Source organism: Arthrobacter subterraneus, from assembly GCF_900099735.1.
In the GTDB taxonomy this organism is placed as follows: Bacteria; Actinomycetota; Actinomycetes; order Actinomycetales; family Micrococcaceae; genus Arthrobacter_D; species Arthrobacter_D subterraneus.
On sequence record NZ_FNDT01000002.1, the window covers coordinates 1 to 57,181 of the forward strand.

A 57,181-nucleotide genomic window follows, 5' to 3' on the forward strand; every position below is an offset into this window, starting at 1 on the left:
AGTCAGTTCCGGTCCCGCAAGTTCGTCTCCGCACTGCACGCCAGCGGCTTGAAGGGCTCGATGGGCAGGGTCGGTGCATGCGGCGATAACGCGGCCATGGAATCGTTCTTCGCCCTGCTGCAGAAGAACGTGCTGAACCGGAAACGGTGGGAAACACGCCAAGAACTACGCCTCGCCATCATCACCTGGATCGAGCGAACCTACCACCGCCGGCGACGGCAGAAAGCCCTCGGTAAACTAACCCCGATCGAGTTTGAGACAATCAACAACATGGCGCTAGCCGCCTAGAAACTATCAACCCCACGAGTCAACCAAAACGTGGGCAGTCCCCAGCGGCATCGACTGGTTGTCGAACCGGCCGTTCTGGAAGCTCAGGCGCGCTATCCCCGAGCTTCCACGCGTCTTGCAGACGAGGTCCGAGCCGCGTCAACCAGAGTTAACGCGTCTTGGAAGGGCAGCCCTCCACGTCCTGCGATCCGCGGCGGTCATTGTCCGCTCACCTGACCGTCGAGGAGGCGGCGGTGACGGTTTCGATGCGCGTGATGTCGGCGGGCGACGGCTACAAGTACCTGCTGCGTACGGTCGCCGCGGCCGATGGTGACAGGTCGCTGTCGACCCCGTTGACGCGTTACTACGCCGAAGCAGGGAACCCACCGGGCCGCTGGCTCGGCAGCGGGCTACCAGCACTGGGGACCGGACAACTCCATGGAGGTGATCAGCTCTCCGAGCCTCAGCTCCAGCTCCTCGTGGGGATGGGCCGCGATCCGATCACTGGAGGACCCCTGGGTCGCGCATACCCCGAGTATCGGTCTGTCTCCGAGCGCGTCGCGGAGCGCGTGAAGGCTCTCGACCCGGCGCTCAGCCTTGGCGAACGTGGCGATGCTGTCGCCGCGATCGAGGCCGAGGAAGCCACACGGAGCACGCGCCGAGCTGTTGCAGGGTTCGACTACACCTTCTCGATCCCGAAGTCCGCCAGCGTCCTGTGGGCCCTTGCCGATGCCGGCACGCAAGCACTGATTGCACAGGCGCATCACGCAGCGGTTGCGGAGATGGTTGCATTCATCGAGCGGCAGGTTGCCGCAACTAGGGTGGGTGCAGCCGGCCCGTATGGGGCGGTCGCGCAGGTGGACGTGACCGGGGTGATCGCGACCGCGTTTGACCACTACGACTCCCGCGCTGGCGACCCTCATCTGCACACCCATGTGGTGATTTCGAACAAGGTGCAGACCGCGCAGGACGGGAAGTGGCGATCGTTGGATGGGCGGCCGATGCACGCCGCGACGGTCGCCTTGTCGGAGTTGCACGAGGCGGTCTTCGCCGACCACATGACCCGTGCCTTCGGGGTCGGCTGGGAGCAGCGGGACATGGGGGGCGACCGCAATCCTGCCTGGGCCATCACCGGCGTGCCGAAAGAGCTGGTGGCGGAGTTCTCCACCCGCGCCCGCCACATCGAGGCGGAGAAGAACCGTCTGATCGAAGAGTATGTCGAGCGCCACGGCCGCCAGCCCTCGACCGTGACGATCCTCAAGCTCCGCGCCCAGGCCACCCTCGCGACCCGACCCGCGAAGGAAGTCCGCTCACTCGCGGAACTCACGACCGACTGGCGCCGCCGCGCCACCGGCCTGCTGGGCGAGGACGCCACCACCTGGGCACGTCGCGTGACCTCGAACGACGCCCCATTGCTTCTGCGCGCCGATGACATCCCGCTCGATGTCATAGCTGAGTTCGGGCGTACAGTGGTCGAGACGGTCGGAGAGAAGCGGTCGACGTGGCGACGCTGGAACCTGACCGCGGAGGCCGCCCGGCAGACGATGGGCTACCGGTTCGCCAGCACCGAAGACCGCGAGGCGATCGTCGGCCTCGTCGTGGATGCAGCCGAGTCCGCGTCACTGCGGCTCACTCCGCCGGAGCTGGCGACCAGCCCGGCACTGTTCCGCCGCCCCGATGGGTCCTCGGTGTTCCGGCCGAAGCACTCGACGGTGTTCTCCTCCGAGGAACTCCTCGCCGCCGAAGACCGACTCCTGGAGCGCTCCCGCACCACGACCGGGCCGACCGTCACGCTGTCCGCCGTCGAGGAGGTCACCGCGAAGCCCGACCGCGAGGGACGACTCCTCGGGGATGACCAGGGTGCGGCCATCGCCGCGGTCGCAGTCTCGGGGCGTGTTGTTGATGTGCTGGTGGGGCCGGCGGGCGCGGGCAAGACCACCGCGATGAACAGCCTGCGCCGAGCGTGGGAGACCGAACACGGCAAACGATCGGTCATGGGGCTCGCGCCGTCGGCAGTCGCGGCGCAGGTCCTCGCTGACGATCTCGGGGTCACCACGGAGAACACGGCGAAGTGGTGGACTAACTATCAACACCATGGTGCCACGTTCCAGGCCGGACAACTGGTGATCATCGATGAAGCCTCTCTCGCCGGCACCATCTCCCTGGACCGCATCACCCGGGTCGCCGCCGAAGTCGGTGCGAAAGTCCTCCTCGTGGGCGACTACGCGCAGCTGCAATCGGTCGACGCCGGCGGGGCGTTCAGTCTCCTGGTCGCGGACCGTGACGATGCGCCCGAGCTGGTCGACGTCCACCGGTTCACCCACGAGTGGGAGAAGACCGCATCCCTGGCCCTCCGGCACGGGCGCGCCGAGGTCATCGACACCTACATTGACCACGACCGCGTCACCGGCGGCGAGGCCGACGCCATGAGTGATGCCGCCTACACGGCGTGGCGCGTCGACCGCGCGAAAGGGCTGGTGTCGGTGCTGATCGCGGAATCCCGCGAGGACGTGGCCACGCTCAACCACCGTGCCCGAGCCGACCTCATCCTCGACGGTGTCCTCCAGCCAGGCCGGGAAGTCGAACTGAACGGCGGCACCCAGGCAGGCGTGGGGGACACGATCATCACCCGCCGCAACGACCGCCGCCTCCGGAACGGCAAGGACTGGGTCCGCAACGGCGAACGCTGGACCATCACCGGCGTCCGCGACGACGGCTCCATCACCATCCGCAGGGCCGAGCGCCGGTTCGGCGGCTCCATCGTCCTCCCCGCCTCGTACGTGGCCGAGCACGTGGATCTCGGATACGCGGTCACAGCGCACCGTGCGCAGGGCATCACCACTGACACCTCCCACGTCGTGGTCGAGCCGACGACGACGCGGGAGAATCTCTACGTCGCCATGACCCGCGGACGCCAGTCGAACCGGGCCTATGTGGTCCTGAACCGCCCCGACGACCACGCCGCCCCACACCCCTCGGACAGCACTGACGCCACCGCCCGATCGGTGTTTTTCGGGGTGCTCCGGCATGTCGGTGCCGAGCTTTCCGCCCACGAGACCATCACCGCCGAGCAGGAGACCTGGGGGTCGATCGCACAGCTCGCAGCCGAGTACGAGACCATCGCCGCGGCCGCGCAGCACAACCGGTGGGCAGGGCTCATCCGCACCCGCGGACTCACCGACGACCAGGCTGAGGCCGTCATCGACTCCGAAGCCTTCGGCGCCCTCACCGCTGAACTGCGCCGCGCCGAGGCCAACCACCACGACATCGACCGGCTCCTGCCCCGCCTCGTCTCGGCGCGAGGATTCGAGGACGCCGACGACGTCGCCTCCGTCATCCACCACCGCCTCGCTCGGGCGACTGCCCACCCGGCTGGGTCCGGGCGCAACCGCAAGGCCCCGCGTCTCATCGCCGGCCTCATCCCACACGCCGACGGTCCCATGAGTCAGGACATGCGCGACGCCCTGGACGAGCGCCACCGCCTCATCGAAGCCCGAGCCGATGCCGTCCTCGACACCGCTTTGCAGTACCACGAGCCCTGGACCAGGGCACTCGGGCCGATGCCGAACGACGCACCCGGGAAACGTCTCTGGCGGCGGCGCGCACGGGCGATTGCGGCCTACCGCGACCGGTACGCCATCACCGACACCACTCCTCTTGGCACCTCACCCGATTCAACCGTTCAGAAGATCGACCGCGCCCGTGCGGAAGCAGCACTTCGCGCACTCAACACCCAGCCGAGCCCGGTCCCGCAGCGGCGACCCGCACAACGGATCAGCCCCGAGCGGGGCCTATAGGTGGGTTCCGCGCAGAGAAGAGGGCCTCGCACCGACTTCTTCGCATGCGAGGCCCCAAGGGGAACGTTGGGTAGGTTCCTACATGGATCGCGTCTGCCCGGTCGCGCTCGGCCTCTGCTTGCGGGAGAACTCCGGCCCCAGCTCCGAACGCTCGATCCCATGTTCCGGTGGGCGACGGGTCAGGTGCTCGACGTCCGTGGCATTCGTGACGACACGAGCCCTCCCATCACGCAGCAGCATGTGCGGTCCCGCGCTCGTCCCCGACGTCACCGGACCGGGCACCGCACCCACGCTCCGGCCCAGCGCATGTGCTTCGGCCGCGACCCGGAGTGAGCCTGAGCGCGCTCCTGCTTCGACGATGACGCTGGCTTCGGACAGAGCCGCCAGGAGTCGTCCGCGGGCCAGGAACCGATGCCGCGTTGGGGTTGCGCCCGGCGGCATCTCGCTCATCAGCAGGCCGACGTCTGCGACACGGTCCAGCAGTTCCCGGTGACCCGCCGGGTAGGGGCGGTCGACGCCACCGGCCAGTACCGCGACCGTGTCCCCGCCCGCACCCAGCGCAGAACGATGCGCCGCGCCCTCGATCCCATATGCGCCCCCGGCGACCACTACACGCCCAGCACCGACGAGATCGACGGCCAGCTCGCCAGCCACGAGTTGTCCGTAGGAAGTCGATGCCCGCGCGCCGGTGATCGTCACGAAGTCCTCCATCGGACGTGCGAAGAACGACGTCGCGCCTCGTGCCCACAGCACGTAAGGAGTGCGATCACCGAGATCTGCGAGGGCCTTCGGCCAGTGCTCGTCACCCGGTATCAGCACGGTGAAGCCGCTCTGATCCATGCCGTGCATCCGCTCCGCCACATCTTCCAGCCGGTGCGGCAGCGCCAGGCGGTCACGCCACATCATGGCCTCCACACGGTTCAACCCTGGGACCGCGTCCTCGTCGTCGACGAGACGCAGTGTCTCGATCGCGCCGACGCGGGACAGGACACGTCCGGTGACGCGATCATCTGGCTCGGCAAGGATCGACAGCAGCATGCGCGCGGTGCGCTGGTCGTGGGCCAGGCCGGTGATCGCGGACATGATCTGGGCTCCTTCTCGGTCGGATGACGTCGAGAAGGTGCACGGCACCGGTCAGAGGCGGGTACGTGCGGGCGGTTACGCCGCGACGGCGGGTCGGCGAGCGACCCGGTGATCCCACCCTCCGCGGCCCGGACGCGGAGCAGCAGCACCAAGCTGACCGGGCCCATGATCGCGAACTTCATCGCGTTCCAGACGCACAGCAGCACCAGCACATGTAGCCAGCCCGGTCCGCCATCCTCGATCAGCACTCTCAGGATGCCCGCCACGTAGAGGTAGGGGACGGCCAGCAGCATCGCCGGGACACCCCACTTGAGGCCGCGGCGCGTGCGAATCGCATCGAGCAGGATGTTCGTGGGCATGTAGCGGCGCAGGAAGTAGCGGGTGTGGACACTGGCGGTCCAGATCAAGCGGAACATGAGCGCAGTCCTCTCCTCGTCTCCGGCGACAAGGAATCAAGGAGGACCACTCCGGCCGAGGCCGTCTGGTCGTCCCACCGCGTCGGCAGTGGGTCAAGCAGGTAGAGGCCGCCAACTCCAAGATACCGCTGTTGCCCCTGCGATGGAAGAAACCCAGTGCGTCATGCGTCCTGCGTGGCTCCGTGCATCCGCTCAGCGAACGGGGTTCAATATATGCAACAGGTGAGAGGTTCCCGACGGCGCCCAGCGAGATGTTCGGGCTGGAGCAGAGGGAGCAGACAATGCCCGAGAGTCGACACCGGTATCTCTACGAGCGCCTCGGCGACCACGACTTCCAGCAGCTCGTCAGCGCTCTGCTCGCGAACCAGTTCCCCGATTACATCCCGATGGCACTCCGTCAGGCCGATGGCGGCCGAGACGGCCTGCGCAAGGTCGACGCCTCGAAGGTCCTGATCTATCAGGTCAAGTGGTCGGTCAGTGGCAAGGAGAAGGACCCGGTCACCTGGCTCGACCAGGTCGTCAGGAACGAGGAAGCCAGTCTGAAGCGTCTGGCCGCGCAGGGAGTCCGTCACTACACGCTGGTGACCAACGTGGGCGGCACGGCCAAGGAGGACTCGGGCACGTTCGACCGGCTGGACAAGAAGCTCCAGGCATACGCGAAGGAGTTCGGCTACGAGCAGATGACCTGCATCTGGCGCGAAGCGCTGAACCCATGGGTCGACAACGCCCCGACCGAGACGAAATGGGCCTACGCCGACATGTTGGCGGGGTGGGATCTGGTTCGATACCTCGTCGCCGAGCACGTCGGCGTAGGTAAGGATAAGGCGCATCGTGACCTGATCCGCAAGGTCGCCGCAGCCCAGTGGGAAGACGACAAGCGGGTCAAGTTCAGCCAGTCCGACGTGGACCGAGAGAAGGTCGTGGACCTTTTCGTTGATGTCACCGCTGATCGCGTCCACACCGCAGCCAGCCGACACCTGCAAGCACAAGCACCGAACGCAGTCGGTGGTGCCGCCGCCTACCTGCTGCGCGCACCGGCCCCTTTCACGCTCGTCCGCGGCGCGCCGGGGCAGGGCAAGTCGACGCTGAGCCAGTACGTCTGCCAAGCCCACCGCAGGTTGTTCATCCCCGAGGCCGAGCGGCCTGACTCGCTACCCAAGCTGGATCAACCACGTTTCCCCATCAGACTGGACCTGAGCGACTATGCACTCTGGATCGGCGGCAACAATGTGTGGGACCACTCCGAGGACCGCAAGCAACCGAAGGCCAAGGTACGTAAGGGCGAACAGGCGACGATCGAGTGCTTCCTCTCCGACCTGATGACGCACGAGAGTGGCGGAATCACCACCGACGCGAAGACAGTGCACGACATCTTCGAGCGAGTCCCCAGCCTCGTCGTGCTGGACGGGCTCGACGAAGTCGGCAGCGCCACCATGCGCGGCAAGATCGTCAGAGAGATCGACAAGTTCGTCGGTCGCGGGAAGGCCTACACCGACCCGCCCAGGGTCGTCGTCACCACGCGCCCCAGCGCCGGTGAGCTTCCCGAGCCGTCACCCAACCTGTTCGAGATCATCACCCTCAACCAGCTCACCGTCGAGCAACGTGACACGTACCTGCGCAAATGGTGCGCGGTCCGGGGGATTAGGGGCAAGGACGGTCGCGCCCTGCGGAAGAGCTTCAAGGACAAGAGCCGCGAGCCCTACATCAACGAACTCGCCGGCAACCCGATGCAGCTCACGATTCTGCTGGATCTCCTCCACCAACAGGGTGCTGCCACGCCCACCCAGCGCACAGATCTCTACGACAAGTACGTCGAGCTTCTCCTGGCCCGCGAAGCGAACAAGCACCCCAAGGCGGTGCGCGACCACAAGGAAGAACTGATCGAGATCATCCCGTTCCTCGGCTGGTACCTCCACGCACACACCGAGGAATCTCAGATCAACGGTCGCATGAGCGTGGACGAACTCAAGGAAGCAATGCGGCACTTCCAACGCACCTACGGCAACCGCGAGTCGATCGTAGACCAGCTGTTCGAAGGAGCGAGCGATCGCCTCTGGGCGCTGACCAGCAAGGTCGACGGAACCTACGAGTTCGAGGTCCTCTCCCTACGGGAGTACTTCGCGGCCCGGTTCCTCTACCACAACGCGGGCGAGGACAACCCAACCTTCGACAGCACGACCGTGCTACGCGAGCTGCTGCGTCGACCGTATTGGCTCAATACCGCCAGGTTCTACGGCGGCAACGCGAAGGGCAACGGCATCTATCCGCTGACCGCTGGGATCGAGGAGGAATTGGCGCAGAGCAAGTCGCCCGCGTCCTACCTTGCCGCATGGGCGCTACTCACGGACGGAGTCTTCCAGCGCCGCCCCCGCGAGGCACGCAAGGTCCTCACGGCACTCTGCTCAGACAGGGGGATCGCGATCCTGCTGTCCGCACTCGACCGCCGTGACATCGTCGCCCTGCCCGAGCTGCCGGACCTGCCCGACGATGACGGTGCCGATCCCACCTGGGCGCGCCTCACCACGCAGATCGGCAATGACCCGACGGACGGTGCGAACACGTGGCGGGTGCGAGCCCTGCGAGAACTGTTGAACCAGCGCAGCCAGTTCGCGGCATGGTGGTACGAGCAACTCACGGCAGCCATCGGCACACCTCAGCAGAACGCCTGGCTCAGGATCGGTGCTGAATGCGAAGCCGGCGCAGGGGTCACCGCATCGTTCGAGCGCATCGACCTTTCCGAAGGTGCCGCCGAACTCCTCCTGAGCGGTGGCCTCGTTCCGCCGCCCGGAAGCGCACTCGAAGCAGCACTCCTCAACGCAGTCTTGGATGGCGAGTGTCCGCGCGTGACGTCGACTCGATCCATGCCGGCACAGGTCGCCGTCGCCCTCTCTCCAGGAGACTTCCTCACGAACTCCAAAACGGGTTTTGTCGCCAGCGATGAGAAGACGAAACGTCGCCGAAGCGAGGCGATCAACCATCTCAGAAAAGCCGGATCTCCGTACGCGCAGATCGCCAAGCAACGAGCCTTCAAAGCCGGGCAGAAGGGCAGCACGTTCCCGTGGTCGGAGACCGCCGCCGCGCTGCACGCACACACCGGGCGCCGGTGGCTTGCCTCCGAGATCGCCATCCTCGGCGCCGCGTCTCCCTTCCCACCCGCCTACACCAAGAAGCCCGGTACGATGCCCTTCGGGAGCATGAGCCACCCCTCCGAGCTCCTCGCGCAGGCCCGGGCCAACGGCCGCAAAACCGAATGGTGGCGCGAGCAGTACGAGGCCCTCGACGACGATCTGGCCAGCGCGGAATGGGCACTCGCACTGTGGTGTACCGCTTCCGGTCCGGTCATCTCAGAACTGATGACGTTGTTGGAGACCGTGCTAGACCAGCTACCTGCGCCGCGCCGCAGCACCGTCCTTCGCGCTGCCGAACAGACGGCCCGTTACGGCTGGCTGAAAGACCGACCGGTCACCGCGGCGACGGACGACCCGGAGCTGGCCGCCCTCAATCAACTCCGAGCCCAGGAAGCATCGATAGCGGAGCGTGACGGTGCGATGTCCTCAGCCCGCGACAACTCGGCGGCGTCGACCTCGCTGCTCAGCGTGGCCCGAGAGCAAAAGTGGCTCAAAGTAGATGCCAGGCCCATGTATCGGTAGAAGCAGCAGTGGCGGCATCCCTGTTGTCATTGGCCTCACCGCGCTCGACCATGCGAGTCTCGTAGCGCCACGCCTTCGGCGAGAAGGTAGCTGCGCACAGTGCCCGCGGAGTATCCCAGGCCGATACCGACACGCTCCAGAGACTCACCCTCCGCATATCTACGCGTCATTTCATCCACCTCGGAAGAGGATGGTGTGGTGCGGCGGAGACGGACTCCCCGCGCGCGCAACAGAGACGCTAGACGCTGCCGGCTCACGCCGAAGTCCCGCACGATCTTCCGCAACGTCTCACCGGTCGCGTACCGGGCTTCAGCCATGAGCAGTTCCTCCTCGCTGATGCGTGCCTGCTGCCGGACGCGTGGAGCCTCGCGACGGGGCCGATGGATAGTGCGGAGCCGGATCGCGCCGTGCATTGAACTCATCCGAGCCAGGGGCGGGGCAAGTTTCGACACGCCTCCCGCTAGGTCCACCAGACAGAACATCAGAATGCCTCGCCTCAGGGCGGGGCATTTTTGTTTAGATTGACCCATGAACCCGCTTACCGAACTCACCCTGGAAGAACTCCGGCAACGGACCAGCATGAAGTGGCGCCGGTACCCTGACGATGTGTTGCCGCTGTGGGTGGCAGAGATGGACGTGCCGCTGGCGCCGCCCGTCCATGCCGCGCTGAAGACGGCAATCGATTCAGGCGATACCGGCTATCCTGCGGGATCCGGGTACGCGGCCGCGCTCGAACGCTTCGCAGCGGCCCGGTGGGGGTGGAACACCATGGACACCGCGCGGACCGCCCTGGTGCCGGACGTCATGATGGGGATCGTCGAGACGCTCAGGTTGATCACCGGCCCCGGGGATGTAGTTGTCCTCACGCCGCCTGTGTATGCGCCGTTCTTCGCCTTCGTGACCCACGCCGACCGTGAAGTACTTGAAGCACCGCTGGGAGTGGACGGACGGCTGGACCTCGACGGCCTCGACGGAGTGTTCCAGCAGGCGCGTGCCCGCTCGGACCGGCCGGTGTTCCTGCTCTGCAACCCGCACAACCCCACCGGCACGGTCCACACCCGCCAGGAGCTGCAAAAGGTCGCTGTCCTGGCCGGCCGCCACGGTGTGCGGGTGATCTCTGACGAGATTCATGGGCCGCTTGTCCTCGCGGGCGCGCGCTTCACGCCGTACCTCAGCGTGGCCGGCAGCGAAGACGCGTTCGCCCTGACCTCCGCGTCAAAGGCGTGGAACCTCGCAGGCCTGAAGGCAGCGCTCCTGATTGCCGGTCCGGAGGCGGAACCCGACCTGGCCCGGCTGCCGGAAGAAGTGAGCCACGGTCCGAGCCATCTCGGCGTCCTTGCCCATGCCGCGGCCTTCCGGGAAGGAGGCTCCTGGCTCGATTCGCTTCTCACCGGTCTGGAACACAACCGGGACCTTCTCCAGAGCCTCGTTGCGGCGCATCTACCGGGGGCAACGCTGCTGAGCCCGGAAGGCACCTATCTCGCCTGGCTCGACTGCAGTGCCCTCGGCCTCGGTGACAGCGCGCGGGGCGAAGGCCTCGCCGTGGTGACCGACCTCGCCGGACCAGCCCGTTTCTTCCTGGACGAAGCCCGCGTGGCGCTCAGCTCGGGGCATGTGTTCGGCCAGGGCGGCGACGGACACCTGCGAATCAACTACGCAACCCACCCGGACATCCTCACGGAAGCCCTTCAACGGATGGGCAGGGCGCTCGACGGCGGCGCCTAACCGCGCGCGGCGTACGCCTTCAGCACACGGTCAGCAGCGCCGCCAAGGTTCCAGTCCGCGGCGAGTTTCTTCAGCGTCTCTTCCTTGGCTGCATCGAGAGGCCGGATCTGCGCATCGAAGTGTCCAAGGTCAAGATCCCGGACCACTCCCACTACCGTTGGGGCGACAGCGAGGTAGTCGGCGGCCGCCGTGATCTTCTGGCGGACCGAGGCGGACATGGCGCTGGATGGATCGGTGCTCGCCTCGATGATGCCGTCGAGGTCCACGAATTCCCTGAGCAGACTCGCCGCGGTCTTGTCCCCGATGCCCGGGACCCCGGGAAGCCCGTCGGAAGCGTCCCCCCGGAGAGCGGCGAAGTCGGCGTACTGGCCGGGAAGGACCCGATACTTTTCGACCACCGTCACGTCGGTGACCGCTTCCAGCCTGCTCATGCCGCGGGCGGTGTAGAGCACGCGGACCCGCGTGTCGTCGTCGACCAGCTGGAACAGGTCGCGGTCGCCGGTGACGATGTCGACCGGCGTCGTAGCCTGGCTGGCGAGGCTGCCGATCACGTCGTCTGCCTCGTGGTCCGCTGCGCCGATGACGGGTGCGGCCAGGGCAGCCAGGACCTCGCGGATCAGCGGTAGCTGGGCTACGAGGCCTTCGGGGGTCTCCTCCACATCGGGGCCCCCGGAAACTTTTCTGGCCACCCGGTGTTCCTTGTAGCTGGGAATCAGGTCCACGCGCCATTGCGGCCGCCAGTCATCATCCCAGCAGGCGACGAGGTGCGTCGGCTCATAGTCGGTCACCAGCCGGGCAATCATGTCCAACAGGCCGCGCACGGCATTGACGGGCGTTCCATTCGGTGCCTTGAGACTGTCCGGCAGGCCATAAAAGGCACGGAAGTACAGTGACGGCGTATCCAGGAGCATCAGTCGTTCGGCCACCCTCCGATCCTCCCACGGAAGGGCAACAGAACGACGACGGCGGCCCGCTTTTTGGGAGGATTGCTGCCGCATGTCCATGCCGGCCGTATAACGAAGAAATAAATCCATTTGATTGAAGAAAACCCTTGAATGGGACAGTGCAGAGGTTCACACTTTAAACCGGGCAACCAAAAGCACGAACGAGGCATGGGGATCATGAACGGACTTATGCGATGCCGCCAGTGTCGGAGAACCTGGGTCGTCGAGAGCAAGACAGCTGAAACGGTGACCTCCCGGAACCACGCGTTCCTCAACCCCGGCCACCAGACCGTAACGGTGTGGAAACCCGCACAACAGCACGCCGGAGTGCCTGCCTGACGGATTGGTCTGTAGATCGCCGGAGCGGCCGTGCAAGACTATCTGCATGGCAACCGACAACGCATCATCCCAGCAGCCCCTGCATGACCGGGACGTTCGCGAGCGCACCCACCTCGGCCTGATGATCGGCGACACCTGGCACTCGCTTCAGACCCGGATCGCGGAGAAGCGCGGCCGCGTGGAAACCATCATCCCCTACACGGGTTATGGGACCACCAGCTGGATCCGGGTCCTCGGACGGGTTGTCCTGTCCAATCCCCGGGACCTCCGGCCGCTCGAAGGCAAGGAGATGATGAAGCCCCTCAAGGAGGGCCTTCGGGGGTGGCGCAACTTCACCAGCGCGCCGGTGCGCAACGCGGAGGTAACCCTGGAGGTCGACGGCACCAGCCAGGTAGTGCATGCGGACCGCGGCGGAGTCATTGACGTCCATCTCGTCGTGTCGCTGGAGCCGGGCTGGCACACGGTCCGCATCAAGTCCGGCGACTCGGTGGTGGCGGACGCTCCGGTGAGGGTGGTGCGGGATGACGTAACCTTCGGCGTCGTGTCCGACATCGACGACACCGTGATGGTCACTGCCCTGCCGCGGCCGTTCCTCGCCGCGTGGAACACGTTTGTCCTCGATGAGCATGCGCGCACACCGACTCCCGGGATGTCCGTCCTCATGGAAAGGATCGTGCGCAAGCATCCGGATGCACCGGTGCTTTACCTCTCCACCGGTGCCTGGAACGTGGCCCCCGCCCTGACCCGTTTCCTGTCCAGGAACCTCTATCCGGCCGGGCCGAAGCTGCTTACGGACTGGGGGCCCACCCGCGACCGCTGGTTCCGCAGCGGCCAGGAGCACAAACGTTCCTCGCTGGAGCGGCTCGCTGAGGAGTTCCCGTCGGTGCAGTGGCTGCTGATCGGCGACGACGGGCAGCATGATGAGTCCATCTATGCGGAGTTCGCCCGGAACCATCCCCGGAACGTGCGCGCAATCGCCATTCGGCAGCTCTCCGCCAGCGAGGCGGTCCTCGCCGGCGGCCGGTCAAAGGCAAACCCTGCAGGTTCCACGCCGGGCGTGCCCTGGATCTACGCCAGTGACGGCGCAGGCATGTCTGACCAGCTGAGCACGATGGGCATTGTGGAGAGCACTGTCCGGATCGATCCGGAAGACGAAGCCTAAGCCTAAGCCTGCTGCCCGTCTGAGCTTTCCGGGTCCGGCGCTTCCTCCGCATGGGGCGAGCCGGACTCGGCGCGCACCGTCAGGAGGATCCGGCGCAGGTCCATGCCGAGCGCCGCGGTTGCCTGGATGCGTTCCTCGGCTGCTGCACTGGAGGAGATCTGCTGCATCAGGTGCTCAACGGCATCCTCGGCCGCGGTCATGGTGGCGCCCTCGGCATCCCATTCATCCACGGCTTTGGCGGTGAGCGCCATTGCGTCGCCCAAAGGCTCCACCAGCGCGGGCGGCAGGGGGGTGGACTCGGGTGTATGCCAGATGACTCCGGCAAGCACCTCGGTCATGTTCTGGACGTGGAATCCGACCCGTTCCATCGCCTGCAGCCACAGGTAGTCCGCGTTCAGATCGCGCTTGTGCCGCCGTCGTCGTAGGTTCCCATGCCGGCTGGTGTCCGCGAGCTGGACCGCGGACCGTACCTCTTTCCCGAGGTCGCTCAGGCGGCCCTCCCGTTCCGCCCAGTCTTCATGCTCGGGGGGCCATGACTCGGTGATGGCCGCCGCCATATCCCCGAGCTGACGGGCAAGGAGCGCACGGAAGTCCTGCAGTCCCCGGACGGCACCGTCCAGGTGCAGGGGCGGGAACACCAGCATGTTGACGCCGAGGCCCACAATCACTCCCACCAGCATCTGGATGAGGTACCCGAAGGAATACTCCTCCGGGTTTTCGCCGCCCACCAGGAGCACAAACAGGGAAGCGATGGGGATCCAGTCGCGCCCGGCGCCCAGCCGTGGAAGGCCGGCGGCGAGCACTCCGACGCCCACCACGATCGCCACCGACACGACGGAGACGTCCCCGATGATGATGATCGGAAATGCCAGCGCGAACCCTACTGCCAGGCCGATGAGCGTCTGCACGCCCTGCCGGGCCGAACCCGCGACGGTGGGGTACATGGACGCGACCGCCCCGAGCGGCGCGTAGTACGGATACTCGGCGGCAACACCGGGTACACGCAGGGCGATCCACCAGGCGATCGCCGCCGCGAGAGCGGTCTTGACAGCCAGGAGAACCCGCTCGTGCGTGATCAGCTGCCGTGCGTGGGTCCGTGCTTGCGAACCGGTAAGTAGGCTTGGCATTTCTTCAGTATGGCAACCGATTATGAGAGTCAGATGAACGCGCCGGAGACACCGGCCCGGAAGAATGTTGCGTAATAGCGCAATAATCTTGAAGCCCGCAGCGGCGGTGCCGTAACGTTCAGATCAAGTTACTTCCGTAACGGGTCAGCGACTCCCAATTTCAGGGAGTGTGGGTGCCCCCATGTGGGCCTGACATTTGTTTCGCAGGAGTTCTCCCTGCCGCGCGGCCGCGCGGTGCCCGGGATGCAGCCTGCCTCCTTTTCCCTTAATGCATACCGGTATGCCGTACCCGGCACCTGGATGTCCTTAACGACCGAGGATACGAATGTCTCCACCATCAAAGTCGGCTCACTCCGTAGGCCCCCCTGCTTCCGAGCCGTACCCCGCCCTGTCCTATGAACTCTTTCCTCCCCGCAGCACCAGTGCTGCGGAAACCCTCTGGTGCACAATCCGCGAACTGGAGCAGACCAGCCCGGACTATGTATCCGTAACCTATGGAGCCTCCGGTTCCAACCGGGATACCGCCGTCGACCTGCTGTCCCGGCTCCTCACGGAGACCGCATTGCGGCCCCTGGCCCACCTCACCTGCGTGGGAAACACCCGGGAGTACCTCCTGGACCTCGTGGATGAACTGATCACCCTCGGCGTCCGCGGCATCCTCGCGCTCCGGGGCGACACGCCGAAGGACCCCGGGGCGGGCCCCGGCGACCTGTCCTACGCCAGCGACCTGGTGAAGCTCGTCCGCGAAGCCGAGCGCCGGCGGACCGCGCATCTGTGCGCAGGCAGATTGGCCGTCGGTGTGGCGGCGTACGCCACGCGGCACCCCGAGTCGCCGAGCTTCGATCACGACATCGAGGCGTTGCTCGCCAAGCAGGCGGCAGGGGCCGATTTCGCGATCACTCAGGTGTTCTTCTTCCCCGATCACTTCCAGAGGCTGGTCGCGGCAGCACGCCGCGCCGGGGTGGACATCCCCATCATCCCGGGCGTGATGCCGCTGACCAGCGTGCGCAGGCTCGACCGTTTGAGCGAGCTGGCCGGCATCGAAATGGACTACGCACTGCGTGACCGGCTGGCCGCAGCGGAGGACGACGCAGCGCGCCGCCGCATCGGCGTCCAGGCAACGGTGGACCTTGCCAATGCAGCGCTCGACGCCGGCGCCCCGGGGATCCACCTGTACACCTTCAACGAGCACGCGGCAGCGCTGGACGTGCTTGACAGCCTTCAGCTCCGCCGGCCGCCCGTTCCACGCGGGCTCGTCCGCACCGCTTGACGAATTTACGAAACCAGCAAAGGACACCATCCATGAGCAGCACATTCCCCACAGCAACCATCGTCGGCTACCCACGCATCGGCCCCCGCCGCGAACTGAAGAAGGCAGTCGAGTCCTACTGGGCCGGCCGTACCTCGGCGGCCGAACTCGAGACGGCCGCAGCAGAGCTTCGCGCTTCCTCCTACGCCCGCCTCACGAAGCTCGGACTGGAGGCCGGCAACTACTCGATCCCGGCGTCGTTCTCCCTCTATGACCAGGTGCTGGACACCGCAGTCACCTTCGGTGCCGTCTCTGACCGCTTCAAGGACCTGTACGACGCCGACGGCTCGCTTGGCCTGGACGCCTACTTCACGCTCGCCAGGGGCGACAGTGAACGCCAGCCGCTTGAAATGACCAAGTGGTTTGATACCAATTACCACTACCTCGTCCCGGAGATCGGCCCGGACACGGCCTTCTCGCTGGCGAACGACTGGATCCTGCGGGACGTGCGTGAGGCGGCCGAGGCGGGATATACGGTGCGTCCCACGCTGATCGGCCCCGTGACTTTCCTGCTGCTCAGCAAGGCCGCCGACGAGGCACCCGCCGGTTTCAACCCCCTCAGCCGCCTCGACGACCTGCTGCCGCTGTACCTCGAGCTGCTGGGCAAACTGGCTGAAGCCGGCGTGGAGTGGGTCCAGCTCGAGGAGCCTGCCCTGGTAGCGGATCAGGCGGTCCCGGAGAGCGAGGTGGCCGCCGCCGTCGAACGCGCCTATGCCGTCCTGGCTGCGGAAGCGCAGAACCGTCCGGCGATCCTGGTCACCAGCCAGTACGGGTCACTCGGCTCCCTGCTGCCCGTCCTCGCCGGGACCGCCATCGACGCGCTGCACATCGACGTGTTCAAGGGCAGCGTCCCGGCAGCATCCGAGCTGGCCCGGCTGGGGGAGACCACCCTCGTGGCGGGCGTTGTGGACGGACACAACATCTGGAAGGCGGACCTCGGGGTTGCCGCCCAGAAGCTGACCCTCCTTGAAGGCACCGTGAAGAACCTTGCGGTTTCCACCTCCACCTCCCTGCAGCACGTGCCTCTCGACGTGGAGGACGAGCAGCAGCTCGACGCGCAGCTGCGCAGCTGGCTGGCGTTCGCCGACCAGAAGGTGGTTGAGGTGGTGACCCTTGCCCGGGCCATCGGAAATCCGGGAGCCATCGATGCTGACATCGCTGCGGCCGCTGAGGTACTGGCCTCCCGCGCCGGCGCACCCGGAGTGAACCGGGCGGAGGTGCGTGCACGCACCTCGGCCCTCTCGCCCTCGGACTTCACCCGCGGCGACTACGCCGTCCGGCTTGCCGCCCAGGAAGAGGCGCTGAAGCTGCCGGCCCTGCCCACCACCACGATCGGATCCTTCCCGCAGACCTCGGAGGTGCGCTCGGCCCGTGCCCGCGCCAACAGGGGAGACCTCACCGCCGAGCAGTACCGGCAGCTGATGCAGGATGAGATCAGGCGCGTCATCGACCTGCAGGAGGAACTCGGCTTCGACGTCCTCGTGCACGGCGAACCCGAGCGCAATGACATGGTCCAGTACTTCGCCGAGAACCTCGACGGCTTCGACGTCACGGTGCACGGCTGGGTCCAGTCCTACGGATCGCGCTGCACCCGCCCGTCCATCCTGTGGGGCGATGTCAGCCGCCCGGAACCGATCACCGTTCCGTGGACCCAGTTCGCCCAGTCACTCACCGACAAGCCGGTCAAGGGCATGCTGACCGGTCCGGTCACCATCCTCGCGTGGTCCTTCGTGCGTGATGACCTGCCCCTCGGAGAGACGGCAAACCAGGTGGCCCTCGCCCTCCGCGACGAGGTGACCGACCTCGAAGCCGCAGGCATCAGGGTGATCCAGGTGGATGAGCCGGCGCTGCGCGAACTCCTGCCGCTGCGCAGGGAAGACCAGGCGGAGTACCTTGAATGGTCCGTCAACTCGTTCAAGCTCTCCACCGCCTCGGCAGCACCTGCCACGCAGGTCCACACGCACCTGTGCTACTCCGAGTTCGGGGCGATCATCGACGCCATCGACGGCCTGGACGCGGACGTCACCTCCATCGAAGCGGCGCGGTCCCGCATGGAAGTGGTGCACGATCTCGAGGCGCACGGCTTCAGGCGCGGCGTCGGCCCGGGTGTCTACGACATCCACTCGCCGCGTGTTCCAGGACAGGATGAGGTTGCCGAGCTGCTCGAGAAGGCTGTACAGCACGTGCCGGCGCGCCAACTCTGGGTCAACCCGGACTGTGGGCTGAAGACCCGCGGCTACACCGAAACCGAGGAATCGCTGCGGAACCTCGTCAACGCGACGGTGTCGGTGCGGTCACAGCTGGAGGCTCCGGTCTCCTGACCGTGCCGCCCCGCCCGCCGGGTGCGCCACTGAACAGGCTTTGCCGCAAGGTATCGCTGTCCAGCTGCGCACCCGGCGGCGTTTAAGAGGCCGTTCCTAGGCGTTTAGGGCGGCCGTTCCCAGCGCTTCAGGCGGCTGTTCCTAGGCGGGACGGCTGCTGGTCCGCGGCGCGATCTGCCGGTCCTTGAGGACGTCGGTGAGCTGGTCCATGAAGAGACGCACCTGGGTGGTCTGCTTGCCGGCGATCTGCAGGGCGAAAATGCTGCGTGCGAGCCGGATCTCGGGGACATCCAGCGCAACGATGCCCTCCGGCGCCCGGAGCATGGCCAGTTCCGGAACAAGGGCGGCGCCCATTCCGGCCGCCGCCATGGCCAGGCTCGCATTGAAGTCGTCGCAGTACGCGGCGATGTGCGGGTGCAGGTTGCAGCTGGCAAACAGCCTTTCGATGACGGTGGCGTCCGAGGTGCCGGGATGGTGCATGATCCACGGCATGTCCGCGAGCTGCTCTGCCGAGACTGCGGAACCGTCCGCGATTCCCCAGGCCGCCGGCAGCACCACCCGGAAATTGTCGTCACCGATCCACTGCCGGCTCACCGATGACGGCCAGGCCAGCCCGCCCTGGCCCACCTGGAACACCAGGGCGAGGTCCAGTTCACCGCCGGTGCGCAGCCCGTGGATGGTCTGGGCCGGCTCACCGACAAACACTTTCAGATTGATGCCGAGCCGCTTCCACTGCGGGGTGCGTACCAGGCGGGGAAGGGCGAACGTGGCAAGGCTCGGGAAGATGCCGAGCCGGAGTTCCTGCGTGACCGCAGCACCCGCTTTCACCGTGGACGCCAGAAGCGTGTCGATATCCGTGAGCACCTTCGAGGCATGGCGTGCCATCACCACGGCGGCTTCGGTGGGCACCGCACTCCGCGCGGACCGGGTGAACAAGGTGACGCCGGTGTCCCGTTCCAATGCCGACATCTGCTGCGAAACGGCGGACGCCGTGTAGCCCAGCCGGGTGGCCGCGGACGCGAAGGACCCGTGCCGGATGACCTCCAGAAGGGTCCGCAGGTGAACGGGATTGACCACGTCGACATCCTCTCACGCCTTGTTTTCGTGCAGGCCGCCCCACCCATCCGTGTCTGCACCGTCTCCGAACAATATCCGAACTATCTTTTGCAGCAGGGGTAGGTCGTCGTCGAATCCGGCGTCTCCTGTTGCCGGCGTATGGAGGAGGCGCACGTGAGCGGTGAAGAGCGGCCGGACCGGCCGGGTCGGCGAAGTGTTGCGGTGATCGGCAGCGGCGTGGCCGGGCTGACCGCCGCCTGGGTGCTCAGCCGTGAAAACCGGGTCACGCTCTTTGAAGCCGATAACCGCGCCGGCGGGCATGCACACACCCACCGGATGGAACTGGCGGACGGCACCTACACCGGCGTGGACACCGGCTTCATTGTCCACAATGACCGCACCTATCCGACCCTGCTGCGCCTCTTCGCCGAACTCGGAGTACAGACCCAGCCCTCCGACATGACAATGTCCGTCCGCTGCGATGGGTGCGGCCTCGAATATGCCGGCGCCAAGGGCGGACGTGGGGTGTTCGCGCAGCCTCGCTCCTTCACCCGCGGCCGCTACCTGCGGATGCTGGGCGAAATCCTGCGGTTCCAGGCGAGCGCCCGCGCGCTCCTGCGTGAGACAGACCAGGCCGACGACGACGGCGACACCCTGGGCGAATTCCTCGCCCGCGGAAACTTCAGTGACTACTTCACCGCCCACTTCATGACCCCGGTGGTGTCGGCCGTCTGGTCCTGCGACCCGCACACCGCACTGGAATACCCGGCCCGTTACCTGTTCTCTTTCATGCAGCACCACGGGATGCTCACGATCAAGGGCTCGCCGCAGTGGCGGACGGTCACCGGCGGGTCCGGTGAGTACGTGCGGAAGATCGTGGACCGGCTCGATGAGGTGCTGCTGGATACTCCGGTGACAGGGGTCCGGAAGGCGGGGAACGGCGTCGTCGTCTCTTTCTCCGGTGAGCGCCGGCTCTTTGATGCCGTGGTGATCGCCACCCATCCGCATCAGGGGCTGGCGCTGCTGGAGGAGCCCACCTCCCTCGAACAGGCGGTGCTCGGGTCGATGCCGTACTCGAGGAACCGCACACTCTTCCATACGGACGAGTCAGTGCTCCCGCGCAGCGACAATGCCCGGTCCTCCTGGAACTACCGGCTCCCGGCGTGCAACGCACAACCCGACCGGGTGCTGGTCACCTATGACCTGAGCAGGCTCCAGCGGTTGAACGGTGCGCAGGGGAAACGGTTCCTGGTGAGCCTGGGGGAGGAGGACCAGATCGATCCGGGCCGCGTCCTCAACACCATGACCTATGAGCACCCCCAGTACACGCCGTCGTCCCTCGCTGCCCAACGGCGCCTGGCCGAGCTCAGCGATGACCGGGTTGCGTTCGCGGGCGCCTACCACGGGTGGGGCTTCCATGAGGACGGTGCACTGTCCGGCCTGCGGGCCGCCGAACGGCTGGGCGCGTCCTGGCTGGCAGGGACCCGCAGTCCGGTGGAGACGCCGGTATGAAGCCCAGCCTGTACGCGACGACCATCCGGCACGTGCGGAGGGCGCCGCTGGCAAACACATTCACGTACCGCAGCTACAGCTGGTTCGTTGACCTCGACGAACTGCCGCGGCTGCCCGGCTGGCTCCGCCCATTCGCGGTGTTTCGGGCCGAGGACCACCTCGGTGACCCCGAAGCCTCGATCCGCTCGAATGTAGCCGGCTTCCTCACGGCAAACGGGATCGACGACGACGGCGGCACCGTCACCATGCTCGGCAGCGCGAGGGTCCTCGGATATGTGTTCAACCCGCTGACACTTTTCTGGTGCCACGGACGCGACGGCGGACTGCGTGCCGTTCTCGCGGAGGTGCACAACACCTACGGCGAACGCCACTGCTACCTGCTGCATCCTGACGGTTCGGGCAGGGCGGTGACGCCGAAGGAGTTCTACGTGTCTCCCTTCAACGACATCTCCGGAACCTACGAGATGAGCGTGCCGGAGCCCGATTCGAAACTGTCCGTCGCGATCACGCTGCGCCGTCCGGGCCAGCCGCCGTTTGCGGCCACCATGGCCGGAACCCGCCTCCCGGCGACTTCGCGCAATGTTGTGCGCATGGCGGCGGCCATTCCCCTGGCGCCGCTGCGTGCAACGCTCCAGATCCGCTGGCAGGGAATCCGGCTCTGGCTGCGCCGCCTTCCCCTGCATCCCCGACCGAACCACAAACCACAGGAGTATGTGAGATGACCACCACCGTCACCCGGTCCAGCACCGACGCGGACCCGCAGGACTGGCCCGGCATAGCCTTTGTGCCAAGTGGTCCGCACAACCGTATTGCGGCGGCGCTCGCCGAGAAGATCTTCGTGGCGGCAGTGAACCGCCTGCCGATGCGCGTGACGTACGACGACGGCACGGTGCACGGCGGCATACCGCGCCGCACCGAGGGAAGCGGCGTCCCGGAAATGCGGATCCACCGCCCCGGGGACTTCTTTGCGCGGTTGGGGGACAGCGGGCTGATCGGGCTGGGGGAGTCTTACATGGCGAAAGACTGGACTGCGCCGGACCTGACGGCGGTCATTGAAGTGTTCGCCCAGCGCGCCGCCCACCTGGTGCCGGTTCCGCTCCAGAAACTGCGGGGCCTGTACCTTCCCAAGCCGCCGCGCAGGGAACGGAACACCACCGCCAACACCCGATCGAACATCTCGCGCCACTATGACCTGTCCAATGAGCTGTTCGCACTCTTCCTCGACAACACCATGTCCTACTCGAGCGCACTGTTCGACGGCGCGGGCCCGGACCTGCTGGAGGCCCGCTGGGAGGACTTTGCGCCGGCGCAGCAGCGCAAGATTGACCGGCTCCTGGACCAGGCGGACGTCGGCCCCGGAAGCCGCGTGCTGGAGATCGGCACCGGCTGGGGTGAACTTGCCCTGCGGGCTGCCCGCCGGGGCGCCGAGGTAGTGACTGTCACGCTCTCCAGCGAGCAGAAGCGGCTCGCGGAGGAGCGGATCGCTGAAGCCGGGTTCACGGACCGGGTCCGGGTGGAGCTGAAGGACTACCGCGCTGTGGAGGGCGAGTTCGACGCAATTGTGTCCGTCGAGATGATCGAGGCCGTCGGGTACGAATACTGGGGGGTCTACTTCCAGACCATCGACCGCCTGCTCGCGCCCGGCGGAAGGGTGGCCATCCAGGCGATCACCATGCCGCACGAGCGCATGTTGGCAACCCGCCGCTCCTATACCTGGATCCACAAGTACATCTTCCCGGGCGGTTTCATTCCGTCCGTGCGCGCCATCGAGGACATCACCGACCGCTACACCAGCCTGCGGGTCCGGGAACGGCTCTCCATGGGGGATCACTACGCGCAGACCCTGCGGCTGTGGGAGGAACGCTTCCTTGCGCGCCTGGACGAGGTCGAGGCCCTGGGCTTCGATGAGATCTTCCAGCGGATGTGGCTGTTCTACCTGTGCTATTGCCGGGCTGGATTCCAGGCGGGTTACCTTGATGTCCAGCAACTGATCTTTGACCGCCGCCCCTGAACCGGCGGACGGGCACCGCCGTCCATTTCACCGCCGCCCAATGAGCACGCGCGCGGTCAGTCGTTTCCGCTCAAGTGCACCCTCATCCTGGAGCCACCGATGACAGATCTTCAGCAGTCCCGCCAGTCCGCCGGCATCAACCGAAGCATCGCGCCGTCCATCGCACGTATTCTCGAGCCCATCGTCGGGGGCGAGCTTCCCGTGCGGCTGACCGCCTGGGACGGAAGCTCGGCCGGCCCGGAAGGTGCCCCCGAGGTGCAGCTGAACAGCGCAAACGCCCTTCGGCGGCTCCTCTGGAGCCCGGGTGAGCTGGGCGCGTCGCAGGCGTACGTGACCGGAGAGCTCGACGTGTCCGGACCGCTGGAGGACGCACTCAACCACGTGTGGACGGTCGTCGGCGAACGCGGGCTCTCGATGCCATCGCTTCGGCCCCAGCTTGCCTTTCAGCTCGGCCGGCTGGCACGGGACCTGGGGGTTCTGCGCGGGCCCCTGCCTGCTCCGCGCAGCCAGGCCAGGATCACCGGCAAGCTGCACAGCCTTCTCCGGGACCGGGCGGCGATCAGCCATCATTACGATCTCTCCAACGATTTCTATGAGCTGATCCTCGACCGGCACATGGCATATTCCTGCGCCTACTGGCGCTCGGATGATCCCGACTACACGCTGGAGGACGCCCAGCGGGACAAACTCGACCTGGTGTGCCGGAAGATCGGTCTGGACACCCTGCCCAATCAGCGGTTCCTGGACGTCGGGTGCGGGTGGGGTTCCCTCAGCCTTTACGCGGCGGAGCATTTCGGCGCAAAGGTCACCGGCGTAACGATCTCGCGTGAACAGAAGGCGTTCATTGACCGGCGCATCGCGGAGCGGAAGCTTCAGGACCGTGTGGAGATCCGACTGCAGGACTACCGCGATGTCACGGACGACCCGTACGACGCCGTTGCTTCCCTCGAAATGGGCGAGCACGTAGGCGAGTCCAACTACGGAGTGTATGCCTCCACCCTGTTCCGCAACGTGCGGCCGGGCGGCAGCGTGCTGATCCAGCAGATGTCCCGGCACGGCAGGCACCCGGGCGGGGGACCGTTCATCGAATCCTTCATCGCGCCGGACATGCACATGCGTCCGGTCGGCGACACGGTCAACCTGGTTGAGGCTGCCGGCTTCGAGATCCGGGGTGTGGAGGCCATGCGCGAGCACTACGTGCGAACCATCGACGCGTGGCTGGCCCGGTTTGAGGGGAACTGGGAGCGCGCCGTTGAGATGATGGGCGAGGAAGTGGCCCGCGTGTGGCGGCTGTACCTGGTGGGGGCCAAGCTCACGTTCCGTGACGGACGCATGGGCGTCGACCAGCTCCTGGTCCGGCGCCCGGAGTAAACCGCCGCGCCTGCCGAGCGGTCGGCGGGTAAACCCGCGGAAGACGACGGCGACACGCCGAGCAGTCGCGACACGCACACCTTTTTCCTGTGTGGACAGCGCTCCACAGGCTGTGGACCGAGGCACCGGAAACCGCGGGTTTCAGCCGATTAGAACGGTCCTGACATGTGGATTCCCTGTGGACTATTCGACCGGGAAATGACATACTTGTAATACATCATCTTGGGGTCGGCGCCGCCGCGTTGCACTAGATGTAGTATCTAGATATCGAATCACCTGCTGGCGAGGCAGTGTCCGCATCGGCCGTTCAAGCGGTCCGCAAGGCGGCTTGAAGCCCACCAACAATTGCCGAATAACAGCACTTCACAAGGGGAGTCAGGGACATGACCGTCACGGTTTACACCAAGCCAGCATGCGTACAGTGCAACGCCACCTATCGGGCCCTGGACAAGAAGGGCATCGCCTACCAGAGCGTCGATATTTCACAGGACCCGGCAGCACTGGAGCGGGTTCGCTCGCTCGGTTACATGCAGGCCCCCGTGGTCATCACGGACCAGGACCACTGGTCCGGTTTCCGCCCTGACAAGATCAACGAGCTCGCCCAGGGGTCAATCACCTCCGTAGCCTAGGCACGGCTGGGCGCCGTTCCTGTTGGCCGGGCGGATGTAGTCGACATGACAACACCAACCATCAGTCGAAATGTCCGCGGACGGGCGGGTGTCGAGCCGTTGGAAACTGACGCGTCGCTCATTTACTTTTCGTCGGCGTCGGACAATACGCACCGCTTTGTCAGCAAATTGCCCGTCCGCTCCGCACGGATCCCGCTCCTCACCAGCGAGGATACGCTCCGAGCGGTCAGCCCATTCGTCCTGGTACTTCCCACCTACGGGGGCACCAGCGGCAAGGGCGCGGTGCCGCGGCAGGTGATCAAGTTCCTCAATGTCGAGGGCAATCGCCGGCTGCTGCGCGGCGTGATCGGCGCCGGCAACACCAACTTCGGGGACACCTACTGCCTCGCCGCGGACATCATCGCGGCGAAATGCAACGTTCCCGTTCTGTATCGATTTGAACTTATGGGCACGTCCGAGGACGTTGACCGGGTAACCCAAGGATTGGAAGAGTTTTGGACATGACAGTCGCTGAAACAGAAGCACCCGCACTTCCCGAGCGTTTCAAGGGCTTGGGCTACCACGAGCTCAACGCCATGCTTAACCTGTACGGACCCAACGGCGAGATCCAGTTCGAGGCCGACCGGGAAGCCGCGCACCAGTACTTCCTCCAGCACGTCAACAACAACACCGTCTTCTTCCATGATCTTGAGGAGAAGCTGGACTACCTCGTCAAGAACGAGTACTACGAGCGGGAAACCCTCGACCAGTACACAATGAACTTCATCCGCGACCTGTACAAGCGCGCGTACGAGAAGAAGTTCCGGTTCGAGACTTTCCTCGGTGCCTTCAAGTTCTACACCTCGTACACACTGAAGACGTTCGACGGCAAGCGCTACCTGGAGCGCTATGAGGACCGCGTCTGCATGGTCGCCATGCACCTGGCGCGTGGGAACGAGGAACTCGCCACCCGCATGGTGGACGAGATCATCGAGGGCCGGTTCCAGCCGGCAACACCGACCTTCCTCAACGCCGGAAAGCGGCAGCGCGGCGAGCTGGTTTCCTGCTTCCTGCTGCGGATCGAAGACAACATGGAGTCCATCGGGCGCTCCATCAACTCAGCCCTCCAGCTCTCCAAGCGCGGCGGCGGCGTGGCGTTCGCCCTGACGAACATCCGTGAGGTCGGCGCGCCGATCAAGCAGATCGAGAACCAGTCCTCCGGCGTCATCCCCGTGATGAAGCTCCTCGAAGACAGCTTCTCCTACGCCAACCAGCTCGGCGCACGCCAGGGCGCGGGCGCCGTGTACCTGCACGCGCACCACCCGGACATCAACCGCTTCCTCGACACCAAGCGGGAGAACGCCGACGAGAAGATCCGTATCAAGACCCTCTCCCTGGGTGTTGTGGTTCCGGACATCACCTTCGAACTGGCGAAGAAGGACGAGGACATGTACCTGTTCTCGCCCTACGACGTCGAGCGTGTCTACGGCATGCCGTTCTCCGACGTTTCTGTCACCGAGAAGTACTACGAGATGGTGGACGACTCCCGGATCAAGAAGACCAAGATCAAGGCACGCGAGTTCTTCCAGACGCTCGCCGAGATCCAGTTCGAGTCCGGCTACCCGTACATCATGTTCGAGGACACGGTGAACCGGGCCAACCCGATCGACGGCAAGATCATCATGTCCAACCTGTGCTCGGAGATCCTGCAGGTATCGCAGCCCACCACGTACAACGACGACCTCTCCTACGCCGACACCGGCAAGGACATCTCCTGCAACCTGGGATCGCTGAACATCGCGAAGACCATGGATTCGCCGGACTTCGGATCCACCATCGAGACAGCCATCCGGGCGCTCTCGGCAGTCTCGGACATGTCCAACATCACCTCGGTGCCCTCGATTGCGAAGGGGAATGACGCGTCCCACGCCATCGGGCTCGGACAGATGAACCTTCACGGTTACCTGGCCCGTGAGCGGGTGCACTATGGCTCGGAAGAGGGCCTGGACTTCACGAATATCTACTTCTACTCCGTGGTGTACCACGCCGTGCGGGCGTCGAATCTGTTGGCCAAGGAAACCGGCCGGACCTTCGGAGGTTTCGAGAAGTCGAAGTACGCCTCCGGTGAGTTCTTCGACAAGTACACCGACCAGGAATGGGTTCCCCAGACCGCGCGGGTCAGGGAACTCTTCGCCAACGTGCACATTCCCACCCAGGACGACTGGCGGGCGCTCAAAGCGTCGGTGATGGAGCACGGCATCTACAACCAGAACCTGCAGGCCGTTCCACCGACCGGTTCGATCAGCTACATCAACAACTCGACCTCGTCCATCCACCCGGTGGCCTCCAAGATCGAGATCCGCAAGGAGGGCAAGCTGGGGCGCGTGTACTACCCGGCGCCGTACCTCACCAACGACAACCTGGAGTACTACCAGGACGCGTATGAGATCGGCTACGAGAAGGTCATCGACACCTACGCCGCCGCCACTCAGCACGTGGACCAGGGGCTCTCGCTGACGCTGTTCTTCAAGGACACCGCCACCACCCGCGACATCAACCGGGCGCAGATCTACGCCTGGCGCAAGGGCATCAAGACCATCTACTACATCCGCCTCCGCCAGCTCGCGCTGGAGGGGACCGAGGTGGAGAATTGCGTCAGCTGCATGCTGTAACCGGCACGTAAGCCAAACAACGACGCCGGTGGGCCGGCGCACAAAAGCCGGCCCGCCGTCGTCGTACATTAGTTAATTGAATTCACTGCCCTTGAAGGCAGTTCGACGAATGGGACAAGGGGTCACAATGACCGAGAAGGTTAAGTTGCTGTCGCACGTAGAGGCGATCAACTGGAACCGTATCCAGGACGACAAGGATGTCGATGTCTGGAACCGGCTGGTCAACAATTTCTGGCTGCCTGAAAAGGTCCCGCTGTCCAATGACGTCCAGTCCTGGAACACGCTGACCCCGGTAGAGCAGCAGCTCACCATGCGGGTGTTCACCGGCCTGACGCTCCTGGATACCATCCAGGGCACCGTTGGGGCCGTCTCGCTGATCCCGGATGCGATCACCCCGCATGAAGAAGCGGTGTACACGAACATCGCGTTCATGGAGTCGGTGCACGCCAAGAGCTACTCCTCCATCTTCTCCACACTGGCCTCCACCAAGGAGATCGACGAGGCGTTCCGGTGGTCCACGGAGAACGTGAACCTTCAGAAGAAGGCGCACATCGTCATGGATTACTACCAGGGCGATGATCCGCTGAAGCGCAAGGTTGCTTCCACGCTGCTGGAGAGCTTCCTGTTCTACTCCGGCTTCTACCTGCCCATGTACTGGTCCTCGCGCGCCAAGCTGACCAACACCGCTGACCTGATCCGGCTGATCATCCGCGACGAGGCCGTCCACGGGTACTACATCGGCTACAAGTTCCAGAAGGGCCTGGAGAAGGTTTCCGAGGAGAAGCGCCAGGAAATCAAGGACTACACGTTTGAGCTGCTGTTTGAGCTGTATGAAAACGAAGTCCAGTACACCCATGACCTGTACGACGGCGTCGGCCTGGCCGAAGACGTCAAGAAGTTCCTGCACTACAACGCCAACAAGGCGCTGATGAACCTAGGCTACGAGGCCATGTTCCCGTCCTCGGTCACGGATGTGAACCCCGCGATCCTCTCAGCGCTGTCGCCGAACGCGGACGAGAACCACGACTTCTTCTCGGGATCGGGTTCGTCCTACGTGATCGGCAAGGCAGTCAACACCGAAGACGAGGACTGGGACTTCTAAGAACGTCACCAACCCGCCTAGGTTCCCCCGGTCGTGGACCCGAAGGAACACATCGCAGGTTCCAAGGAAACAGCAAGCCCCGGCACGGATGCTTGGACCGGGACCAGCCGCCAAGACCTGGCGAGAACTCCCGCCGGGCCGGACCCGCTCCCACTGCCTCCGGAATGGGTCCGCCCCGGCTTGAAGGATCGTTACGGAATCGACGTTGGCGGATTGCCCCGCGTATCGTCCCGGACCCGAATAATCGGTTGTGTCTCTAAACCAACTTTCGGGGAATCTCGATGAACCTGCTGACCCATATCCGCGCGGGCTTGCTCTCTGCCCTTGTTCTTTCTGCGTCTCTCACCGCGCTTCCGGCTCAGGCCGAGACGGCCCCTCAGCCGCCAGGCCCCTCCATCTATGAAGGCGCGCTCGTGGCCTTCGATCCCGAGGGGAGGCTGTGGGTCTACAGCGGGGACGGGCGAATCCCCGACGCGGGCATAGTAAGCCGGGAGCAGATCGGTCACGGCTGGTCTGCCATGAGGGACATCAAGATCGCCGACTGGAACCGGGACGGGGTGCAGGACATCATCGCCGTGGGTGATAACGGCAACCTGTACGTCTATTACGGCAAGCCGGCGGGCGGTTTCACCCGTGTGACCATCGGAACGGGCTGGGGCCCTTACGACATCTCGGTCGACAAGTGGAAGACGTCCGACCCGTATCCGTCCATCATTGCCGCGAACCTGGACACCGGGAAGCTGTACAACTACCCAAATCTTTCCGGCACCACGTTGTCTCCCAGGGTCGTCGAAGGACGCGGATGGGGGCCGTCAATCACCCACCACCTGGTCGACTGGAACTCTGACGACGCACTGGATGTTCTTGGCCAGGAAACGTCATCAGGAAACCTGGTCGTGTACCGGACAGATGGCAACGGCAACTTCATCGACGAGCCCAGGCTGGTGGTGGGCAGGGGCTGGGGATCGATGAATGAGGTCGAGGCGGCCCCCACCTTCCCCGGGCTGCTGGCCCGAACCACCAACGGTGACCTCTACTTCTACGCGGCGTTGCGGGCTCGCTGGCTCGAACGCCAACTGATCGGGACCGGCTGGAATGGCTACACCATAGCTGGATTCTGATTATTCCCGGCTATTTCTTGCCGACCGGTTCGATCAGCTGCGGCCCGATCGCAGCCGGGGCTTCCAGAGCTCAGTAGCCTGGTATGCCTTCAGGACGGTCGTAGCGCTGACCGGCGGGGCTGGGCGGCAGGATCATGAAGACGAGCAGCACCAGCGCGCCCAGGAACGGTACAAGCCCGATGAGGATCAGCCAGCCGCTCATGTTCACGTCGTGTAGCCGTCGGATGATCAGCGCGATCGAGGGGACGATGGTGGCCGCCAGCCATAGAAACGCCAGAACCGTGCCGAAAGCTGACCCACCTTCGGGCATCCCCGTGGCCGGGTCGACCGTGCCGCCGCCGCCCAGGATGTTGATGAGGAATGTGACGCCCACGGACACCAGCGTCCACCACCAGTATTCGCTGCGGCTGGCCCTGCCCGAGAACGTTGCGTACTTCTTCCAGAAGCGCCGCACGGCGGCCTTGAACGGCGCGCCATAGTACGGCGCCCAGAGCGGCGGCTCAGCGCTTGAGGCAGGCATACCAGGCGGCTGGTACTGCGGATAAGTCATGATTCCCCCAAAGCTCAGTGGTGTCGGTCGACGAGCCCATCATAGGTCCGTGATGAGACTCGTTGCGAGGAAACCGGATCAGGGCACAGAGGGGTTCCAGCGGGCGGCAGAGGGTTCGACGTCAAGAATGAGCGGCATGTGGTCGCTGTGGGGCAGCCGGCCCTCGTGCCGGCCAACGAACTTCGGAAGCTGCCGGTGGAACGCCTGAGATGTGTCGCGGGGGTGATGCCCCGTTGGGGCCGGTTCGAGCGGGACGTCACTTCCGATGCCCGGACCGGCGTTGTAGGGTGACGGCGTGATCGTCCCCTATATTTCCCAGAACGCCGCGGCAGTCGCCGATCACTACGACGAGCTCGATCCGGTTTATCGTCTGGTGTGGGGCGACCATGTCCATCACGGGTTATGGACCACGGGTCGTGAAACGCCCGCCGAGGCCGTCGAGGTGCTGGTCGATACGGTCGGCGACCGGCTCGACCTCCGGCCTGGTGATGCGTGCGTCGATATCGGCTGCGGCTACGGCTCCACCGCGAGGCGGCTCGCAGCCACACGGGGTGTCCGCGTCACCGGGTTTACTCTTTCCGCCGAGCAGGCCGCCTACGCCAGTGGGCAAACCGCACCCGGCGTGGACATCCAGGTCCGCGACTGGCTGGCCAACGGGCTGCCCGATGCATCGGTCAACGCCGCGTGGGCGATCGAGTCGAGCGAGCACATGGTGGACAAACCCGAATTCTTCGCCGAAGCGCACCGCGTGCTGTTACCCGGAGGGCGTCTGGTCATCTGCGCGTGGCTCGCCGGGACAGGTGCCGGCGGGTGGAAAGTTCGCCATCTGCTCGAGCCGATTTGCCGTGAAGGGCGTCTGCCCTCAATGGGCACCCGCGAGGAATATGAGGCGATGGCAAGGGAAGCGGGCTTTGCAGTTGATGGCTATGAGGATGTCAGCCGCCGCGTCGAGCGCACCTGGATGATTTGCGCCGGTCGGCTTCTGAAGCTCCTGCTCGTCGATCGGCAGACCCGTCGCCTCGCGCTTCGGGCACGTAACCGGGTCTTCGTCCTGAGCATTCCGCGGCTGATCCTGGCCTACCGGACCGGCGCAATGCGCTATGGGATCTTCACGCTGTCGAAGGCAGGGGAGAAGGGGGCACCAACCGGAGCCGACCAGCCACCCGAGCGCAGGACTTGAGGCCTGAAACTAGAACAAGGGCCAGGGTACGGCTGACATCTGACCGCCCGGAGCGGGAAACTGTCCGGCTGAGCGCAACCGTGCGCACCGCGCAGCGAGCGCAGTGATTTCATCCACCGTCAGCAGGTCCGCCAGCTCCGGACCCAGGTCACCCTGCAGCGCCTTGCTGACCCGGTCGACGCCGTCGAGCTCCTCAGCGGTCAGCGCATCTCCCAGCCACCCCCAGAGCACTGTGCGCAGCTTGGTTTCACCGTGGAAGGTGAGCCCATGGTCCACGCCATACCGGTGTCCGTCGGATCCGGCGAGGATATGGTCACCTTTGCGGTCGGCGTTATTGACGACGACGTCGAACACTGCCATGCGCCGCAGCGCCGGAGTGTCCTCGTGGACGAGGGAGACCATCCGCCCCTTCTCATCCTGGCCCTCAAGGACCCGCTTCCAGCCGGTTGCCGGCACGCGGCCCGCGGGGACGAGGTCCACCGGATGCTGGCCAGGGTCCGTTTCCTGCCAGAGCTGCACCATGCCTTCCCCGAACGGGCCCTCGCGTAGCCAGGTGCGCGGAACGATGTTCCAGCCAAGGGTCTCGGAGACCAGATAGGCGGCCAGCTCCCGATGCGCGAGGAACCCGTCCGGGAAGTCCCACAAGGCTTTCTCGCCGGCTATCGGCTTGTACACGACAGCCGTATCGCCGATGCTGCCCAGGAACGTCGCGTTAGACGCCGTCGTGATGCGGCCGGTGAGCGTCAGCTCGGCGGTCACCAGATCGGGCGCCGGCATCACGCCTCGGGGAGGGTGCAGGTATGTCCGTCGGCGTCGATGGGCTGGCCGCAGATCACGCAGAGCGGGCGTCCGGCGCCGACAATCTCGCGGGTGCGCTTGGCGAAAGCACGCGCCGTGCCCACCGGCATGCTGACCCTGAGCACCTCGGAGGGATCGGCGTCGTCGTCATCCAGGATGCCATCGTCCTCGGGGTCGACCTCCGTCAGGGGATAGGCCTCGATGACGATCTGCGCGGTCGTCGGGTCCCATCCCAGGCTCATGACGCCGGTGCGGAACTGTTCCTCGACCGTCTCCAGCTGGTCATTGTCGACCAGTTCGACCGGAGTGCCCGTGGGAACGCTGAAGGGATTGCCCTCGAGGGTAATCAGCTGGTCGAGGATCTCGTCGATTTTTTCGGCGAGCTGGGCCGACTGCTGCTTCTCCAACGCGATACTGACCAGCTGCTTTCCCGCACGCACCTGCAGGTAGAAGGTGCGTTGCCCCGGAACGCCGATGGTGCCGATGACGACGCGGTCAGGCCAGGCGAACTCGTGAACAGTTGTAGGCATGGGACCTATTTTAGGCTGATCAGGCTGAGGGCGCCGTGTGGCCTGCGCCACCGCCCACCGGCGCGTCCTCGGAGCTGACAGTGTTCGCCAGCCAGGACAGATCCCCGGCCTCGGTATTGGTTGCGTGGACGGTGGGCCGGTGGGTGCCGTAGCGCACGATGGACACCGACGCGGGACCCACAGCGATGCGCTGGAACAGATCGAGGTGCATACCGAGCGCGTCGGCGAGGATCGACTTGATGATGTCCCCGTGGCTCACCGCCACCCATACGGCCCCTGGCCCATGCTCAGCCTCGAAAGCCGCATCCCGGCGGCGAATCGCCGCCACCGACCGGGCGTGCATGGCGGCCATGGACTCACCGCCTGGAAAGACGACGGCGGACGGCTGGGCCTGAACGACCGGCCACAGCTCCTCGGTGGCGAGGTCAGTGAGCGTTCGGCCCTGCCATTGGCCGTAGTCACACTCGGTCAGACCGGAATCGAGATGGATATCGATCGGTGCCTGCTGGGTGCCGGCCTGGCGTTCGAGGATGAACTGGGCGGTTTCGCGGCAGCGGTCCAACGGGCTCGACACCAGCCCGACAACGGGTACGGCCGCAAGCCGGTCAGCAGTCAGAGCGGCCTGGTCACGGCCGATATCGTCCAGGCTGACGCCGTCAGCCCGGCCCGCCAGCAGACCGGAGGCATTCGCTGTGGTGCGGCCGTGCCGCACAAGAAGAACTGTCGCCATCCACCCAGCGTAACCACCGGCCCGACGCCGGCGGTCCGCTTCGGTGGGGAATGATCTGAGCGGCAACCATATCCGGGCCGGTGCGCGCTCAGTACACTGGACGAATGACCGAGCAGGAACCGGTTCCGTTCAAGGCTGCTGCGGATCCGGAGAGCGGATCCAGTCTTCCAATCGATGTGAGGGCGGGTCTGTGCCGGTCGCGGACCCGGCGGCGGATCAGCTGGTGGATCCTGACGCGATTGACACGTCGCTGCGCAGTCCGGGAGAGCGGTCCCGTACCTTCGCCGGGATCCTGGTGAACACCGCTCTCGCCAACATCACCACCAGCTACCTGTGGTTTGCGCTCACGTTCTGGGTGTACCTGGAGACCCGCAATGTGATCGCCACCGGCGTAATTGGCGGCGCCTACATGCTGTTGATCGCCCTTTCCAGCATCAGCTTCGGCACCTACGTGGACCGTTACCGGAAACTTTCCGTGATGCGCTTCGCCGCCGGCTTCACCCTGGTGATGTTTGTGCTGGCCGGGATCATGTTCCTGCTCACGCCCACAGCCTCCCTGCTGGACCTGCTGCAGCCATGGTTCTGGTTGTTCACGCTGATCATCCTGATCGGTGCGGTTGTCGAGAACATGCGCAACATAGCCCTCTCCACCACCGTTACGATTCTGATCGAGCCGGAGCGGCGGGCCAACGCCAACGGGCTCGTGGGCATGGTGCAGGGACTGATGTTCGTCATCACCTCCGTTCTCTCCGGCCTCTCGGTGGGACTGCTGGGTATGGGCTGGACCGTCGTCGTCGCTGTGGTACTTACGGCACTGGCATTTGCGCACCTGCTCACGCTGCGGATGCCCGAGGAAGTGCGTGCAGCGGCCACCGACGCGCATGGCGGGTTCGACCTGCGCGGATCCCTGGCCGCCGTAATGGCCATCTCCGGGCTGTTCGCGCTGATCCTCTTTTCCACGTTCAACAATTTCATCGGCGGCGTCTACATGGCGCTGATGGATCCCTACGGCCTGGAGATGTTCCCCGTGGAGCTGTGGGGGACCGTCTTCGCGTTCGGCGCCACCGGGTTCATTGTGGGCGGGGCGCTGATCGGCAAGTTCGGGCTCGGGTCCAACCCGCTGCGCACAATGCTTCTTGCGGTGGTCATCATGGGTGTGCTGGGTGCGGTGTTCACGCTGCGGGAATGGGCCTGGCTGTATGTCGCCGGCATCTGGTTGTACCTGGTTCTGGTGCCCTTCGTGGAAGCCGCCGAACAGACGATCATCCAGAAGGTGGTGCCGCTGCACCGGCAGGGCCGGGTGTTCGGATTCGCCATGGCGTTCGAGTCCGCTGCAGCGCCGATCACCGCGTTCCTGATCGCACCGATCGCCCAGTTCTGGATCATTCCGTACGCGCGGTCCGCTGAGGGTTCCGCGCAGCTGGCCCCGCTGCTGGGAGAGGGCGTGTCCCGGGGCATCGCACTGGTGTTCCTGGTTGCCGGAGTCATCATGATCGCGGCCGCACTGCTGGCCTTCCTGACCCCGGTCTACCGCCGGGTGTCGGCGTCGTATGTGCAGCCGGCGTCAGGAGAGCCGCAGATCAGTTAGTCCTCCACGCCGTCGTGTAATGGACATCATTCCGGGCGGGAGGAGGTGATCCGGCGTGCCGCCTCCTGGGCAGCCAATTGCGCGTCGGTGACAACGGCGCCCGGCAGATGACCGGCTGTGGAAACCATGCGGCGCAGCTCGGCGACCGTGTACGGATCGGACCGCCGGTGGGCCATGTAGTGGCAGTTCGGGCACAGCGGGACGAGATCAGTGCGGGGGTCCAGTTCATAGTTCCACGCCAGCCGGGACACCGGCACGGTGTGGTGAACGTGAACCAACCCGGCGCCCTCAGGGCCATACGTGGCCTCGAAATCGAACCCGCATGCCTGGCAGTTTGGGCCGTGGAGTGCGATCGCCTGCCGTCGGTCTTCCGCCCTGCGTTCATACCGGTTGACGTAGATGCGGGCAAGCGATTCATCCGGGCAGACGCCCGGCACTACCTCAAGTTCGCCGCGTTCCCCCCAGGTGCTGTCCCGCAGATGTCTTCCCCATGCATCCCTGACGGTGCTCTCTACCTCTGGCGGGATGCGGCTCCCGGAACCGGGCGCCGCCTCCCAGGGGACGGTAGGGATCAGGGCTGCCAGCGTCTCGGTGCGGAGCTGTTCGCCCTCGGGAAGGAGGAGGTCAAACTCGATGCTGACGTACGTGACCGGTCCGCCGCCGTCGTCGGAATCAGGGTGTTTCCCAGCGTACGGATCACTGACTGTGACGCCGTGGCCGATCAGTCCGCGCTGATTCGGTCTGTCTCCCTGCACAAGTAGCCAGGCCTCGGCACCCGCAGGAAGATCCCCGTCGCCTTCCAGGGGCCAGGGCCGAAGATGCCGTCCCGAGTCCCGGACCGCAGCGACGGCGGTCCGGTAGGCCCCGTCCCAGTTCCATTTCTCCGGATTCCATGCCAGGATCACCGCCGTCATTGGACCAGTGTCCCATTCACGCGATGCCGCGCCCTACCTTCACCGGACGGCAGGGGGCTCGCGCCGGACTCCCTTCCAGAAGTACAGGAGGGGGCCGGCGAGGTTGAGCCCGATGACCACGGCCCAGGCGCCCTTGGGCCCGTTCACCTGGCTTTGCGGGCGGGTAGCCAGATCGAGCCAGGCAGTCGTCGCCAGCGCCATCTGTGTGGAGCCGAGGGTGAGGACGAGAGTTTTCTCGCCGTCAGTGAGATCGCTCCACCGTTTTTTGGCCACGATAGTCAGCTATCCGGGAAACGGCATGAACGGGACGTCCGGCTTGCCGTCATTGTCCTTGTCGCCGTACGCCTTCATGGCCAGTTCGTCGGCCTTCTTCTCACTGCCGTGGATATGGACGTACCCCTCACGGAAGTCCTTTTGATGCGCAGAGGCAGCAGCGGCCTGCTTGCGCTCGAACTCGTTGCCTTTTCTTCGAAAGATGGACATATCCGGTTCCTTTCCAGGCTCGCGTCGATTCGGCTCCGGGCGGACGGCCCATCGCCGACATAGTTCAAAAATACGCCCGGCCGGCGGGGAAAGCGATAACGAAAGGGTCGCGTTGGAAACCTGCCCGTGGGGAACAACCATGCCGCATCCGGTGTTGTCAGTAGGGTGACTGTTTCAACGGCGCCGCCCGTCACCCTCGACAACCATTTCGCCCGCCACCTGCCCGAAATGGGCATGCCATGGCAAGCAGCCGAACCGGCAGAACCCCAGTTGCTCGTCCTCAACGGGCAGCTCGCACTGGACCTTGGCCTGGACCCGGACTTCCTTCGCAATCCCGACGGTGTGCGGCTGCTGACCGGCAACCTTCTGCCGGAGGGAGCCACCCCTGTTGCCCAGGCCTATGCCGGCCATCAGTTCGGCGGGTACAGCCCGCGCCTCGGCGACGGGCGGGCGCTGCTGCTCGGGGAGGTCACCGATGCGCGCGGGAGCCTCCGCGATATACACCTCAAGGGCTCGGGCCGTACGCCCTTCGCACGCGGCGGGGACGGGCTGGCTGCCATTGGTCCGATGCTCCGCGAGTACATCGTGAGCGAAGCCATGTACGCGCTCGGCATACCCACCACCCGCTCGCTCGCCGTCGTCGCGACCGGACGGCCGGTGCAGCGGGAGGAGCTCCTGCCCGGCGCCCTCCTGACCCGCGTTGCCTCCAGCCACCTGCGGGTCGGCACCTTCCAGTACGCGCGGGCAACCGGTGACCGGGAACTGCTGGAACGCGTGGCGGACTACGCAATCAACCGCCACTACCCGCACGCCGCAGAGGCACCGAACCGGCACCTCGCGCTGCTCGAGTCGGTGATCACCGCCCAGGCATCCCTCGTGGCCCAGTGGATGCTGGTGGGTTTTGTGCACGGCGTCATGAACACCGACAACATGACCATCTCCGGTGAGACTATCGACTACGGACCCTGCGCCTTCATCGACACGTTCAATCCGTCAGCGGTCTACAGCTCCATCGACAGCATGGGCCGCTACGCCTACGCGAACCAGCCCGCTGCCGCCCAGTGGAACCTGACACGGTTTGCCGAGACCCTCCTTCCGCTGCTCGCCGAGAACCAGGACGACGCCGTGAGGCTGGCTGAAGAAGCCCTCGGCGAGTTCGCTGCCCGGTACAGCCGGGCCTGGTCCGCGGGCATGCAGGCGAAACTCGGATTGACGAACGACGTCGACGCCTCCACGGTGGCCGGAAAATTGCTGACCCTGCTCGAGGAGAGCCAGGTCGACTACACCTCCTTCCTGCGACGTCTCAGTGCTGCCGCGCGCGGTGACGCGGGACCTGCCCGGGCTTTCTTCTCCGATGCGGCGCGGTTTGACGCGTGGCTGCAGGAGTGGCTGGCGCTGGACCCATCCGCTGAAGCCATGGACCGGGTCAACCCGGCCTACATTCCACGGAACCACCTGGTGGAGGAAGCGCTCGCCGCTGCCGGAACAGGCGATCTCGCCCCGCTTGGTGATCTCCTCTCCGCAGTGACAGCACCCTTCACCGAACGCGCCGGCCTTGAGCGTTACGCCGCGGGAGCACCCGAGGAATTCGGTTCCTACCGGACTTTCTGCGGAACCTGAGCAAAGGTCATTGTGCCGTTGAACCGTCAGCGGGACAATGTGCCTAGCACTTAGCTACCCAGGCTCCGGGACCCCTTCGGCCCCACTGTTCAGAGGATGATCGTCATGGCCGAATTCATGGATACTCACCGCAATATGAAGGGCATCACGGCGGAGCAACTCAAGGCTGCACACGATGCCGACCTCGCCATCCAGGCGGAGGAAGACGTCGTTTTCAAGCAGGCGTGGGCTGATCCGGACAGCGGGGTGGTGTATTGCCTCTCCGAAGCGCCGTCGGCGGACGCTGTCCGGCGTATCCATGAGCGCGCCGGGCACGCCCCGGATGACGTTCATCCGGTGCCGATCGTCGTCTGAACCGCTTTTCGGCCCTTACGGGTTGTCGAGGTCGTCTGCTGCGAAGGTGTCGCAGGCTTCGATGTCGCCGGTTTCCAGGCCACGCAGGAACCAGGCCTGACGCTGTTCACTGGAGCCGTGAGTCCAGGCCTCCGGATTCACCTGCCCGGTCGTCGACTCCTGGATCCGGTCATCTCCGACAGCCGAGGCGGCTGAGAGCGCATCCTGCAGATCAGCCCTGGTGAACTCGCGCAGGAAAGGAACCCCCGATTCCGGGTCGGCCACGGTTGTGGCGTGCGCCGCCCACATCCCCGCGTAACAGTCGGCCTGCAGCTCCACCCGGACCGCCCCCGACTCCGCGCCACGCGGATCCTGCTGGGAGGCGCCCAGCGCACCGGTCAGGTTCTGGATGTGGTGCCCGAATTCATGGGCAATCACGTATTCCTGCGCCAGCGGACCCGCTGAGGCGCCAAAGCGGGTCACCAGGTCATCGAAAAACGCTGTGTCATAGTACGTCTGCTCATCTGCCGGGCAGTAAAACGGTCCGACGGCGCTGCTCGCCGCACCGCAGCCCGTGTTCGTCTGGCCGGTGAACAGTACGACGCCGGGGGGTGTGTACTGGATCCCGTAGGGCTCGAGATACGGCTCCCAGAAGCTGTCGAGGCTTTCAGCGGTACCCAGAATGCGGCAGTCCAGCCGCGCGTTGGCGTCCTCGCCGGTCTGGCAGGCGTTGATGGCAGGATCGGCCCCCGCTTCGATGCCGGGGTCACTGCCGGTGCCGCCGTCGAGCCCCAACTGGTCCACCACGCCCGGACCGAAGAAGAGTGACAGGAGCAGGATGAGGCCGCCACCCAGCCCGCCGCCGATTGCGACGCCGCGCCCGCGGCCCCGCCGGTCACTTACCCTGGACGGATCAAACTGCGCGTTGTCGTTGAAGCTCATGGGAGAACTCTAAACTAGGAAGCTTGCTTTGTATTGACCGCCATGAGCGGAGATTCCCTGCGTTCAGTCGTGTGCCGGTTCCCCGGTCACCCGGTGATCAGCGTGGTTCAGGCCCTCCCGAACCAGCCGGGCGAGGTGGCCGTCAGCGATGCTGTAAATGACGTTCCGTCCGCTTTTCCGTGTTGTGACCAGACCCGAAAAGCGAAGCTTCGCCAGATGCTGGCTGACCGAGGTTCTGGTTGCTCCGGTGCGTTCGACCAGGGAACCGACGTCACCGGGTTCCCCGGAGAGGAGCCAGAGGATGTGGAGGCGGGTGGGATCGGAAAGCATCCGGAAAAGGGATGCACCGACGTCGAGCCGTGCTTCATCAGGATCGGCAGGGTGATTCAGGCTCGGACGCGAGCCGATCGGGTCCTCGCTCAACGGTGTCCTCCTGTCCTGCAGACGGCATCTTCCTGCCTGGGCGTCGGTGCCCCGACGGTCCAGAGGCGCCATGCCGCTACAGCGCCGAGTGCAGCGAGCGCAGCAAGGATCAGTGCAGCCGCAGGTTGACCGGCCGCCGCCCCAACCCAGCCCGCAATGGGATAAGTGATGATGAAGCAGGCGTGGGACAGTGAGAACTGCGCGGTGAACAGGTAGGACCGGGTGGAATCTGTTGCGGCACGCCGAAGCAGCCTTGCCGACGGCGTGTTGATCATCGATGTGCCCGCTCCCAGGACCGCCCACAACACCAGCATCAGCAGCCACGGCGGACGCACGGCCGCAACCACGCCCGCGGCGCCCACGCCGGCAGCAACCAGTGCGCTCCCACCCAGCATGAACGCGCGGTCCGTGAAGCGTTCCAGCAGTCCCGGCGTCGTAAGCGCCACGAGCATCGACCCGCCGCCGTAACAGGCGAGGGCCACTGCCACCTGCGCGTTGGTGCCGCCGTAGAGGTCCCGGACGTAGACAACGGTATTCACCAGCACGAGAGCCGTACCGCATGCGACCACCAGGTTCAGGGCAAGGAGGCCGCGAAGAGGCGGCAGCTGCAGGAAAATCCGCGACCCGAGGGTGGTGCGGTGGAGAAGGGACCCGGTTCCGGCGGCTGACGGGGAAGCGGGTAGTCGCGTGGCCAGCACCAGCAGGGCCGAGAGAAGAAAACCTGCAACCGTGCCGAGGAACAGGTTTGAATAACTCATGACCACCAACAGCGCCGCAGCGAGGATCGGGCTCACCAGCGACTCAAGGTCGTACGCCAGCCGGGAGAGCGACAGGGCCTTCGTGTAATCGCGTTCCTGCGGCAGAACGACGGGGATCACCGACTGGAAGGCCGGGGTGAAGGTTGCCGAGGCGGACTGCAGGACGAACACGAGCACGTAAACCTGCCACACCTGATCCACGAACGGCAGCATCAGTGCAACTGCCGCCCGGACGAGGTCCGCTGCCACCAGCACCGCCTTTGGAGGCAGATGTTCAACCAGCGCAGCCATGAGCGGTGCAACGAACACATAGGCGAGCATCTTGATGGTGAGTGCGGTGCCCAGGACGGCCCCGGCCCGGCCTGCGGCCAGGTCGAACGCGAGCAGACCCAGAGCCACCGTCAGGAGGCCGGTCCCCAGAAGCGCGATGACCTGCGCGGAGAAGAGGTTGCGGTAGGCGGGAAGACGGAGAACTGTCAGCACTTCCCTAATCTAGACCACGTGTGCGCAATCGTGCACCTATTGCCACTATATTGACAGACATCGATGTCTCGCCGGATACTTACATCGACAAAAATCAATGCAGTGCACCCGCTTGCTCGTTGAGCGAAAGGAACCCCATGTCGGAAAATCACGAACTGCCGGTGGCCATCCTCGGGGCGGGCCCGATCGGACTCGCAGCCGCTGCCCATGTACTCGCGCGCGGGCTCACTCCGGTGATCTTCGAGAAGGGAAGCACCGCCGGTGCCGCCATCCGGCAGTGGGGCCATATCCGACTGTTTTCACCCTGGCAGTACAACGTCGACGACGCCGCCCGGCGCCTTCTGGAGCCCACCGGCTGGCAGGAGCCCAGGCCTACCGCCCTGCCCTTCGGAGCCGAGCTGGTTGAGCGCTACCTTGACCCTCTGGCGGCAATTCCTTCCATCGCCTCCGTTCTCCGGTTCAACACGGAGGTTCTGGCGGTCACCCGGCAGGGCATGGACAAGACCCGAACCAGGGACCGGGAGCATCAGCCCTTCCTGATCCGGGTGCAGGGTCCGCACGGAACCGAGAACCTCCTGGCGCGTGCGGTGATCGATGCCTCGGGTACCTGGAGCCAGCCGAACCCGCTGGGGCAGGAAGGGTTGCCGGCTTCCGGTGAAGAGTCCGCGCGGGCCTTCCTCACGGAGCCTCTGCCGGACGTCACCGGGGCGGATCGTGCCCGGTTCAGCGGCAAGCGCGTCATGGTTGTCGGTGCCGGGCATTCTGCCGCCAACACCCTTCTGAGCCTTGGCCAGGTTGCCAAGGCCGAGCCGGGAACCCGACTTTTCTGGGCCGTCCGCGGTCCGGGATCCGCCCAGCGGCTCTACGGCGGAGGTGATCTTGACGGTCTGCCCGCCCGGGGTGCCCTGGGCAGGCGCCTCCGGTCACTGGTGGAAGACGGGGTTGTGGAGCTGCTGAGCTCCTTCTCCATCATCTCGCTGACGGCCGACGACGGCGCGCTCACCGTACACGCCTCAACTCCCGATGGCGAGCGCGAGGTCCCGGTGGACGTGCTCGTTCCGGCCACGGGATTCCGGCCGGACCTTTCGATCCTGCGCGAGCTGCGGCTGGAGCTGGATCCCGCCGTCGAGGCACCGCGGGCACTGGGCCCGCTGATCGACCCGGAGTTCCACTCCTGCGGAACGGTTCCTGCGCACGGTGCTGACGTGCTGGCCCATCCGGACCAGGACTTCTACCTTGTCGGCATGAAGAGCTATGGCCGCGCGCCGACCTTCCTGCTGGCCACCGGATATGAGCAGGTTCGCTCCGTCGTGGCCGCCATCGCAGGCGATACGGATGCGGCGTCCGCGGTCCACCTGGAACTGCCCGAAACGGGCGTATGCAGCACGGACTTCGGAGCCGGCTGCGATGCTCCGGCGGAGCCGGCCACGGAATCCGGAGCGTCGTCGTGCACTGGGGATGAGCAGGCAGCAGAAGCAGGCTGCTGCGCCCAGCCCCAACTTCTCAGCCTCGGCGTGCCGACCGGCCTTGCACACGGACGCTCCGGCGATCGGGACTACTGACCTCCAGCAGCACGAAGCCGCCTTCTTTCGGTATTGTCGCTCCCAGGGCCGTCCCCGTCCCGCCCGCTTGTTCCAGAGGAGCGTGTTCATCACCACCATGGCAGATTCCTACTACCGTCCGGCCGGCGTCGGGCAGTTCGAGGCGACCATCCACGCCCAGGGGGCCTGGAACGCACACGAGCAGCATATGGCGCCCGCGTCGGGGCTCCTTGCCCACTGCCTGGAGCAGTTCCAGCCCAGGGCGGAGCTGCAGATGGCGCGGATCTCCTACGAGATTCTCGGACTCATCCCGCTGGATACGGTCGAGGTGACAACCCGCATGGTGCGTCCGGGGCGCACCATCGAGCTGCTCGAAGCGGAGATGAACCACGGCGGCCGGACCGCAATCCGGGCCCGCGCGTGGCGGCTGGCCGCAAGTGACACGTCCTCGGTGGCCGCGCTCGAAGACGAGCCGATGCCCGGTCCCCAGGAAGGCGAGGAGCATGATGCGGTCGCCGAATGGCCGGGCGGCTACATCCAGTCTCTTGACGTCCGCAAGCTGGACGGCCACCGCGCCGGACGTGGCCGTGTATGGTTGCGTACGCCGCTTCCGCTGGTCGAGGGTGAACAGCCCTCGGACGCGGCACGGCTTATCGGACTCATTGACACCGCAAACGGGATAGCCACCCGCGTTCCTCCGGGGGCGGGCAGCTGGGCGTTTCCGAACGTGGACCTGCAGGTGCACCTCCATCGCCGTCCGGAGGGCGAGTGGCTCGGGCTCGACACCCGTGTCAGCTTCGGACGCGACGGAGTAGGCCTGACCTCCTCGGTCCTGCACGATCTGGACGGACCCTTCGGCCGAAGCGAACAGATCCTGACCCTGCGTAAGCTGCCCTAAGCCCACGCGTTGAATTGGCAGGACACGCCGCTTAAGCGCCACGATGAGGGGAGTGTCCTGCCAAACCGATTTGAACAACGACGAGAAACCAACCCAGGGAGCGTTTGATGGAATACAGGAACCTCGGCAGCAGCGGTACTTCGGTCTCGGCGTACGCGCTGGGCACCATGACCTTCGGCGCGGAAGCCGATGAGGCCACGTCGCACGCCATCCTCGATGACTACGCCGACGCCGGCGGAAACCTGATCGACACCGCTGACGTCTACACGGCCGGCACCTCCGAGGAAATCATCGGCCGGTGGCTGAAGAAAAGCCCGGCAGCTTCCGACATGGTCCTCGCGACCAAGGGCCGGTTCCCGATGGGCAAGGGGGCGAATGACCTCGGGCTGTCCCGCAGGCACCTGCGGCTGGCACTCGACGCATCGCTCAAACGCCTCAATGTGGATCACATCGACCTGTACCAGATGCACTCGTGGGATCCGCTCACCCCGTTGGAGGAAACCCTGGGCTTCCTGCACGAAGCGGTGAGCGCCGGCAAGATCAGCTACTACGGCTTCTCGAACTACACGGGCTGGCAGCTCACCAAGGCCGTCGGAATCGCCAGGGCGCGCGGCTGGGACCTCCCGGTGACCCTGCAGCCGCAGTACAGCCTGCTGGTGCGCGGAATCGAGGCGGAGATTGTCCCGGCCTCGCTTGACGCCGGTCTGGGACTGCTGCCCTGGTCGCCCCTCGGCGGAGGCTGGCTTACGGGCAAGTACAAGCGGGACACCGCACCGGCGGGAGCAACCCGCCTCGGTGAGAACCCGGACCGTGGCATGGAAGCGTGGAAGAAGCGCAACGCCCAAGAGCGCACCTGGGCGATCATCGACGTCGTGCTCGAGATCGCAGAAGCACGTCAGGTGAGCGCGTCCCAGGTGGCGCTGGCGTGGGTTGCCCAGCAGCCTGCCGTGACCTCGGTGATCCTGGGCGCGCGGACCACCGAACAGTTGGCCGATAACCTCGGCGCGGCAGGACTGCTGCTGAGCGAGGATGAGATCGCCCGGCTCTCCGACGTCAGCGCCCCCGAACTCGCGGACTACCCGTATGGGACCCCGGGTGTGGAGCAGCGGAGCCGCAACATCGACGGCGGCCGTTAGGCTCCTGGCGGTCAGGCGAAGACCAGCCAGGTCACCAGGGTGATCAGGCCGGTCAGTACCGTGCCCCACGCCAGGTCCACCACTACGACGACGGCCGGCCAGCTCTTGAGGGTCGCCGCATTGGTGAGGTCATAGGTTGCGTAGCCGAAGAATCCGAGGGCCGCGCCGTACCCCAGCGCGGATGGCCACGAACCGGCCTGCAGTGCGGGTTGAAGTGCGAAGAACACGATCCCGGCGATATAAATGAGGTAGAAGGCTGCGGCGTAGCGGAAGTCCGGTTTCGGCGCCATGAGCTCGGTGAGATGGCGGCGGTAGAACCCGCTCATCGACTTCAGCCAGACCGCATCGAACATCAGGAACGCTGCAGCGGCAACGACGAACTGCAGGAAGATCATGGGACAGGAGCCTAACGCAGTGGTTACTGACCCGTGGTCCCAACGGCGCCTGCAGGTGCTGCACGAGTCCTCGTCCGGCGCGGCGGCGGACATGGAGCGGGGGCTCACGCTGCTTCGCCAGGCTGCCCGCGGAGGTCTCGATCCCATCCTCCGCATCTACCGTCCGCAGCCCACAGTTGCCTTCGGGCAGCGCGACACCCGCCTGCCCGGATTCGAGGTGGCAGCCGCGGCAGCCCGTGAGCAGGGCTTCGAGCCGCTGATCCGCAAGGCCGGCGGTCGGGCAGCGGCCTACCATGAGGGCTGTCTGATCGTCGATCACATAGAACCCCATGACGACGCCGTCCTGGGCTCACGGGCGCGCTTCAGCATCCTGGGCGGACTGCTGGCGGATGCGCTGCGCCGCGTCGGCGTGGATGCGCGGATGGGGGAGATTCCCGGCGAGTACTGCCCGGGAGAATTCAGTGTGCACGGCGTGGGCAGCACGCACTCAGTGAAACTCGTCGGGACCGCGCAGCGGGTTGTCTCCGGCGGGTGGCTCTTCTCCTCGGTGGTAGTGGTGGAGCGCTCCGCGCCCATCCGGCGCGTCCTCGAGGCAACCTATGCCGCCCTTGAGCTGCCATGGGAACCGGCGACGGCGGGAGCCGCCGAGGATCTGGTGCCCGGTGTCACCGTGGATGCGGTGAGAAACGCCGTCGTCGCTGCCTATGAGGACGCGGTCGTTGCGCCCTCATAGGCAGCCGGGGGTCAGCTTCCGGCCGGTTCAGGCCGCCTGGGTCTCCCTGATGGACTGCATAGCGCGTTCGGTGACCTCGTCTACCGGGCCGATGCCGTCTACCAGCGTCCGGATGTCGCGTTCGGCGTAGCGGGCCACCACGACGCTGGTTTGTCCGGAGTAGAGATCCAGGCGGTGGCGGATGACCTCCTCGGTGTCGTCACTGCGACCGGATTCCCTTGCACGGCCCAGCAGGCGGGCCACGAGTTCCTCGTCATCGGCTGTGAGTTGCAGGACGACGTCCAGCGTGTGGCCGCCGTCGGCCAGAATCCCGTCCAGATAGTCAACCTGTTCGATGGTGCGCGGGTACCCGTCCAGGAGGAAGCCTTGCTCCACGTCGGTCTCGCTGAGCCTGTCCCGGACCATCCCGTTGGTCACGCTGTCCGGAACGAAATGCCCCGCGTCCAGGTACTTCCCGGCTTCGACACCCAGCGGCGTCCCACTCTTCACGTTGGCACGAAACATGTCACCGGTGGAGATTGCCACAATACCCAGGCGCTCCGAAATGCGTTCTGCCTGCGTGCCTTTGCCCGAACCCGGTGGTCCGATAATCAACATCCTGGTCATTCCATAGCCTTTCGTGGAAACCAACCTAGAGGGACCGCTGCTCCACACCGTTGTAGGCGCTCAAGGGGCGGATCAGGGAGTTCGCTGCGGCCTGCTCCATGATGTGAGCGGTCCACCCGGTAATGCGGCTGGCGACAAAGAGCGGGGTGAACATCTCGGTGTCGAAGCCCATGAGGTGGTACGTGGGCCCGGCAGGGTAGTCGAGATTCGGTTTAATGGCTTTCGCTTCCTCCATGGCCTGCTCCAGTCCGTTGTACAGACCCAGCAGTTCAGGCCGCCCGTAGTGGGCGATCATCTTGTCCAGGGCTGCCTTCATGGTGGGCACGCGGGAGTCGCCGTTCTTGTACACGCGGTGGCCGAAGCCCATGATCTTCTTCTTGTGGGCGAGGGCGTCCTCCATCCAGGCCTTGGCCCGTGCCGCTGCTTCCCCGCCGGATTCCCCGGACCGGATACCTATCTCCTCGAACGTGTGCATGACGGCTTCATTGGCACCGCCGTGCAGGGGACCCTTGAGAGCGCCGATGGCTGCCGTTACGGCGGAATGAAGATCGGACAGGGTTGAGGTCACCACACGCCCGGTGAAGGTGGAGGCGTTGAAGGAATGCTCGGCGTAAAGAATCATCGATACGTCAAACGCCTCGACAACCTCCGGTGCGGCCTCCTCACCGAAGGACATCCAAAGGAAGTTGGCCGAGTAGCCGAGTTCGGCGCGGGGCTCTACCGGTTCAATGGGGCGTCCCTCGCGCCGGCGGCGCTGATCGTAGGCCACGACGGCGGGCATCGCCGCGAACAGATCCAGCGCTTTGGCCATATTGGCCGCCGGGCTTGAGTCCCCCGCCAGGGGGTGGCAGGCGCCCATGACCGAGGCGGCCGTGCGGCAGACGTCCATGGGATGGGCGGTGATAGGGAGGGCGTCCACCACCTGTTTCACAACAGGTTCCAGGGCGCGGCCGGCCCGTTCCTGCTGGATGAATGCGGCGAGCTCTTCGGGGCTGGGGAGCTCTCCGTTCCAGAGCAGGTAGGCGACCTGCTCGAAGCTGCAGTTGGCGGCCAGATCCTGGACCGGATAGCCCCGGTACAACAGCGAGTTGGTCTCGGGGTTGACCTTGGAAACGGCGGTGGAGTCCACCACAACGCCGGCAAGGCCCTTGCGGATTTCAATGGTTGCTGAGGTCATAAGACTTCCTTGTCTGGGTGTTCCGTCCGGGCGGACTAGTTGGTTCCTGGGACCTGGAAATTGAAGACCCCCGTATCGAAGCGGTTGTAGGCCTCATAGTCCACCAGGTCATACAGACGTGCACGGGTGAGCATATTCCCCACCTCCGCCTCCTGGCTCCCGGTGGTAGTGATCGCGTCGAGTGTCCGTTCAGCGGCGCCCATGGCACTGCGGAGCAGCGTCACCGGATAAATGACCATGTTCACACCCACGCCGGCCAGCTCCTCTACAGTGAACAGCGCACTCTGACCGAACTCGGTCATGTTGGCCAGGATGGGGACGTCCACCGCGTCGCGGATGGCCTGGAATTCGGAGAGGTCTTTCATGGCCTCGGGAAAGATGGCGTCCGCCCCGGCCTCCACGAGGGCCCGGGCACGGTCCTGCGCCGCTTCCAGTCCTTCCGTGGCACGGATATCGGTGCGCGCCATGATCAGGAAATTGGGGTCCCGCCGTGCATCGGCCGCGGCCCGGATGCGCTTGGTCGCGGTCTCCAGATCCACCACGTTCTTGCCGTCCAGGTGCCCGCAGCGCTTGGGATTGAACTGGTCCTCGATGTGGCAGCCGGCCAGCCCGGCGTTCTCCAGTTCCTGGACGCTTCGCGCAACATTCATGGGCTCGCCGAAGCCCGTGTCCGCGTCAACGATGGCGGGCAGGTCCGTCATCCGCGCGATCTGCCCGGCACGGGTGGCCACTTCGGTCAGTGTGGTCAGGCCGATGTCCGGCAGTCCGAGGTCGTTTGCGAGCACCGCGCCTGAGATGTAGACCCCGGGAAAGCCTTTTTCCTCGATCAGCCGGGCCGAGAGCGGATTGAATGCTCCCGGGAACTGCTGGATGGTGCCGGAGGCCAGGAGTTCCCGGAACTGTTGCCGTTTCTGTTCGGGTGTCTTCGTCGAGTACAGCATGTCTAGAACAGTCCTTTCGGTGCTGCGGCGAAGTCGATGACTCCGGGGGCGGCAGTGATGTTGAGCTGGTCCAGCTCACCGGCGGCCAGCTGCGGGAGCCGGGCTGCGGCGTCGAGGAACCGCTCGATCTCGGCATCTTCGACGAGGCCGGCCGCGAGGGTGCGGAATTTGTCGATGTACTGCTCACGGGCGAACGGCCGGGCGCCGAGGGGGTGGGCGTCGGCGACGGCGATTTCGTCGGTGATGACGGTGCCGTCGGTGAGGGTGATTTCCACCGAGCCGCCGAAGGCTTTCTCACTGATGTCCAGGGAGTGATAGCGGCGGGTCCATTCCTGATCTTCCACGGTTGCGACCTTCTGCCACAGTTCCACGGTGTCGGGACGGGATGCACGTTCCGGTGCATAGGAATCAACGTGGTGCCAGGCGCCGTCCTGCAGTGCAACGGTGAAGATGTAGGGGATCGAGTGGTCCAGGGTTTCCCGGCTGGCGGTCGGGCTGTACTTCTGCGGATCGTTCGCGCCGGAACCGATGACGTAGTGGGTGTGGTGGCTGGTCCTGATCAACACCGACTTCACGTTGTCCGGCCTGGTGGCTTCGGGATGCTCCCGGTTCAGTTTCCGGGCGAGGTCGATCCAGGCCTGCGCCTGGTACTCCGCCGAGTGTTCCTTGGTGTAGGTATCCAGGATGGCCCGCTTGGCCTCGCCCGGTGTCGGCAGCGGAACCAGGTAGGAAGCGTCCGGCCCATCGAGCAGCCAGGCGATGAAGCCGTCTTCGCCCTCGTAGATCGGGACAGGGGAGGTCTGCCCGCGCATGGAGCGGTCCGCCGCCTCCACGGCCATCTTGCCGGCGAACGCGGGAGCGTGGGCCTTCCAGGTGGAGATTTCACCCTTGCGGGACTGCCGCGTGGCCGTGGTGGTGTGCAGGGCCTGGCCGACGGACTGGAAGATGGTTTCGACGTCGAGCCCGAGCAGGGTCCCGATGCCGGCGGCCGCGGAAGGGCCGAGGTGTGCCACGTGATCGATCTTGTGCTTGTGCAGGCAGATCGCCTTGACGAGGTTGACCTGGATCTCGTAGCCGGTGGCGATGCCCCGGATCAGGTCCGCACCGTTGGAGCCGACATGCTGCGCCACGGCGAGGATCGGCGGGATGTTGTCCCCCGGGTGGGAGTAGTCCGCCGCGAGGAACGTGTCATGGTAGTCCAGTTCCCGGACAGCGACGCCGTTGGCCCACGCCGCCCATTCCGGGGAGACGCGCTCACCGATACCGAAGACATTGGCCCCCTTGCCTCCGGTCGACGGCCCATGGGTGAGTGCCTGGGCACGGGCGGCCACGATGGGTGCGCGGTTCAGCGAGGCGATGGCTACCGAGGCGTTGTCGATGATCCTGTTGATCACCATTTCGGTGACGTCGTCGGTGACGGCTACCGGGTCCGCCGCCACCAGCGCTATCTTGTGGGCCAGCTGGTCCTCGCGCGGCAGGTTTTCCTCGCTCTTGTATACGCGGACGTGATGTTCCTTAACCATGGGGGCTCCTTGCTGATGCGATGTATGGGGCTAATGGGCTGTATGGGTGGCTTTGAGATGGGAAAGGCTTCGGTGCAGGTGCAGGGTGGTGGCGGCTTCCGCCAGGCGGGGGTTGCGGGCCGCTATCGCCTCGGCAATCGCCGCGTGCTCGCCGGCCGCTGCGGTGAGCCGCTCGGCGTCGTCCGCCGCCAGCCGGCGCACACGCACCAGGTGGATGCGCAGGCTCCGCATAGCCTGGGCGAGATAGGAGTTGGAGATCGCGGCGTCGATGGCTGTATCCAGCCTGCCGACGAGCCCGTAGTAGTCATGCCGGGCGGGATCGTGCGCGCCGATCAGCCCGGGTGCATCGAGCAGTTCCTTCTGGAGCTGTTCGAAGAGTGCGGCATCGCCCCGCCGGGCAGCCAGCGCCGCTGCCTTGCACTCCAGTGTTTCGCGGAGCTCGAACAGTTCGTCGATGTCGGCCAGCGAAATATCGGTGACGACGACGCCGCGGCCGCCCGCCGCCGTCGTCAGTCCTTCAGCGGTGAGCCGGCTCAGGGCCTCCCGGAGCGGCGTCCGTGAGACGCCGAGGCGCTCGGACTGCTCCACTTCGCCGAGGACGGCGCCCGGGAGCAGGCGCCACTCGATGATGTCCTCGCGGAGGGCCTCGTAGGCCTTTTCGCTGGCGCGCATCCCTGCCTCCCTCACTGATTTGCACTCAGTGTATACAGAAACCGCCAATTGGGGCCAGTAATCCGACTAAACCGCATGAAATAATCGTCCTGTGTATACAAAATCCTTGTGCCTTTCACCCCAGCCCGGCTAGCATGATCCGCATCACATCATCGACGGGATGGAATTCATGGTCATGAGCAATTACCGGGACAGCTACGCGCACAGCCTGGAAAAGCCGGCGGAATTCTGGCTGGATGCCGCCGCGAACGTTTCCTGGTCGACCCCGCCGCACCACGCCATCGACTCCAGCCGTGCACCGCTGTACGGATGGTTTCCCGACGGCGTCCTCAACACTTCCTATAACGCCCTGGACCGACATGTGGAGGCTGGCCGCGGGGACCAGGAGGCCCTGATCTATGACTCCGCCATGCTGGGCATCCAACGGCGTTACTCCTATTCGGAACTGACGGATCTCGTGGCCCGGTTCGCCGGTGTGCTGCGCAGCCACGGCGTAGGTACCGGCGACCGCGTGGTCATCTACATGCCGATGATCCCCGAAGCCGCGATCGCCATGCTGGCGACTGCCCGGCTGGGAGCTGTGCACTCCGTCGTCTTCGGTGGCTTCGCCCCCAGGGAGCTGGCAGCCCGCATCCGCGACGCCGCGCCCACGGCAGTGGTCACGGCCTCCGGCGGCGTCGAGCCCTCGCGCCGGATCGAGTACCTGCCCGCTGTCGGCGAAGCCCTCACCCTGGCCGGCGCCGAAGATGTGCCCGTCCTGGTCAAGGCCCGCGATGGCTTCGCCGCCACCGTGGCGGACCACGCGGGATGGCTGGACTGGGACGCCGAGATGAGCACCGCGGTGCCTGCCGCACCCGTCGACGTCAAGGCCACGGATCCCCTGTACATCCTCTACACCTCCGGCACCACCGGAACACCAAAAGGGGTGGTGCGGGACAACGGCGGCCATGCCGTCGCCCTCAGATGGACCATGGAGAATATTTACGACGTCGGTCCCGGTGACGTCATGTGGACAGCCTCCGACGTCGGCTGGGTGGTGGGACACTCATACATCGTCTATGGCCCGTTGCTGGCGGGCGCCACTACGGTGATGTACGAAGGAAAGCCGGTCGGCACGCCCGACGCCGGAGCGTTCTGGAGGGTCATCGAGGACCACCAGGTGAACGTGCTTTTCACCGCGCCCACTGCCCTGCGTGCCATTCGAAAGGCGGACCCGGAGGCCGATCTGCTGGAACGGCACAACACGTCCAGCCTGCGCACCCTGTTCGCGGCCGGCGAGCGCCTGGATACCGACACCTTCCACTGGGCGCGGCGGGTGCTGGGGGTGCCGGTAGTGGACCACTGGTGGCAGACCGAGACCGGCTGGGCCATCTGCGCCAACCCTCGCGGGCTCGATGACCTGCCGATCAGGGCCGGATCTCCGAGCGTGCCAATGCCCGGCTTCAGGCTCACCATTGTCGACGGCGAAGGTAAGGAGGTTGAGGCCGGGACGGAAGGCAACATTGTGCTGGGGCTGCCACTGCCGCCGGGCACCCTGCAGACCCTCTGGGGCAACGACGGGCGCTACGTGTCCTCCTACCTGCAGGCCTTCGAGGGCTACTACGCCACCGGGGACTCCGGTTACCGGGATGAGGAGGGATACCTCTACGTCATGGGCCGCACCGATGACATCATCAACGTGGCCGGGCACCGGTTGTCCACCGGCGCCATGGAACAGGTGATCGGCAAGCACCCGGCGGTGGCCGAGTGCGCTGTGGTCGGTCTCGCGGATTCCCTGAAGGGGCAGCGGCCCAGCGGCTACGTGGTCCTCAAGTCCGGCGTTGACCTGCCCGAGGAGATCCTGGAGAAGGAGCTGATCGCGCTGGTCCGCAGGGACATCGGCGCCGTAGCGGACTTCAAGCACGTCACCGTGGTGGAAGCCCTGCCCAAGACCCGCTCGGGGAAAATCCTGCGGAAGACCATGCGTGAGATCGCCGATGGCGACGAGTTCGTGATTCCGTCCACGATCGAGGACGCCGGCGTGCTCAACCAGTTGGTTGCGGCCCTGCGTCCCGCCGCGCGGGAATAGCCTGCGGCGGGCGCAGCGTATGGCGGCGTCGCCCGGGCGGTTTCCCGCCCGGGCGATGGTCGGCCTGCGTGATCGGCCGGACGCGTCAGTGACCCCGGGCGATCCATTCCTCGAGGTGCGGAGCCTCCTCCGCGATGCTCGTCGAGTCGCCGTGGCCGGTCCGCACCACAGTGTCGGCCGGGAGTGTCAGCAACCGGGTCCGGATGGACTCGATGATTGTCGGAAAGTCGCTGTAGGACCGGCCGGTTGCACCGGGTCCACCGCGGAACAGCGTGTCGCCGCTGAACAGTGTGCCGGCGTCGGGCAGGTAGAAACAGACGGAACCGGGGGAGTGGCCGGGGGTATGGATCGCCTGGAGCGTGACGCCGGCGACGCTGAAGGTGTCGCCGTCCGTGATGGAGGCACCCGGCGCCGTGTCCGGGTATACCGCGTCCCAGAGCATCCGGTCATCGGGATGCAGATGAATCGGAGCACGCACCGCATCGAAGAGGTCGCCGACAGCCCGGATGTGGTCATCGTGGCCATGGGTCAGGAGGATGGCGCGCACCTGGCGGCCGTTGATTTCCTCCACAATGGCGCCGGCGTCGTGAGGTGCGTCAATGACGATGCATTCGGAGTCATCCCCGATGATCCAGACATTGTTGTCCACCTCCCAGGTGCCGCCGTCCAGGGAGAAGGTTCCGGAAGTGACAAGGTGATCGATACGCGCGCCCATCAGAGCTCCACCACCGAACGCAGCACCACGCCGTCGTGCATTTTGGCGAAAGCGCTCTCGACCTCATCCAGCGCGATCCGCTCGGTCACGAAGGCGTCCAGGTCAAGGTTGCCCTGCCGGTAATGGCTGACGAGCATCGGGAAGTCGCGCGAGGGCAGGCAGTCGCCGTACCAGGAGGACTTCAGCGATCCGCCGCGGCCGAAGACATCCAGCAGCGGCAGCTCAAGCGTCATGTCCGGCGTCGGTACGCCCACCAGGACAACGGTGCCGGCGAGGTCGCGGGCATAGAAAGCCTGCTTGTAGGTTTCAGGGCGGCCGACGGCGTCAATGACCACGTTGGCTCCGTTGCCGTCGGTCAGTTTCCGGATTGCCTCGACAGGGTCGGTTTCCTTTGAGTTCACCACGTCGGTAGCGCCGAGCCCCTTGGCGAGTTCCAGCTTCCGGTCGTCGATGTCCACGGCAATGATCCGGGTGGCACCGGCAAGCTTGGAACCCGCGATTGCGGCAATGCCGACGCCGCCGCAGCCGATCACGGCCACCGAGTCGCCGCGGCGCACGTTTCCGGTGTTGATGGCCGCACCGATTCCCGCCATGACCCCGCAGCCCAGCAGCCCGACTGCCGCCGCGTCGGCTTCAGGATCAACCTTGGTGCACTGCCCGGAGGCCACGAGCGTTTTCTCGGCAAAAGCACCGATTCCCAGCGCAGGGGAGAGCTCGGTGCCATCCTCGAGCGTCATCTTCTGGGTGGCGTTGTGGGTGTTGAAGCAGTACTGCGGTTCGCCGCGAAGGCAGGCACGGCACTGTCCGCAGACGGCGCGCCAGTTGAGGATCACCCGGTCACCGGGCTGGACGTTGGTGACGTCCGGACCGACGGCGCTGACCACGCCGGTTGCCTCGTGGCCCAGCAGGAAGGGGTAGTCGTCGCTGATACCGCCCAGCTTGTAGTGCAGGTCGGTGTGGCAGACCCCGCAGGTGAGAATGTCGACCAGCGCCTCACCGGGCCCGGGATCGGGCACATTGATGGTGACTACGGTGGCCGGAGCGTCCTTTTCCATTACGACGACGCCCTTGACGCTGTGTGCCATGGGAAGACTGTCCTTTTCCTCGAGGGTGGGGGAACGTGTCCAGCCTATGACAATGAAAAGGCAGGACACGCCCGTTAACCAGATGGTTAAGCGGAGTGTCCTGCCTATTCAACGGCTGTCAGGCGCTTACGCGGGCCTTCACTTCGGCTGCCGAAGGGTTGGTGGCCGAACTTCCGTCCGGGAAGATGACGGTCGGAACAGTCTGGTTCCCGCCGTTCAGTGAGGCAACCAGCTCCGCGGTGCCCTCCACTTCCTCGATGTTGATCTCCTGGTAGCCGATGCCCTGCGCGTCGAGCTGCGACTTGAGCCGGCGGCAGTAGCCGCACCAGGTTGTGCTGAACATGGTGATGGTGCCGGCAGCGGGTGTGTAATCCACGGTGCTCCTTCGGTGGTTGCGGGCCCGGGGCGAGCCCGCCGGTTGTGCGGGTTTTCCGTCGGAGGTGTAACGCAGCCGGCCCCGCCTGCATTCCCCGCCTGATCCGGCTGGGCACGTAATCAACGGTGCCGGGAGTCCACCCCTCGCGTAGTCTCACGGTATGCCAAGCCACCAGAAGCCCGACCCCGCAAAGGTCCACGCTGAGCAGCTGAAAGCGGTCCGCATAGCCATCAACGAAGTTGATGAGCAGATGGTGGGACTGATCGCGCGGCGGGAACGGCTGGTGCGCCGGGCAGGATCCCTCAAGGAAGATGACGAGTCGGTCCGCGCGCCCGCGCGGGTGGAGCAGGTTATCTCAAACGTGCGGGGCTTTGCAGAAAAGCTCGACGTCGATCCCACCGTGGTTGAACGGACCTACCGCGCGATGATCGACGCCTTCATCGAGTTCGAGTTGAAAGTCCGCCGGCAGCCCTAGGCGCCAGCCTCCAGACGGCGCCCGACTGCCCGCCTCCGCCCGCGACTGCCGGGCAGCACGGCCCGCGGGCCGGTTGGTTGGCCGCTCGCGCAACGGATACCATCGAGGGGACCGCGGCAGGAGTGTTGGGCCCTTGCTGGTCCTCGCCCGCCGGTACGGTTGATCGATCAGCGATCCAGCCAGTTCACCCTTATCAAGAGGAGACCTCAGTGTCAGCGCCCCCATCAATCACCCTCATCGTCGACGGCGAAGAGCAGCGGGTGACCACCGGGACCACGGGAGCGGACCTCTTCAGGGAGCAGCGCGACGTCGTCGTCGTCCGTGTTAACGATGAACTGTGGGACCTGAGCCGGGAGCTGGAAGACGGCGCCCGGGTGGAGCCGGTCACCATTGATTCGTCGGACGGCCTCGACGTTCTTCGCCACTCGGCCGCGCACGTGATGGCGCAGGCCGTCCAGCAGCTGCGGCCCGACGCCAAGCTGGGGATCGGCCCGTACATCACCGACGGCTTCTACTTCGACTTCGACGTCAACGAGCCCTTCACTCCCGAGGACCTGAAGCAGCTCGAGAAGATGATGCTGAAGATCGTCAACGGAAACCAGCTCTTCCAGCGTCGCGTGGCCAGCGAGGACGAAGCCCGCGAGGCTATGAAGGACGAGCCCTACAAGCTCGAACTCATCGGTCTCAAGGGCGGCAACGGGGACATCACCGACGACGACGGCGCCTCCGTTGAGGTCGGCGCCGGTGAGCTGACCATCTACGACAACGTGGACCGCAAGTCCGGGGATGTTGTGTGGAAGGACCTCTGCCGCGGCCCGCACCTGCCCAACACCAAGCTGATCTCCAACGCGTATGCACTCACCCGCTCGGCGGCGGCCTACTGGCGCGGCAGCGAGAAGAACAAGCAGCTGCAGCGCATCTACGGCACGGCCTGGCCCACCAAGGATGATCTCAAGGCCTACCAGGAGCGCCTCGCTGAGGCTGAACGCCGCGATCACCGCAAGCTGGGCAGCGAGCTGGACCTGTTCTCCTTCCCGGACGAGCTGGGATCGGGCCTCCCCGTCTTCCACCCCCGCGGCGGCATCATCCGCAAGGCGATGGAGGACTACTCACGCCAGCGGCACGTCGAAGCCGGCTACGAGTTTGTCTACACTCCCCACATCACCAAGGGCCATCTCTACGAGGTCTCCGGCCACCTGGACTGGTACCGCGACGGCATGTTCCCTCCCATGCACGTCGACGCCGAGCTCGACGCCGACGGCAAGGTCCGCAAACCCGGCCAGGATTATTACCTGAAGCCGATGAACTGCCCGATGCACAACCTGGTTTTCCGCTCGCGCGGACGGTCCTACCGGGAACTGCCGCTGCGGTTCTTCGAGTTCGGATCGGTGTACCGGTATGAAAAGTCCGGCGTGGTGCACGGGCTCACCCGGGTCCGGGGCATGACCCAGGACGACGCCCACATCTACTGCACCCGCGGGCAGATGAAGGATGAGCTCACCTCGACGCTCAACTTTGTGCTCGGCCTGCTGAAGGATTACGGGCTGGACGACTTCTACCTTGAGCTGTCCACCAAGGACCCGGAGAAGTACGTCGGAGACGACGAGGCATGGGAAGAAGCCACCCGCACCCTCGCCGAAGTGGCGGATGCCTCCGGGCTGGAACTCGTTCCGGATCCGGGCGGCGCAGCGTTCTATGGTCCCAAGATTTCCGTGCAGGCACGGGACGCGATCGGCCGCACGTGGCAGATGTCCACCATCCAGCTGGACTTCAACCTGCCTGAACGGTTTGAACTTGAGTACCAGGCGGCAGACGGAACCCGACAGCGGCCGGTCATGATCCACCGTGCGCTGTTCGGCTCGATTGAACGGTTCCTCGGCGTGCTGACAGAGCACTATGCAGGGGCTTTCCCGGC

At 65.5% G+C, this 57,181-nt stretch carries 51 protein-coding genes (1 of these 51 cut by a window edge); 27 read left to right on the forward strand and 24 right to left on the reverse strand.

The annotated features are described in order from the left end of the window. Together BLS52_RS03270 and mobF are read left to right on the forward strand one after the other, a co-directional pair. Positions 1 to 288, forward strand: a 288-nt coding sequence (locus BLS52_RS03270) for an integrase core domain-containing protein (RefSeq protein ID WP_139186218.1), incomplete at its 5' end; no start/stop codon positions are given. A 245-nt stretch (positions 289 to 533) separates the two neighbouring features. Continuing rightward, entirely contained in the window at positions 534 to 4,064 is a 3,531-nt protein-coding gene (gene mobF, locus BLS52_RS03275; protein WP_090584813.1) for a MobF family relaxase, read from the forward strand. A 78-nt stretch (positions 4,065 to 4,142) separates the two neighbouring features. Here the strand turns inward: mobF and BLS52_RS03280 are convergent, their stop codons facing one another. Next, positions 4,143 to 5,195, reverse strand: a complete 1,053-nt coding sequence (locus BLS52_RS03280; RefSeq protein WP_245702676.1) for a DNA-processing protein DprA — start codon at positions 5,193 to 5,195, stop codon at positions 4,143 to 4,145. Positions 5,196 to 5,844: 649 nt separating this feature from the next. Between BLS52_RS03280 and BLS52_RS03290 the strand changes: the two genes are divergently transcribed. Next, positions 5,845 to 9,213 (forward strand): NACHT domain-containing protein, encoded by a 3,369-nt coding sequence (locus tag BLS52_RS03290; protein WP_090584815.1) that lies wholly within the window; start codon positions 5,845 to 5,847, stop codon positions 9,211 to 9,213. A 35-nt stretch (positions 9,214 to 9,248) separates the two neighbouring features. Here the strand turns inward: BLS52_RS03290 and BLS52_RS03295 are convergent, their stop codons facing one another. Beyond that, positions 9,249 to 9,635, reverse strand: a complete 387-nt coding sequence (locus tag BLS52_RS03295; protein ID WP_139186219.1) for a hypothetical protein — start codon at positions 9,633 to 9,635, stop codon at positions 9,249 to 9,251. Positions 9,636 to 9,741: 106 nt separating this feature from the next. Here BLS52_RS03295 and BLS52_RS03300 point away from each other — a divergent pair, with 106 nt between their 5' ends. Then, positions 9,742 to 10,938, forward strand: a complete 1,197-nt coding sequence (locus tag BLS52_RS03300) for a MalY/PatB family protein (protein WP_090584526.1) — start codon at positions 9,742 to 9,744, stop codon at positions 10,936 to 10,938. Here the strand turns inward: BLS52_RS03300 and BLS52_RS03305 are convergent. Then, positions 10,935 to 11,864, reverse strand: a complete 930-nt coding sequence (locus BLS52_RS03305) for a 5'-3' exonuclease (protein WP_245702677.1) — start codon at positions 11,862 to 11,864, stop codon at positions 10,935 to 10,937. The genes BLS52_RS03300 and BLS52_RS03305 overlap by 4 nt on opposite strands. Positions 11,865 to 12,267: 403 nt before the next feature. Between BLS52_RS03305 and BLS52_RS03310 the strand changes: the two genes are divergently transcribed. Continuing rightward, entirely contained in the window at positions 12,268 to 13,383 is a 1,116-nt protein-coding gene (locus BLS52_RS03310) for an App1 family protein phosphatidate phosphatase (RefSeq protein WP_090584527.1), read from the forward strand. 2 nt (positions 13,384 to 13,385) lie between these two features. Here BLS52_RS03310 and BLS52_RS03315 read toward each other — a convergent pair whose 3' ends face one another. Further along, positions 13,386 to 14,510 carry an FUSC family protein gene (locus BLS52_RS03315; RefSeq protein WP_090584528.1) on the reverse strand — a complete coding sequence of 375 codons (1,125 nt, stop codon included), beginning with the start codon at positions 14,508 to 14,510 and terminating at the stop codon, positions 13,386 to 13,388. Between the two features lie 325 nt (positions 14,511 to 14,835). Here BLS52_RS03315 and BLS52_RS03320 point away from each other — a divergent pair, with 325 nt between their 5' ends. Continuing rightward, entirely contained in the window at positions 14,836 to 15,780 is a 945-nt protein-coding gene (locus BLS52_RS03320) for a methylenetetrahydrofolate reductase (protein ID WP_090584529.1), read from the forward strand. Positions 15,781 to 15,812: 32 nt separating this feature from the next. Further along, positions 15,813 to 18,140: a 5-methyltetrahydropteroyltriglutamate--homocysteine S-methyltransferase gene (metE, locus tag BLS52_RS03325; protein WP_090584530.1), complete on the forward strand. Its 2,328-nt coding sequence runs from the start codon at positions 15,813 to 15,815 to the stop codon at positions 18,138 to 18,140. Between the two features lie 141 nt (positions 18,141 to 18,281). Here metE and BLS52_RS03330 read toward each other — a convergent pair whose 3' ends face one another. Next, entirely contained in the window at positions 18,282 to 19,217 is a 936-nt protein-coding gene (locus tag BLS52_RS03330; protein WP_090584531.1) for a LysR family transcriptional regulator, read from the reverse strand. 153 nt (positions 19,218 to 19,370) lie between these two features. On the opposite strand from BLS52_RS03330, the gene BLS52_RS03335 reads away from it, so the two are divergent. The 9 genes from BLS52_RS03335 (at position 19,371) to BLS52_RS03375 (ending at position 29,593) form a co-directional block, all read left to right on the forward strand. Further along, positions 19,371 to 20,708, forward strand: coding sequence for an NAD(P)/FAD-dependent oxidoreductase (locus tag BLS52_RS03335; protein ID WP_245702678.1), 1,338 nt, complete (start codon positions 19,371 to 19,373; stop codon positions 20,706 to 20,708). Beyond that, positions 20,705 to 21,430, forward strand: coding sequence for a DUF1365 domain-containing protein (locus tag BLS52_RS03340; RefSeq protein ID WP_090584533.1), 726 nt, complete (start codon positions 20,705 to 20,707; stop codon positions 21,428 to 21,430). The genes BLS52_RS03335 and BLS52_RS03340 overlap by 4 nt, the downstream gene beginning before the upstream one ends. Continuing rightward, positions 21,427 to 22,719 carry an SAM-dependent methyltransferase gene (locus BLS52_RS03345; RefSeq protein WP_090584534.1) on the forward strand — a complete coding sequence of 431 codons (1,293 nt, stop codon included), beginning with the start codon at positions 21,427 to 21,429 and terminating at the stop codon, positions 22,717 to 22,719. Before BLS52_RS03340 ends, BLS52_RS03345 begins: the two co-directional genes overlap by 4 nt. Positions 22,720 to 22,818: 99 nt before the next feature. After that, positions 22,819 to 24,090 (forward strand): SAM-dependent methyltransferase, encoded by a 1,272-nt coding sequence (locus BLS52_RS03350; protein ID WP_090584535.1) that lies wholly within the window; start codon positions 22,819 to 22,821, stop codon positions 24,088 to 24,090. Between the two features lie 383 nt (positions 24,091 to 24,473). Continuing rightward, positions 24,474 to 24,719 carry a glutaredoxin-like protein NrdH gene (gene nrdH, locus BLS52_RS03355; RefSeq protein WP_026543735.1) on the forward strand — a complete coding sequence of 82 codons (246 nt, stop codon included), beginning with the start codon at positions 24,474 to 24,476 and terminating at the stop codon, positions 24,717 to 24,719. Positions 24,720 to 24,764: 45 nt separating this feature from the next. After that, positions 24,765 to 25,223: a class Ib ribonucleoside-diphosphate reductase assembly flavoprotein NrdI gene (nrdI, locus tag BLS52_RS03360; RefSeq protein ID WP_035777404.1), complete on the forward strand. Its 459-nt coding sequence runs from the start codon at positions 24,765 to 24,767 to the stop codon at positions 25,221 to 25,223. Then, positions 25,220 to 27,370: a class 1b ribonucleoside-diphosphate reductase subunit alpha gene (gene nrdE / locus BLS52_RS03365; RefSeq protein WP_026543733.1), complete on the forward strand. Its 2,151-nt coding sequence runs from the start codon at positions 25,220 to 25,222 to the stop codon at positions 27,368 to 27,370. Before nrdI ends, nrdE begins: the two co-directional genes overlap by 4 nt. Positions 27,371 to 27,497: 127 nt before the next feature. Then, on the forward strand, positions 27,498 to 28,472 hold the full coding sequence (nrdF, locus tag BLS52_RS03370) for a class 1b ribonucleoside-diphosphate reductase subunit beta (RefSeq protein WP_026543732.1): 975 nt from the start codon (positions 27,498 to 27,500) through the stop codon (positions 28,470 to 28,472). A 281-nt stretch (positions 28,473 to 28,753) separates the two neighbouring features. Then, on the forward strand, positions 28,754 to 29,593 hold the full coding sequence (locus BLS52_RS03375) for an FG-GAP repeat domain-containing protein (RefSeq protein WP_026543731.1): 840 nt from the start codon (positions 28,754 to 28,756) through the stop codon (positions 29,591 to 29,593). A 70-nt stretch (positions 29,594 to 29,663) separates the two neighbouring features. Here BLS52_RS03375 and BLS52_RS03380 read toward each other — a convergent pair whose 3' ends face one another. After that, the gene (locus BLS52_RS03380; protein WP_035777403.1) at positions 29,664 to 30,143 is read right to left on the reverse strand and encodes a DUF805 domain-containing protein; all 480 of its coding nucleotides are present in this window, start codon (positions 30,141 to 30,143) and stop codon (positions 29,664 to 29,666) included. 295 nt (positions 30,144 to 30,438) lie between these two features. Between BLS52_RS03380 and BLS52_RS03385 the strand changes: the two genes are divergently transcribed. After that, entirely contained in the window at positions 30,439 to 31,323 is an 885-nt protein-coding gene (locus BLS52_RS03385) for an SAM-dependent methyltransferase (protein WP_090584536.1), read from the forward strand. A gap of 9 nt (positions 31,324 to 31,332) precedes the next feature. On the opposite strand, the gene BLS52_RS03390 is transcribed toward BLS52_RS03385, so the two are convergent. From BLS52_RS03390 to BLS52_RS03400, 3 genes are read right to left on the reverse strand one after another with little or no spacing between them, the layout of a single operon-like run. Next, positions 31,333 to 32,100, reverse strand: coding sequence for an SCO1664 family protein (locus BLS52_RS03390; protein WP_090584537.1), 768 nt, complete (start codon positions 32,098 to 32,100; stop codon positions 31,333 to 31,335). Beyond that, positions 32,100 to 32,651 (reverse strand): DUF3090 domain-containing protein, encoded by a 552-nt coding sequence (locus BLS52_RS03395; protein WP_090584538.1) that lies wholly within the window; start codon positions 32,649 to 32,651, stop codon positions 32,100 to 32,102. The genes BLS52_RS03390 and BLS52_RS03395 overlap by 1 nt, the downstream gene beginning before the upstream one ends. A 19-nt stretch (positions 32,652 to 32,670) precedes the next feature. Continuing rightward, the gene (locus BLS52_RS03400; RefSeq protein WP_090584539.1) at positions 32,671 to 33,381 is read right to left on the reverse strand and encodes a histidine phosphatase family protein; all 711 of its coding nucleotides are present in this window, start codon (positions 33,379 to 33,381) and stop codon (positions 32,671 to 32,673) included. Positions 33,382 to 33,619: 238 nt separating this feature from the next. On the opposite strand from BLS52_RS03400, the gene BLS52_RS03405 reads away from it, so the two are divergent. Continuing rightward, positions 33,620 to 34,969 (forward strand): MFS transporter, encoded by a 1,350-nt coding sequence (locus tag BLS52_RS03405; RefSeq protein ID WP_090584819.1) that lies wholly within the window; start codon positions 33,620 to 33,622, stop codon positions 34,967 to 34,969. Positions 34,970 to 34,995: 26 nt separating this feature from the next. On the opposite strand, the gene BLS52_RS03410 is transcribed toward BLS52_RS03405, so the two are convergent. From BLS52_RS03410 to BLS52_RS03420, 3 genes are read right to left on the reverse strand one after another with little or no spacing between them, the layout of a single operon-like run. After that, positions 34,996 to 35,883 carry an HNH endonuclease gene (locus BLS52_RS03410; protein WP_090584540.1) on the reverse strand — a complete coding sequence of 296 codons (888 nt, stop codon included), beginning with the start codon at positions 35,881 to 35,883 and terminating at the stop codon, positions 34,996 to 34,998. A gap of 39 nt (positions 35,884 to 35,922) precedes the next feature. Continuing rightward, positions 35,923 to 36,156 carry a hypothetical protein gene (locus BLS52_RS03415; RefSeq protein ID WP_090584541.1) on the reverse strand — a complete coding sequence of 78 codons (234 nt, stop codon included), beginning with the start codon at positions 36,154 to 36,156 and terminating at the stop codon, positions 35,923 to 35,925. A gap of 9 nt (positions 36,157 to 36,165) precedes the next feature. Beyond that, on the reverse strand, positions 36,166 to 36,366 hold the full coding sequence (locus tag BLS52_RS03420) for a hypothetical protein (RefSeq protein WP_026543724.1): 201 nt from the start codon (positions 36,364 to 36,366) through the stop codon (positions 36,166 to 36,168). Between the two features lie 165 nt (positions 36,367 to 36,531). Between BLS52_RS03420 and BLS52_RS03425 the strand changes: the two genes are divergently transcribed. Both BLS52_RS03425 and BLS52_RS03430 read left to right on the forward strand, forming a co-directional pair. Further along, positions 36,532 to 37,986 (forward strand): protein adenylyltransferase SelO, encoded by a 1,455-nt coding sequence (locus BLS52_RS03425; protein WP_090584821.1) that lies wholly within the window; start codon positions 36,532 to 36,534, stop codon positions 37,984 to 37,986. Between the two features lie 105 nt (positions 37,987 to 38,091). Then, positions 38,092 to 38,340 (forward strand): SCO4226 family nickel-binding protein, encoded by a 249-nt coding sequence (locus BLS52_RS03430; protein ID WP_090584542.1) that lies wholly within the window; start codon positions 38,092 to 38,094, stop codon positions 38,338 to 38,340. Positions 38,341 to 38,355: 15 nt separating this feature from the next. Here BLS52_RS03430 and ypfJ read toward each other — a convergent pair whose 3' ends face one another. From ypfJ to BLS52_RS03445, 3 genes are all read right to left on the reverse strand, one after another. Beyond that, the gene (ypfJ, locus tag BLS52_RS03435) at positions 38,356 to 39,261 is read right to left on the reverse strand and encodes a KPN_02809 family neutral zinc metallopeptidase (protein WP_026543721.1); all 906 of its coding nucleotides are present in this window, start codon (positions 39,259 to 39,261) and stop codon (positions 38,356 to 38,358) included. 63 nt (positions 39,262 to 39,324) lie between these two features. Further along, positions 39,325 to 39,684, reverse strand: coding sequence for an ArsR/SmtB family transcription factor (locus BLS52_RS03440; protein WP_245702679.1), 360 nt, complete (start codon positions 39,682 to 39,684; stop codon positions 39,325 to 39,327). After that, positions 39,681 to 40,925 carry an MFS transporter gene (locus tag BLS52_RS03445; RefSeq protein ID WP_090584544.1) on the reverse strand — a complete coding sequence of 415 codons (1,245 nt, stop codon included), beginning with the start codon at positions 40,923 to 40,925 and terminating at the stop codon, positions 39,681 to 39,683. The genes BLS52_RS03440 and BLS52_RS03445 overlap by 4 nt, the downstream gene beginning before the upstream one ends. 137 nt (positions 40,926 to 41,062) lie before the next feature. On the opposite strand from BLS52_RS03445, the gene BLS52_RS03450 reads away from it, so the two are divergent. From BLS52_RS03450 to BLS52_RS03460, 3 genes are all read left to right on the forward strand, one after another. Next, complete coding sequence (locus BLS52_RS03450; protein ID WP_090584545.1) at positions 41,063 to 42,487, forward strand: NAD(P)-binding protein; 1,425 nt, start codon at positions 41,063 to 41,065, stop codon at positions 42,485 to 42,487. 97 nt (positions 42,488 to 42,584) lie between these two features. Then, positions 42,585 to 43,364 carry a thioesterase family protein gene (locus tag BLS52_RS03455; protein ID WP_090584823.1) on the forward strand — a complete coding sequence of 260 codons (780 nt, stop codon included), beginning with the start codon at positions 42,585 to 42,587 and terminating at the stop codon, positions 43,362 to 43,364. A 107-nt stretch (positions 43,365 to 43,471) separates the two neighbouring features. Continuing rightward, entirely contained in the window at positions 43,472 to 44,500 is a 1,029-nt protein-coding gene (locus BLS52_RS03460; protein ID WP_090584546.1) for an aldo/keto reductase, read from the forward strand. 11 nt (positions 44,501 to 44,511) lie between these two features. Here the strand turns inward: BLS52_RS03460 and BLS52_RS03465 are convergent, their stop codons facing one another. Next, positions 44,512 to 44,895, reverse strand: a complete 384-nt coding sequence (locus BLS52_RS03465) for a DUF2177 family protein (protein ID WP_090584547.1) — start codon at positions 44,893 to 44,895, stop codon at positions 44,512 to 44,514. On the opposite strand from BLS52_RS03465, the gene BLS52_RS03470 reads away from it, so the two are divergent. Then, on the forward strand, positions 44,894 to 45,628 hold the full coding sequence (locus BLS52_RS03470) for a lipoate--protein ligase family protein (protein ID WP_090584548.1): 735 nt from the start codon (positions 44,894 to 44,896) through the stop codon (positions 45,626 to 45,628). The genes BLS52_RS03465 and BLS52_RS03470 overlap by 2 nt on opposite strands. A 27-nt stretch (positions 45,629 to 45,655) precedes the next feature. On the opposite strand, the gene BLS52_RS03475 is transcribed toward BLS52_RS03470, so the two are convergent. The 5 genes from BLS52_RS03475 to BLS52_RS03495 are packed head-to-tail and all read right to left on the reverse strand — an operon-like array spanning position 45,656 to position 50,547. Continuing rightward, a complete protein-coding gene (locus BLS52_RS03475; protein ID WP_090584549.1) occupies positions 45,656 to 46,234 on the reverse strand; it encodes an adenylate kinase in 579 nt (192 codons plus the stop codon). A 25-nt stretch (positions 46,235 to 46,259) separates the two neighbouring features. Continuing rightward, complete coding sequence (locus tag BLS52_RS03480) at positions 46,260 to 47,411, reverse strand: bifunctional 2-methylcitrate synthase/citrate synthase (protein WP_090584550.1); 1,152 nt, start codon at positions 47,409 to 47,411, stop codon at positions 46,260 to 46,262. A gap of 35 nt (positions 47,412 to 47,446) precedes the next feature. Continuing rightward, positions 47,447 to 48,352: a methylisocitrate lyase gene (gene prpB, locus BLS52_RS03485; protein WP_026543712.1), complete on the reverse strand. Its 906-nt coding sequence runs from the start codon at positions 48,350 to 48,352 to the stop codon at positions 47,447 to 47,449. A gap of 2 nt (positions 48,353 to 48,354) precedes the next feature. Next, on the reverse strand, positions 48,355 to 49,875 hold the full coding sequence (locus BLS52_RS03490; RefSeq protein WP_090584551.1) for an MmgE/PrpD family protein: 1,521 nt from the start codon (positions 49,873 to 49,875) through the stop codon (positions 48,355 to 48,357). 30 nt (positions 49,876 to 49,905) lie between these two features. After that, entirely contained in the window at positions 49,906 to 50,547 is a 642-nt protein-coding gene (locus BLS52_RS03495; protein ID WP_026543710.1) for a GntR family transcriptional regulator, read from the reverse strand. 169 nt (positions 50,548 to 50,716) lie between these two features. On the opposite strand from BLS52_RS03495, the gene BLS52_RS03500 reads away from it, so the two are divergent. Continuing rightward, positions 50,717 to 52,615: an AMP-binding protein gene (locus BLS52_RS03500; RefSeq protein WP_090584825.1), complete on the forward strand. Its 1,899-nt coding sequence runs from the start codon at positions 50,717 to 50,719 to the stop codon at positions 52,613 to 52,615. Positions 52,616 to 52,700: 85 nt separating this feature from the next. On the opposite strand, the gene BLS52_RS03505 is transcribed toward BLS52_RS03500, so the two are convergent. The 3 genes from BLS52_RS03505 to BLS52_RS03515 form a co-directional block, all read right to left on the reverse strand. Beyond that, positions 52,701 to 53,330: an MBL fold metallo-hydrolase gene (locus BLS52_RS03505; protein WP_026543709.1), complete on the reverse strand. Its 630-nt coding sequence runs from the start codon at positions 53,328 to 53,330 to the stop codon at positions 52,701 to 52,703. Next, on the reverse strand, positions 53,330 to 54,415 hold the full coding sequence (locus BLS52_RS03510; RefSeq protein WP_026543708.1) for an S-(hydroxymethyl)mycothiol dehydrogenase: 1,086 nt from the start codon (positions 54,413 to 54,415) through the stop codon (positions 53,330 to 53,332). The genes BLS52_RS03505 and BLS52_RS03510 overlap by 1 nt, the downstream gene beginning before the upstream one ends. A 118-nt stretch (positions 54,416 to 54,533) precedes the next feature. Next, positions 54,534 to 54,791: a mycoredoxin gene (locus tag BLS52_RS03515; protein ID WP_026543707.1), complete on the reverse strand. Its 258-nt coding sequence runs from the start codon at positions 54,789 to 54,791 to the stop codon at positions 54,534 to 54,536. Positions 54,792 to 54,951: 160 nt separating this feature from the next. Between BLS52_RS03515 and BLS52_RS03520 the strand changes: the two genes are divergently transcribed. Continuing rightward, complete coding sequence (locus tag BLS52_RS03520; protein ID WP_026543706.1) at positions 54,952 to 55,266, forward strand: chorismate mutase; 315 nt, start codon at positions 54,952 to 54,954, stop codon at positions 55,264 to 55,266. Between the two features lie 209 nt (positions 55,267 to 55,475). Further along, on the forward strand, positions 55,476 to 57,181 hold the 5' portion of the coding sequence (gene thrS, locus BLS52_RS03525) for a threonine--tRNA ligase (protein ID WP_090584552.1). It continues 310 nt past the right edge of the window; only the first 1,706 of its 2,016 coding nucleotides appear in the window; its start codon is at positions 55,476 to 55,478; the stop codon falls past the right edge of the window.

What these genes read in the sequence shown, in the direction of transcription:
- mobF (WP_090584813.1), top strand. Translation starts at nt 534, where the DNA reads ATGCGCGTGATGTCGGCGGGCGACGGCTACAAGTACCTGCTGCGTACG.
- BLS52_RS03290 (WP_090584815.1), top strand. Translation starts at nt 5,845, where the DNA reads ATGCCCGAGAGTCGACACCGGTATCTCTACGAGCGCCTCGGCGACCAC.
- BLS52_RS03295 (WP_139186219.1), bottom strand. Translation starts at nt 9,635, where the DNA reads ATGAGTTCAATGCACGGCGCGATCCGGCTCCGCACTATCCATCGGCCC.
- BLS52_RS03300 (WP_090584526.1), top strand. Translation starts at nt 9,742, where the DNA reads ATGAACCCGCTTACCGAACTCACCCTGGAAGAACTCCGGCAACGGACC.
- BLS52_RS03310 (WP_090584527.1), top strand. Translation starts at nt 12,268, where the DNA reads ATGGCAACCGACAACGCATCATCCCAGCAGCCCCTGCATGACCGGGAC.
- BLS52_RS03315 (WP_090584528.1), bottom strand. Translation starts at nt 14,510, where the DNA reads ATGCCAAGCCTACTTACCGGTTCGCAAGCACGGACCCACGCACGGCAG.
- BLS52_RS03320 (WP_090584529.1), top strand. Translation starts at nt 14,836, where the DNA reads ATGTCTCCACCATCAAAGTCGGCTCACTCCGTAGGCCCCCCTGCTTCC.
- metE (WP_090584530.1), top strand. Translation starts at nt 15,813, where the DNA reads ATGAGCAGCACATTCCCCACAGCAACCATCGTCGGCTACCCACGCATC.
- BLS52_RS03340 (WP_090584533.1), top strand. Translation starts at nt 20,705, where the DNA reads ATGAAGCCCAGCCTGTACGCGACGACCATCCGGCACGTGCGGAGGGCG.
- BLS52_RS03345 (WP_090584534.1), top strand. Translation starts at nt 21,427, where the DNA reads ATGACCACCACCGTCACCCGGTCCAGCACCGACGCGGACCCGCAGGAC.
- BLS52_RS03350 (WP_090584535.1), top strand. Translation starts at nt 22,819, where the DNA reads ATGACAGATCTTCAGCAGTCCCGCCAGTCCGCCGGCATCAACCGAAGC.
- nrdH (WP_026543735.1), top strand. Translation starts at nt 24,474, where the DNA reads ATGACCGTCACGGTTTACACCAAGCCAGCATGCGTACAGTGCAACGCC.
- nrdI (WP_035777404.1), top strand. Translation starts at nt 24,765, where the DNA reads ATGACAACACCAACCATCAGTCGAAATGTCCGCGGACGGGCGGGTGTC.
- nrdE (WP_026543733.1), top strand. Translation starts at nt 25,220, where the DNA reads ATGACAGTCGCTGAAACAGAAGCACCCGCACTTCCCGAGCGTTTCAAG.
- nrdF (WP_026543732.1), top strand. Translation starts at nt 27,498, where the DNA reads ATGACCGAGAAGGTTAAGTTGCTGTCGCACGTAGAGGCGATCAACTGG.
- BLS52_RS03375 (WP_026543731.1), top strand. Translation starts at nt 28,754, where the DNA reads ATGAACCTGCTGACCCATATCCGCGCGGGCTTGCTCTCTGCCCTTGTT.
- BLS52_RS03380 (WP_035777403.1), bottom strand. Translation starts at nt 30,143, where the DNA reads ATGACTTATCCGCAGTACCAGCCGCCTGGTATGCCTGCCTCAAGCGCT.
- BLS52_RS03390 (WP_090584537.1), bottom strand. Translation starts at nt 32,100, where the DNA reads ATGCCGGCGCCCGATCTGGTGACCGCCGAGCTGACGCTCACCGGCCGC.
- BLS52_RS03395 (WP_090584538.1), bottom strand. Translation starts at nt 32,651, where the DNA reads ATGCCTACAACTGTTCACGAGTTCGCCTGGCCTGACCGCGTCGTCATC.
- BLS52_RS03400 (WP_090584539.1), bottom strand. Translation starts at nt 33,381, where the DNA reads ATGGCGACAGTTCTTCTTGTGCGGCACGGCCGCACCACAGCGAATGCC.
- BLS52_RS03410 (WP_090584540.1), bottom strand. Translation starts at nt 35,883, where the DNA reads ATGACGGCGGTGATCCTGGCATGGAATCCGGAGAAATGGAACTGGGAC.
- BLS52_RS03420 (WP_026543724.1), bottom strand. Translation starts at nt 36,366, where the DNA reads ATGTCCATCTTTCGAAGAAAAGGCAACGAGTTCGAGCGCAAGCAGGCC.
- BLS52_RS03430 (WP_090584542.1), top strand. Translation starts at nt 38,092, where the DNA reads ATGGCCGAATTCATGGATACTCACCGCAATATGAAGGGCATCACGGCG.
- ypfJ (WP_026543721.1), bottom strand. Translation starts at nt 39,261, where the DNA reads ATGAGCTTCAACGACAACGCGCAGTTTGATCCGTCCAGGGTAAGTGAC.
- BLS52_RS03450 (WP_090584545.1), top strand. Translation starts at nt 41,063, where the DNA reads ATGTCGGAAAATCACGAACTGCCGGTGGCCATCCTCGGGGCGGGCCCG.
- BLS52_RS03455 (WP_090584823.1), top strand. Translation starts at nt 42,585, where the DNA reads ATGGCAGATTCCTACTACCGTCCGGCCGGCGTCGGGCAGTTCGAGGCG.
- BLS52_RS03460 (WP_090584546.1), top strand. Translation starts at nt 43,472, where the DNA reads ATGGAATACAGGAACCTCGGCAGCAGCGGTACTTCGGTCTCGGCGTAC.
- BLS52_RS03470 (WP_090584548.1), top strand. Translation starts at nt 44,894, where the DNA reads ATGGGACAGGAGCCTAACGCAGTGGTTACTGACCCGTGGTCCCAACGG.
- BLS52_RS03465 (WP_090584547.1), bottom strand. Translation starts at nt 44,895, where the DNA reads ATGATCTTCCTGCAGTTCGTCGTTGCCGCTGCAGCGTTCCTGATGTTC.
- BLS52_RS03475 (WP_090584549.1), bottom strand. Translation starts at nt 46,234, where the DNA reads ATGACCAGGATGTTGATTATCGGACCACCGGGTTCGGGCAAAGGCACG.
- BLS52_RS03480 (WP_090584550.1), bottom strand. Translation starts at nt 47,411, where the DNA reads ATGACCTCAGCAACCATTGAAATCCGCAAGGGCCTTGCCGGCGTTGTG.
- prpB (WP_026543712.1), bottom strand. Translation starts at nt 48,352, where the DNA reads ATGCTGTACTCGACGAAGACACCCGAACAGAAACGGCAACAGTTCCGG.
- BLS52_RS03490 (WP_090584551.1), bottom strand. Translation starts at nt 49,875, where the DNA reads ATGGTTAAGGAACATCACGTCCGCGTATACAAGAGCGAGGAAAACCTG.
- BLS52_RS03495 (WP_026543710.1), bottom strand. Translation starts at nt 50,547, where the DNA reads ATGCGCGCCAGCGAAAAGGCCTACGAGGCCCTCCGCGAGGACATCATC.
- BLS52_RS03500 (WP_090584825.1), top strand. Translation starts at nt 50,717, where the DNA reads ATGGTCATGAGCAATTACCGGGACAGCTACGCGCACAGCCTGGAAAAG.
- BLS52_RS03505 (WP_026543709.1), bottom strand. Translation starts at nt 53,330, where the DNA reads ATGGGCGCGCGTATCGATCACCTTGTCACTTCCGGAACCTTCTCCCTG.
- BLS52_RS03510 (WP_026543708.1), bottom strand. Translation starts at nt 54,415, where the DNA reads ATGGCACACAGCGTCAAGGGCGTCGTCGTAATGGAAAAGGACGCTCCG.
- BLS52_RS03520 (WP_026543706.1), top strand. Translation starts at nt 54,952, where the DNA reads ATGCCAAGCCACCAGAAGCCCGACCCCGCAAAGGTCCACGCTGAGCAG.